Annotated in this window: 55 protein-coding genes, 1 tRNA gene and 2 pseudogenes (2 of these 58 running past the window's edge); 26 read left to right on the top strand and 32 right to left on the bottom strand. The window is 70.9% G+C overall.

What is annotated here, in order from left to right:
• Together OG254_RS22505 and OG254_RS22510 are read left to right on the top strand one after the other, a co-directional pair.
• Positions 1 to 219: the 3' end of a flavin reductase family protein gene (locus OG254_RS22505; protein ID WP_405584584.1), read on the top strand. The gene continues 381 nt to the left of window position 1, outside the view; the window shows 219 of its 600 coding nt (coding positions 382–600); the start codon falls outside the window, past its left edge; its stop codon occupies positions 217 to 219.
• 67 nt (positions 220 to 286) lie between these two features.
• A complete protein-coding gene (locus OG254_RS22510; protein ID WP_405584587.1) occupies positions 287 to 781 on the top strand; it encodes a GNAT family N-acetyltransferase in 495 nt (164 codons plus the stop codon).
• Between the two features lie 48 nt (positions 782 to 829).
• Here OG254_RS22510 and OG254_RS22515 read toward each other — a convergent pair.
• Positions 830 to 1781: pseudogene (locus OG254_RS22515) on the bottom strand (sigma factor).
• A 149-nt stretch (positions 1782 to 1930) separates the two neighbouring features.
• Positions 1931 to 2368 carry an alternative ribosome rescue aminoacyl-tRNA hydrolase ArfB gene (gene arfB, locus OG254_RS22520; RefSeq protein ID WP_351200628.1) on the bottom strand — a complete coding sequence of 146 codons (438 nt, stop codon included), beginning with the start codon at positions 2366 to 2368 and terminating at the stop codon, positions 1931 to 1933.
• A gap of 181 nt (positions 2369 to 2549) precedes the next feature.
• Here arfB and OG254_RS22525 point away from each other — a divergent pair, with 181 nt between their 5' ends.
• The 3 genes from OG254_RS22525 to OG254_RS22535 all read left to right on the top strand — a co-directional run bounded on the left by OG254_RS22525 (position 2550) and on the right by OG254_RS22535 (position 4262).
• The gene (locus tag OG254_RS22525; protein ID WP_351200626.1) at positions 2550 to 3125 is read left to right on the top strand and encodes a TerD family protein; all 576 of its coding nucleotides are present in this window, start codon (positions 2550 to 2552) and stop codon (positions 3123 to 3125) included.
• Positions 3126 to 3237: 112 nt separating this feature from the next.
• Positions 3238 to 3783, top strand: coding sequence for a GNAT family N-acetyltransferase (locus OG254_RS22530; protein WP_405584591.1), 546 nt, complete (start codon positions 3238 to 3240; stop codon positions 3781 to 3783).
• 5 nt (positions 3784 to 3788) lie between these two features.
• Positions 3789 to 4262 (top strand): hypothetical protein, encoded by a 474-nt coding sequence (locus OG254_RS22535; protein ID WP_405584594.1) that lies wholly within the window; start codon positions 3789 to 3791, stop codon positions 4260 to 4262.
• 14 nt (positions 4263 to 4276) lie between these two features.
• Here the strand turns inward: OG254_RS22535 and OG254_RS22540 are convergent, their stop codons facing one another.
• Positions 4277 to 5743 (bottom strand): M1 family metallopeptidase, encoded by a 1467-nt coding sequence (locus OG254_RS22540; RefSeq protein ID WP_405584597.1) that lies wholly within the window; start codon positions 5741 to 5743, stop codon positions 4277 to 4279.
• A 41-nt stretch (positions 5744 to 5784) separates the two neighbouring features.
• Between OG254_RS22540 and OG254_RS22545 the strand changes: the two genes are divergently transcribed.
• Complete coding sequence (locus tag OG254_RS22545) at positions 5785 to 6285, top strand: hypothetical protein (protein ID WP_405584600.1); 501 nt, start codon at positions 5785 to 5787, stop codon at positions 6283 to 6285.
• 50 nt (positions 6286 to 6335) lie between these two features.
• Here the strand turns inward: OG254_RS22545 and OG254_RS22550 are convergent, their stop codons facing one another.
• Positions 6336 to 7040, bottom strand: a complete 705-nt coding sequence (locus tag OG254_RS22550) for a pentapeptide repeat-containing protein (protein ID WP_405584603.1) — start codon at positions 7038 to 7040, stop codon at positions 6336 to 6338.
• A 163-nt stretch (positions 7041 to 7203) separates the two neighbouring features.
• Here OG254_RS22550 and OG254_RS22555 point away from each other — a divergent pair, with 163 nt between their 5' ends.
• The 3 genes and pseudogenes from OG254_RS22555 to OG254_RS22565 all read left to right on the top strand — a co-directional run bounded on the left by OG254_RS22555 (position 7204) and on the right by OG254_RS22565 (position 11023).
• Entirely contained in the window at positions 7204 to 8373 is a 1170-nt protein-coding gene (locus OG254_RS22555; RefSeq protein WP_405584606.1) for an FAD-dependent oxidoreductase, read from the top strand.
• A 60-nt stretch (positions 8374 to 8433) separates the two neighbouring features.
• Positions 8434 to 9414 carry a zinc-binding dehydrogenase gene (locus tag OG254_RS22560; protein ID WP_405584608.1) on the top strand — a complete coding sequence of 327 codons (981 nt, stop codon included), beginning with the start codon at positions 8434 to 8436 and terminating at the stop codon, positions 9412 to 9414.
• A 143-nt stretch (positions 9415 to 9557) separates the two neighbouring features.
• Positions 9558 to 11023 (top strand): annotated as a pseudogene (locus OG254_RS22565) (MFS transporter).
• A gap of 82 nt (positions 11024 to 11105) precedes the next feature.
• Here OG254_RS22565 and OG254_RS22570 read toward each other — a convergent pair.
• The gene (locus tag OG254_RS22570; RefSeq protein WP_351200612.1) at positions 11106 to 12512 is read right to left on the bottom strand and encodes an FAD-dependent oxidoreductase; all 1407 of its coding nucleotides are present in this window, start codon (positions 12510 to 12512) and stop codon (positions 11106 to 11108) included.
• 54 nt (positions 12513 to 12566) lie between these two features.
• Between OG254_RS22570 and OG254_RS22575 the strand changes: the two genes are divergently transcribed.
• Genes OG254_RS22575 through OG254_RS22585 form a run of 3 tightly spaced genes read left to right on the top strand, consistent with a single transcriptional unit; the run spans position 12567 to position 15146 of the window.
• Positions 12567 to 13460 (top strand): aminoglycoside phosphotransferase family protein, encoded by an 894-nt coding sequence (locus tag OG254_RS22575; RefSeq protein WP_405584611.1) that lies wholly within the window; start codon positions 12567 to 12569, stop codon positions 13458 to 13460.
• A 9-nt stretch (positions 13461 to 13469) separates the two neighbouring features.
• Entirely contained in the window at positions 13470 to 13964 is a 495-nt protein-coding gene (locus tag OG254_RS22580) for a GNAT family N-acetyltransferase (RefSeq protein WP_405584614.1), read from the top strand.
• Positions 13965 to 14009: 45 nt separating this feature from the next.
• The gene (locus OG254_RS22585) at positions 14010 to 15146 is read left to right on the top strand and encodes a DUF4037 domain-containing protein (protein ID WP_405584617.1); all 1137 of its coding nucleotides are present in this window, start codon (positions 14010 to 14012) and stop codon (positions 15144 to 15146) included.
• 14 nt (positions 15147 to 15160) lie between these two features.
• Here OG254_RS22585 and OG254_RS22590 read toward each other — a convergent pair whose 3' ends face one another.
• The 6 genes from OG254_RS22590 to OG254_RS22615 form a co-directional block, all read right to left on the bottom strand.
• On the bottom strand, positions 15161 to 16444 hold the full coding sequence (locus OG254_RS22590; RefSeq protein WP_405584620.1) for a wax ester/triacylglycerol synthase domain-containing protein: 1284 nt from the start codon (positions 16442 to 16444) through the stop codon (positions 15161 to 15163).
• Between the two features lie 51 nt (positions 16445 to 16495).
• Positions 16496 to 17704 (bottom strand): beta-ketoacyl-[acyl-carrier-protein] synthase family protein, encoded by a 1209-nt coding sequence (locus OG254_RS22595; protein ID WP_405584623.1) that lies wholly within the window; start codon positions 17702 to 17704, stop codon positions 16496 to 16498.
• Positions 17701 to 17991, bottom strand: a complete 291-nt coding sequence (locus tag OG254_RS22600) for a phosphopantetheine-binding protein (RefSeq protein WP_405584626.1) — start codon at positions 17989 to 17991, stop codon at positions 17701 to 17703. Before OG254_RS22600 ends, OG254_RS22595 begins: the two co-directional genes overlap by 4 nt.
• A gap of 26 nt (positions 17992 to 18017) precedes the next feature.
• Positions 18018 to 19265: a wax ester/triacylglycerol synthase domain-containing protein gene (locus OG254_RS22605; RefSeq protein ID WP_405584629.1), complete on the bottom strand. Its 1248-nt coding sequence runs from the start codon at positions 19263 to 19265 to the stop codon at positions 18018 to 18020.
• 132 nt (positions 19266 to 19397) lie between these two features.
• A complete protein-coding gene (locus OG254_RS22610; RefSeq protein WP_351200596.1) occupies positions 19398 to 19679 on the bottom strand; it encodes a hypothetical protein in 282 nt (93 codons plus the stop codon).
• Between the two features lie 75 nt (positions 19680 to 19754).
• Positions 19755 to 20480 carry a hypothetical protein gene (locus OG254_RS22615; protein WP_405584632.1) on the bottom strand — a complete coding sequence of 242 codons (726 nt, stop codon included), beginning with the start codon at positions 20478 to 20480 and terminating at the stop codon, positions 19755 to 19757.
• Positions 20481 to 20891: 411 nt separating this feature from the next.
• On the opposite strand from OG254_RS22615, the gene OG254_RS22620 reads away from it, so the two are divergent.
• From OG254_RS22620 to OG254_RS22630, 3 genes are all read left to right on the top strand, one after another.
• Entirely contained in the window at positions 20892 to 21380 is a 489-nt protein-coding gene (locus OG254_RS22620) for a hypothetical protein (protein ID WP_405584635.1), read from the top strand.
• A 215-nt stretch (positions 21381 to 21595) separates the two neighbouring features.
• The gene (locus tag OG254_RS22625; protein WP_405584638.1) at positions 21596 to 21889 is read left to right on the top strand and encodes a hypothetical protein; all 294 of its coding nucleotides are present in this window, start codon (positions 21596 to 21598) and stop codon (positions 21887 to 21889) included.
• A 277-nt stretch (positions 21890 to 22166) separates the two neighbouring features.
• Positions 22167 to 22478, top strand: coding sequence for a hypothetical protein (locus tag OG254_RS22630; RefSeq protein ID WP_148000040.1), 312 nt, complete (start codon positions 22167 to 22169; stop codon positions 22476 to 22478).
• Positions 22479 to 22639: 161 nt separating this feature from the next.
• On the opposite strand, the gene OG254_RS22635 is transcribed toward OG254_RS22630, so the two are convergent.
• The 5 genes from OG254_RS22635 to OG254_RS22655 form a co-directional block, all read right to left on the bottom strand.
• Positions 22640 to 22984, bottom strand: coding sequence for a hypothetical protein (locus tag OG254_RS22635; RefSeq protein ID WP_405584640.1), 345 nt, complete (start codon positions 22982 to 22984; stop codon positions 22640 to 22642).
• Between the two features lie 254 nt (positions 22985 to 23238).
• Positions 23239 to 23574, bottom strand: coding sequence for a hypothetical protein (locus OG254_RS22640; protein WP_405584642.1), 336 nt, complete (start codon positions 23572 to 23574; stop codon positions 23239 to 23241).
• A 294-nt stretch (positions 23575 to 23868) separates the two neighbouring features.
• Positions 23869 to 24261: a hypothetical protein gene (locus OG254_RS22645; RefSeq protein ID WP_351200582.1), complete on the bottom strand. Its 393-nt coding sequence runs from the start codon at positions 24259 to 24261 to the stop codon at positions 23869 to 23871.
• A gap of 335 nt (positions 24262 to 24596) precedes the next feature.
• Complete coding sequence (locus OG254_RS22650; protein WP_194044498.1) at positions 24597 to 24833, bottom strand: hypothetical protein; 237 nt, start codon at positions 24831 to 24833, stop codon at positions 24597 to 24599.
• Between the two features lie 206 nt (positions 24834 to 25039).
• A tRNA-Thr gene (locus OG254_RS22655) sits at positions 25040 to 25114 on the bottom strand.
• Positions 25115 to 25331: 217 nt separating this feature from the next.
• Here OG254_RS22655 and OG254_RS22660 point away from each other — a divergent pair.
• The 3 genes from OG254_RS22660 (at position 25332) to OG254_RS22670 (ending at position 27911) form a co-directional block, all read left to right on the top strand.
• Positions 25332 to 26420 carry an ABC transporter ATP-binding protein gene (locus tag OG254_RS22660; protein WP_148000044.1) on the top strand — a complete coding sequence of 363 codons (1089 nt, stop codon included), beginning with the start codon at positions 25332 to 25334 and terminating at the stop codon, positions 26418 to 26420.
• 219 nt (positions 26421 to 26639) lie between these two features.
• On the top strand, positions 26640 to 27098 hold the full coding sequence (locus tag OG254_RS22665; RefSeq protein ID WP_148000045.1) for a hypothetical protein: 459 nt from the start codon (positions 26640 to 26642) through the stop codon (positions 27096 to 27098).
• Between the two features lie 81 nt (positions 27099 to 27179).
• Entirely contained in the window at positions 27180 to 27911 is a 732-nt protein-coding gene (locus OG254_RS22670) for a nucleotidyltransferase family protein (RefSeq protein ID WP_351200578.1), read from the top strand.
• 446 nt (positions 27912 to 28357) lie between these two features.
• Here OG254_RS22670 and OG254_RS22675 read toward each other — a convergent pair whose 3' ends face one another.
• From OG254_RS22675 to OG254_RS22700, 6 genes are all read right to left on the bottom strand, one after another.
• Positions 28358 to 29986, bottom strand: a complete 1629-nt coding sequence (locus tag OG254_RS22675; RefSeq protein ID WP_405595127.1) for a DoxX family membrane protein — start codon at positions 29984 to 29986, stop codon at positions 28358 to 28360.
• A gap of 134 nt (positions 29987 to 30120) precedes the next feature.
• Positions 30121 to 31062, bottom strand: a complete 942-nt coding sequence (gene rlmB, locus OG254_RS22680) for a 23S rRNA (guanosine(2251)-2'-O)-methyltransferase RlmB (protein WP_351197616.1) — start codon at positions 31060 to 31062, stop codon at positions 30121 to 30123.
• 98 nt (positions 31063 to 31160) lie between these two features.
• Positions 31161 to 32558 (bottom strand): cysteine--tRNA ligase, encoded by a 1398-nt coding sequence (gene cysS / locus OG254_RS22685; protein ID WP_405584647.1) that lies wholly within the window; start codon positions 32556 to 32558, stop codon positions 31161 to 31163.
• A 74-nt stretch (positions 32559 to 32632) separates the two neighbouring features.
• Positions 32633 to 33124 carry a 2-C-methyl-D-erythritol 2,4-cyclodiphosphate synthase gene (gene ispF / locus OG254_RS22690; RefSeq protein ID WP_405584649.1) on the bottom strand — a complete coding sequence of 164 codons (492 nt, stop codon included), beginning with the start codon at positions 33122 to 33124 and terminating at the stop codon, positions 32633 to 32635.
• Positions 33114 to 33878 carry a 2-C-methyl-D-erythritol 4-phosphate cytidylyltransferase gene (gene ispD, locus OG254_RS22695; protein WP_351197611.1) on the bottom strand — a complete coding sequence of 255 codons (765 nt, stop codon included), beginning with the start codon at positions 33876 to 33878 and terminating at the stop codon, positions 33114 to 33116. The genes ispF and ispD overlap by 11 nt, the downstream gene beginning before the upstream one ends.
• A gap of 333 nt (positions 33879 to 34211) precedes the next feature.
• A complete protein-coding gene (locus tag OG254_RS22700; RefSeq protein ID WP_003953493.1) occupies positions 34212 to 34694 on the bottom strand; it encodes a CarD family transcriptional regulator in 483 nt (160 codons plus the stop codon).
• Between the two features lie 616 nt (positions 34695 to 35310).
• On the opposite strand from OG254_RS22700, the gene OG254_RS22705 reads away from it, so the two are divergent.
• Positions 35311 to 35994: a DUF461 domain-containing protein gene (locus OG254_RS22705; protein ID WP_405584652.1), complete on the top strand. Its 684-nt coding sequence runs from the start codon at positions 35311 to 35313 to the stop codon at positions 35992 to 35994.
• A gap of 86 nt (positions 35995 to 36080) precedes the next feature.
• Here OG254_RS22705 and OG254_RS22710 read toward each other — a convergent pair whose 3' ends face one another.
• The gene (locus OG254_RS22710; RefSeq protein ID WP_015659563.1) at positions 36081 to 36761 is read right to left on the bottom strand and encodes a response regulator transcription factor; all 681 of its coding nucleotides are present in this window, start codon (positions 36759 to 36761) and stop codon (positions 36081 to 36083) included.
• Positions 36758 to 38035, bottom strand: a complete 1278-nt coding sequence (locus OG254_RS22715) for a cell wall metabolism sensor histidine kinase WalK (RefSeq protein WP_148000052.1) — start codon at positions 38033 to 38035, stop codon at positions 36758 to 36760. Before OG254_RS22715 ends, OG254_RS22710 begins: the two co-directional genes overlap by 4 nt.
• Positions 38036 to 38381: 346 nt before the next feature.
• On the opposite strand from OG254_RS22715, the gene phoU reads away from it, so the two are divergent.
• On the top strand, positions 38382 to 39083 hold the full coding sequence (gene phoU, locus OG254_RS22720; protein ID WP_405584656.1) for a phosphate signaling complex protein PhoU: 702 nt from the start codon (positions 38382 to 38384) through the stop codon (positions 39081 to 39083).
• Between the two features lie 434 nt (positions 39084 to 39517).
• On the opposite strand, the gene OG254_RS22725 is transcribed toward phoU, so the two are convergent.
• Positions 39518 to 39802 carry a hypothetical protein gene (locus tag OG254_RS22725; protein ID WP_405584659.1) on the bottom strand — a complete coding sequence of 95 codons (285 nt, stop codon included), beginning with the start codon at positions 39800 to 39802 and terminating at the stop codon, positions 39518 to 39520.
• A gap of 121 nt (positions 39803 to 39923) precedes the next feature.
• Complete coding sequence (locus OG254_RS22730; protein WP_405584662.1) at positions 39924 to 40685, bottom strand: phosphoglyceromutase; 762 nt, start codon at positions 40683 to 40685, stop codon at positions 39924 to 39926.
• A 173-nt stretch (positions 40686 to 40858) separates the two neighbouring features.
• Here OG254_RS22730 and OG254_RS22735 point away from each other — a divergent pair, with 173 nt between their 5' ends.
• Together OG254_RS22735 and fxsT are read left to right on the top strand one after the other, a co-directional pair.
• Positions 40859 to 42175 carry an MDR family MFS transporter gene (locus OG254_RS22735; protein ID WP_405584665.1) on the top strand — a complete coding sequence of 439 codons (1317 nt, stop codon included), beginning with the start codon at positions 40859 to 40861 and terminating at the stop codon, positions 42173 to 42175.
• A 101-nt stretch (positions 42176 to 42276) separates the two neighbouring features.
• Positions 42277 to 44808 (top strand): FxSxx-COOH system tetratricopeptide repeat protein, encoded by a 2532-nt coding sequence (gene fxsT / locus OG254_RS22740; protein ID WP_405584668.1) that lies wholly within the window; start codon positions 42277 to 42279, stop codon positions 44806 to 44808.
• Between the two features lie 2 nt (positions 44809 to 44810).
• Here the strand turns inward: fxsT and OG254_RS22745 are convergent, their stop codons facing one another.
• The gene (locus OG254_RS22745; RefSeq protein WP_405584670.1) at positions 44811 to 45236 is read right to left on the bottom strand and encodes a DUF2000 family protein; all 426 of its coding nucleotides are present in this window, start codon (positions 45234 to 45236) and stop codon (positions 44811 to 44813) included.
• 49 nt (positions 45237 to 45285) lie between these two features.
• Between OG254_RS22745 and OG254_RS22750 the strand changes: the two genes are divergently transcribed.
• Complete coding sequence (locus OG254_RS22750; RefSeq protein ID WP_405584673.1) at positions 45286 to 46080, top strand: helix-turn-helix domain-containing protein; 795 nt, start codon at positions 45286 to 45288, stop codon at positions 46078 to 46080.
• Here the strand turns inward: OG254_RS22750 and OG254_RS22755 are convergent.
• The 3 genes from OG254_RS22755 to mshA all read right to left on the bottom strand — a co-directional run bounded on the left by OG254_RS22755 (position 46059) and on the right by mshA (position 49824).
• Positions 46059 to 47837 carry a glycosyl hydrolase family 28-related protein gene (locus OG254_RS22755; protein ID WP_405584676.1) on the bottom strand — a complete coding sequence of 593 codons (1779 nt, stop codon included), beginning with the start codon at positions 47835 to 47837 and terminating at the stop codon, positions 46059 to 46061. The two genes, OG254_RS22750 and OG254_RS22755, sit on opposite strands and share 22 nt — an antisense overlap.
• Positions 47838 to 47981: 144 nt before the next feature.
• Positions 47982 to 48491 carry a YbjN domain-containing protein gene (locus OG254_RS22760; protein ID WP_405584679.1) on the bottom strand — a complete coding sequence of 170 codons (510 nt, stop codon included), beginning with the start codon at positions 48489 to 48491 and terminating at the stop codon, positions 47982 to 47984.
• Positions 48484 to 49824: a D-inositol-3-phosphate glycosyltransferase gene (mshA, locus tag OG254_RS22765; RefSeq protein WP_351197587.1), complete on the bottom strand. Its 1341-nt coding sequence runs from the start codon at positions 49822 to 49824 to the stop codon at positions 48484 to 48486. The genes OG254_RS22760 and mshA overlap by 8 nt, the downstream gene beginning before the upstream one ends.
• 415 nt (positions 49825 to 50239) lie before the next feature.
• Between mshA and OG254_RS22770 the strand changes: the two genes are divergently transcribed.
• The 3 genes from OG254_RS22770 to OG254_RS22780 all read left to right on the top strand — a co-directional run bounded on the left by OG254_RS22770 (position 50240) and on the right by OG254_RS22780 (position 53919).
• A complete protein-coding gene (locus tag OG254_RS22770) occupies positions 50240 to 51031 on the top strand; it encodes a class I SAM-dependent methyltransferase (RefSeq protein WP_405584681.1) in 792 nt (263 codons plus the stop codon).
• A 219-nt stretch (positions 51032 to 51250) separates the two neighbouring features.
• Complete coding sequence (locus OG254_RS22775) at positions 51251 to 52336, top strand: NlpC/P60 family protein (RefSeq protein WP_405584684.1); 1086 nt, start codon at positions 51251 to 51253, stop codon at positions 52334 to 52336.
• Positions 52337 to 52620: 284 nt separating this feature from the next.
• On the top strand, positions 52621 to 53919 hold the full coding sequence (locus OG254_RS22780) for a PP2C family protein-serine/threonine phosphatase (protein ID WP_405584687.1): 1299 nt from the start codon (positions 52621 to 52623) through the stop codon (positions 53917 to 53919).
• A 143-nt stretch (positions 53920 to 54062) separates the two neighbouring features.
• On the opposite strand, the gene OG254_RS22785 is transcribed toward OG254_RS22780, so the two are convergent.
• Together OG254_RS22785 and OG254_RS22790 are read right to left on the bottom strand one after the other, a co-directional pair.
• The gene (locus OG254_RS22785; protein WP_351197625.1) at positions 54063 to 54398 is read right to left on the bottom strand and encodes a DUF2516 family protein; all 336 of its coding nucleotides are present in this window, start codon (positions 54396 to 54398) and stop codon (positions 54063 to 54065) included.
• 141 nt (positions 54399 to 54539) lie between these two features.
• Positions 54540 to 54926, bottom strand: the 3' portion of a protein-coding gene (locus OG254_RS22790; RefSeq protein ID WP_405584689.1) for a hypothetical protein. The gene runs 309 nt beyond the window's last position; 387 of the gene's 696 nt are visible here — the last part of the coding sequence; its start codon lies beyond the right edge, outside the window; it ends in the stop codon at positions 54540 to 54542.

Below are 54926 nucleotides of genomic sequence, written 5' to 3' on the forward strand. Positions count from 1 at the left end.
GACCGCCTGCTGTTCGCCGACATCCCCTACGTCCGCGGCAAGGAGAGCGGCGCGCCTCTGGTGGGCGGCGCCCTGGCCACGCTGGAGTGCCGCACCGAGCAGCGGGTGCCGGCCGGCGACCACACCCTGGTGATCGGCCGCGTCCTGTCGGCCTCTCTGCCGAGTGCGGACGGTCGTCCGCTGACCTATTTCCGGGGCCGTTACCGGCAGTTGGGATGATCTCCGCCGCGGATACGGACCGCAATTCCCTTGGCTAACAAATGATCACCCGGCATACCGTGTCGGGATGACGTCGACGACTTCCGCACCGCGCCTCGAAAACATCACACCTGGAAATTTCGAGGCGGCGACCGGCATACGCGTACGCCCCGATCAGGAACACGCGGTCTCCCCCGTGATGCAGTCCCTCGCCGAGGCATACGTCCATCCCGCGGGCGTCGCCTGGCCCCGCCTGATCGTCGACGGCGAGCGCCCGGTCGGCTTCCTGATGGCCTTCCTCGACATCGACTGGCGCGGCGACGGCAGCGTCCGCCGCTCCGGCCTGTGGCGGCTGAACATCGCCGCCGAGGAGCAGGGCCGGGGATACGGCCGCTTCGCGGTCGAGTCCGTGGCCAGGGAGCTGCGCCGCCGGGGCGTGAGCGAGCTCCACGTCACCTGGCACCCCGGCCCCGACGGCCCGGAGGGCTTCTACACCGGCCTGGGCTTTCGCGTGACCGGGGAGACCTCCGGGGACCAGACGGTGGGGGTGCTGGACCTGGACGGCGTCGGGGACCGGCTCTGAACGGGCGGGCTCCGCCCGGCGGCCGAGGGCCCTCGATGCCGACGGTCCCTAGCCGAGGTCGATGTCCAGCCGGGCGACCCGGTCCGGGTCGGCCACGATGTCGATCACGGCGATCCGATCCCGTACGAACGCAAACCTCAACGCCCGTTCCACCCGCCCGCCGACCAGGACCACGGACCCGGCCGCGCCGTCGACCAGCGCGTGCCTGGACACCACGGCGGGCCGGGCGGCCAGGGCCGCGGACCCGAACGTCGACGCGCCCCGCGCCACCGCCGCGGCGCCGGTCGTCGCCCCGGCCTCGGTGCGCACGATGACGTCCGGGTCGAGGACGTCGAGCAGCCCCTCGAAGTCACCGTCGCGCGCGGCGGCGAGGAAGGCGCCGACGACCTCACGCTGCCGGCGCTGAAGGGCCCGGTCGTTCTCGGGCACCTCGGCGCCCTGCACCCGGCGCCGGGCCCGGCTGGCGAGCTGCCGCGCGGCGGCCGGCGTACGGTCCACGACGGCGCCGACCTCCTCGAACGGCACCCCGAACAGGTCGTGCAGCACGAACGCGAGGCGCTGGGGGTCCCCCCTGCTCGAAGAGCTTGGGGGACGGCGTCAGGGTGTCCAGTACGACGAGCAGGGCGACGCCCACCGAGTCCGCGAGGAGCGCGTCCTGCTCGGGGTCGACGGGGAGCGGGGCGGAGGCGGCGGAGCCGGTGGCCGAGGCGGCGGCAGGGGGTGCCGTGGAGTCCAGGGGCTCCTCCGCGCGGGACTTGCGGGAGCGCAGCATGTCCAGGCAGACCCGGCCGACGACGGTGGTCAGCCGGCCGCCGAGGTTGTCGACCCAGCTGGTGTCGGAACGGCTCACCCAGAACCACGCCTCCTGCACCGCGTCCTCGGCCTCGGCGGTCGACCCGAGCATGCGGTGGGCGACGGCACGCAGATGGCCGCGGTGCGCCTCGAAGCGCCGGGCGAGGAAGTCGGTGTCGTCGGTGCCGTGGTTGCCATCGGCGCTCATCTGTCGCAGCCTCTCGTCGCGATCCGTCCGTCGTCACTGGCCTGACGGATCGCGCGGCGAGAATGTGACGGCCGGCCCCGCTGGGGGTACCCCCTCTGGGGGAGGGCGTGCCAGGCCCCGCGACGCCGGCCTGATCCGCCGGACAGGCCCTACCCCCAGTCCCGCCCGGAGCGCCCCCGCTTGGTGTCGGAGCGCTGCTTCTTCTCCCGCAGCCGCCGCTCGTTGATGCCGCGGGGAATGCGGGTCGGCCTGCGCGGCTTGGGCGGTGGGGCCGTCGCCTCGGCGAGGAGCGCGGCGAGGCGTACGGCGGCGGTCTCGCGGTTGCGCCACTGGGAGCGGTGCTCGGAGGCGCGCACGGTGACGACGCCGTCGACGAGCTTTCCGGCCAGCCGCTCCAGCGCCCGCCGCTTCCACACCTCGGGCAGCGCCTCGGTGCTCGCGAGGTCGAAGCTCAGCTCCACCTTTGAGTCACTGGTGTTGACATGCTGGCCGCCCGGACCGCTCGACCTGGAGAAACGCCACATGAGCTCGGCCTCGGGGAGCGAGACGGAGCCACGGATGACGTGAGGACCAGACATGCCGTACATCGTCCCGCGTCTGTCCGGTCCACGTCACCCCAATATCGCCGCCGGAGTCCTCATGTCTCCCCTACGGGTGCTCTTTGGCAAAGAAAGTAAAGACACTTGGAACTTGAGGTACCCCTCTCTGCGTTCATAGGGGTAGCTGTAGCTTCTAGCCGTACCGCAACGAGGGAAGGGACTCCCAACAATGGCTGTAAGCCTGTCCAAGGGTGGCAACGTCTCGCTCACCAAGGAGGCTCCGGGCCTGACCGCCGTCACCGTGGGCCTCGGCTGGGACGTCCGCACCACCACCGGCACGGACTTCGACCTCGACGCCTCGGCGATCGCGGTCAACCCCACGGGCAAGGTCTACTCGGACGGACACTTCGTCTTCTTCAACAACAAGCAGACCCCGGACCAGACCATCGTCCACACCGGTGACAACCGCACCGGCGAGGGCGCGGGCGACGACGAGGCGATCAACGTCAACCTCGCCGGCCTCCCGGCCGACGTCGAAAAGATCGTCTTCCCGGTCTCGATCTACGACGCGGAGAACCGCTCGCAGAACTTCGGCCAGGTCCGCAACGCCTACATCCGCATCGTGAACCAGGCCGGCGGCGCCGAGATCGCCCGCTACGACCTCTCCGAGGACGCGGCCACCGAGACCGCCATGGTCTTCGGCGAGCTCTACCGCAACGGCGCCGAGTGGAAGTTCCGCGCCGTCGGCCAGGGCTACGCCTCGGGCCTGGTGGGCATCGCGCAGGACTTCGGTGTGAACGTCTGACGGACGCCGCGCTGCACTGCACTGGAACCCCTGGCTTCGGCCGGGGGTTCCGGCGTTCGGGGGTGCGTCAGGTGGCCACCGGCCTCCCTCACCCCTTCGATAGGTTGCCCGAATGATCCTCGACCCCCTCCCCCTCACCCCGGACCGCGACATCCCGTCCCCGGTCCTCACCGAGCTCACCGCCCTGTACGCCTCCCACCGCGACTTCCACGCACTCACCGGCGAGTTCCCGGACCCCGAGGACATCCGCCCGGAGCAGGTGGCCGCGGCCCTGGCCGACGAGTTGCTGATGCCCGGGGCGCAGGTGCTGCTCGCCCGCAGCGAGGGCCGCCTGGTCGGGATCGCGATCACGCTGGCCGACCATCCCGACCCGGTCGACCCGGATCCGTGGATCGGGCTGCTGATGGTGGACGCGGCGGCCCAGGGCCAGGGATACGGCAAGCGACTGGCCACTCTCATCGAGGACCGCTTCCGCGCGGAGGGCCGCACGGCCGTGCGCCTGGCCGTCCTGGACAACAACCCCAAGGCCCTCGCCTTCTGGACGACCCTCGGCTACGAAACCATCGGCTACGGCCGGGACCGCGAACGCGACCGCCCCTGCACGGTCCTCCAGAAGCAGCTGACAGCCCCCTCCCCCGGCGCCGACGGGGCGGCCTGAACGACGTGGACTGGACGACCCTGGCGGGCACGGCCCTGGGCGCGCTCGTCGGCGTCGGCTCGACCCTGCTCGCCGACCGGGCCCGCTGGCGCCGCGACCTGGCCGACCGGACCCGGCAGGAACGCCGGCAGATCTATGTGACCGTCCTGACCAAATACCGGCTGGCCTACGAGGCCATGCACACGGCCGCCGTCGCCGCCGGCCGCGGGGCGGACGGGACAAGGGAGACGGCCGTACAGGAGGCGTTCCGGGCGTCGGGCTGCGACGAGGCCCGGGAGACCGCGCTGATCTGCGCTCCGCAGGAGATGTCCGACGTCCTGGAGGACGTCTACTCGACCCTGCGGGACCTGCTGGAGGTGTTCGCCGCCGGTGATCCACCGCTCGGCTCACCGGAGCTGCAGGAGCGGCGGCTCAGGCATGCCGAGGCTGTCTGGGCGGCGCGGGCGGCGATGCGGGGGGACCTGGAGCGGGCGGGCTGACGGCAGGGCCGCCGCTACGGGTGCTCGGGGCGTCCGTCGCCGTACAGCCAGTCCTTCCAGAGGGTGGTGAAGTCCTCGTCCGGCGCCGTCTTCTCCACGTACGCCGTGAAGTCGGCGGTGTCCGCGTTGCCGTGGCGGTGCTCGTCGGCCCAGCCCTGGACGATGTCGTAGAAGGTGTCGTCGCCCACCGTCCGGCGGATCTTGTGGACGACCATCGCGCCGCGTTCGTAGACGGGCGAGTCGGAGATGTGCGCGGCGCTCGTGGGCTTGGCGGGCGGGAAGTCCCAGAGTTCCTCGAGGTCGTCCTCGCCGTGGTCGTACAGGGCGTCGAAGGTCTCCTGGGCGCTGTCGCCGCCGTTGTCCTCCTCCCACAGCCACTCGGCGTATGTCGCGAAGCCCTCGTTCAGCCACATGTCCCGCCAGCTCTTCGGCGTCACGGAGTTGCCGAACCACTGGTGGGCGAGCTCGTGGACGAGGAGTTCGGTGCTGGGGGCGCCCGGGAAGACGGGACGGTTCTGGGTCTCCAGGGCGTAGCCGGCGTCCTCCTTGTCCGAGACGATCGCGCCGGTGGAGGAGAAGGGGTACGGACCGAAGTTGTACTCCGCCCACTCCATGATCTCGGGGATCCGGGCGAGAACCTTGCGGCTGGGGCCGGCCTGGGCGGGGGACACGGCGGTGTAGACGGGCAGTTCGCCCTCTCCCTCGTCCTCGTCCTCGGTCGTGGTGACCGTGGAGCGGGCGATGTCGTAGTCGCCGATGGCGAGGGCCGTGACATGGCCGGCCATGGGCTCCGCCGTACGCCAGTGGAACGTCGTACGGCCCTCTCGCGTGCTCCGCTCGGCCAACTCCCCGTTGGAGACGACCTCCAGCCCCTCCGGCACGGTCACCGAGATGTCGTACGACGCCTTGTCCGACGGGTGGTGGTTGCCGGGGAACCACGCCATGGACCCCGTGGGCTCCCCCAGGGCGAGCGCGCCCGCGTCGGTGGGCAGCCAGCCCTCCTCGGAGCCGTCGGGGTCGGTGATCGTCTGCGGGGTCCCGGAGTAGCGGACGGTGATCCGGAAGGTCTCGCCCTCGTCGAGGTCGTCGTGCGGCCGGACGACCAGTTCCTGGCCGTTACGGCTCCAGCGGGCCCGCTTGCCCTCCACCGACACCTTCTCGACGTCCATCCCCAACAGGTCGAGGTCGAAGGCGGAGAGGTCCTTGCCGGCGCGTGCGGTGATCTCGGCGGTGCCGGTGAGGTGGCGGTCGTCGGGGTCGTAGTCGAGGTCGAGGGCGTAGTGGGTGACGTCGTAGCCGCCGTTGCCGGCCTTGGGGAAGTACGGGTCGCGCACGCCGGAACTGCCGGGGGTGCCGTGCACTCCGCCGCACGCCGTGAGGGCGAGGGCGAGCACGCCACAGGCGCCGGCCCGCAGGATCCGTGCGGCCGAGGGGACCCGTGCGGTCGGACGGGCCTGGACAACGAGTACGGAACGGGACACGTCAGTGATCCTATGAGCGCGGCCGTGACACCATCACCTCCGTGCTCGACATCGGCTACGCCCTCTCCAACCGCTTCCCGGACCCCCCGCAGACGGACTACCGCCGCGCGGACGTCCACGCCCTGCGCCACGACCTGTTCTGCGGGGACGTCTACCTGGCCGACACCAAGGAGGACCGGGAGGTGTCCACAGCCTGGGGATGGGTGCCGGTGCTCGACTTCGCCTGGGCCCTGTGCGACATCGCCGAGCGGCTGGACCGGGACCCGGCCGGGTCCCGCGCCTCCCGGCCCCAGCACGCGGAACTCGACTTCACCGAGTCGACCGACCGCATGCTCTTCGAGCGCCGCTTCGGCTGGGTGGACATCGAGGCGGACTGGATGCCGGCCGAGGAACCCCCGCTGACCTTCTCCCACAGCGAACTGCGCCGCGAGGCCCGCGACTTCCTCCACGACCTGCTCGCCGACCTGATCGACCTGCACGACGACCTGGGCGAGAACCCGGCGATCTGGACACTCCAGGCCCGCTATCCCCGGGTGACGTGAACCCACCACAGCGCCCTCCCCCCCCCGGCCGGCACCCCACCGAACGGTCGTCAGCCCTCCACTCGAATCCCCAGCTGGGCCGCCAACACCGGTGCCAGATCCAGTAGTTGACCCGGACTGATCACCGCTCCCGCCAGCCGGTCCACGCCCCGTGCGATCTCCAGCTCCGCCGCCCCGCGCAGATCCACGTCCGTCAGGGTCGCCCCGGTGAGGTCCACCCCCTTCACCGCGCAGTCCACGAACTCCACCCGCTCCAGCCGGGCGCCCCCGAAGTCCGGCTCGACCAGGACGCAGCCCTCGAAGACGACGTCTCTGAGCCTGGCCTTGCGCAGGTTCAGATAGTCGATCTTGCCGCCGCGGATCACGACCCGCTCCAGCACGGAGCCGTGCAGCTGCACCCCGCCCAGCCGGGCGTCGACCAGCTCGACATCGCGCAGGGTCGCCTCGGCGAGGTCGGTGCCGACACCCCGTGGCTCGGTGAGGACCGAGTCGAGGATCCGGGCGTGACGAAGCCGCGTCTCGTCCAGGACGCAGCCCTTCAGCGCGCAGTCCATGAAGCGGGCGCCCGCGCCGTCGTGCCGGGTGAGGTCCTCCTCCCGGAACTCCAGGCCGTCGTAGTCCCCGTCCGGCTCCAACTCCCCGTCCCGGAACGGCTCCAGCGCCGGCAACCGCAGCTCCGGCCGCCGCGCCCCCTTCGCCGCACCCCTGCCGGGCCCGCCCGCGCCGCCGCCCGCACCCACCGCTCTCCTCGCCATGCCCCCATGCTGCACCCCGCCACTGACAATCACCCGGGCCCGCCCCAGACGCGCCCGTGACCAGCGCGAACACCGGTGATGTCACATTCCGGGGGCCCCGGGCCGTCGTACTCACAGAACAAGGCAAGACAGGCGACCCCGAGCAAGAGGGAGACCCCCAGCCATGCACCGCATCACCGTCATCGGCGGCGGCTTCGCCGGACTCACCGCGGCCATCACCGCCGCCGAGGCGGGCGCCAAGGTCACCGTGTACGAAGCCCACCACACCCTCGGCGGACGGGCCCGGACCGCCGAGGGGCCGTACCGGACCAACGAGGGCCCGCACGCCCTGTACAGCGGCGGCCCGCACTGGGCCTGGCTCAAGCAGCGGGACCTCATCGGCCCGCTCGCGCCGATCCCGCCGCTGGAGGCCGCCCGGCTGCGGCTGCGGCACCGTGGCGTCCTGCGCCGCACCCCGCCGTTCGCCATGCTCAAGCTGCTGCGGCCCGCCCTGCCGCAGGCGCCCGTCGAGGTGGACTTCCTGACGTGGGCCACCGGCATCGCCGGCGAGGAGGGCGCCCGTGCGGCCGCGCACTACTCCGCCGTCGCCCTGTTCCACCACGACCCCGGCGCCCTGTCCGCCGCGTTCGTGCAGGAGCGGCTGCGCCGGGCCACCAAGCTGCCGCCCGAGGCCCACTATCCGAAGGGCGGATGGGCGAACCTCATCGACCGGATGGCGGCCCGGGCGTGGAACCTCGGGGTGCGGATGGAGACGCTCTCCCGCGTCGACAGCCTCGACGGCCTGACGACCGACTCGCCCGTCGTCGTCGCCACCACCCTCGACGCCGCCCGCCGCCTCCTCGGGGACGACTCCCTGACCTGGACCAGCGGTCGTACGGCGCTCATCGACCTCGCCGTGCGCACCCGGCGCGGGGACGCCTTCGTCGTCTCCGACCTCGACGAGACCGGGTGGCTGGAACGGTTCACCGCGCAGGACCGCTCCCTGGCCCCGGCGGGCGAACAGCTGATCCAGGGGCAGATCCCGCTCGCCCCGCACGAGTCGAGGGCCGCCGGCATCGCCCGCGCCGAGCGGCTCCTCGACCTCGGCTTCCCCGGCTGGCGCGAGCGCGTCACCTGGCGCAGGGAGGCCGTGGCGGGCGGCCGTACCGGGGCCGTCGACCTGCCCGGCACCAGCTGGCGCGACCGTCCGGCCGTCGACCGCGGCGACGGCGTCTATCTGGCGGGCGATCAGGTCGCCGCCCCCGGTGTCCTGTCCGAGGTCTCCTTCAACAGCGCGCTCACGGCCGTGTCCCTGGCCCTCGGCCGGCACGCCCTTGACCTCAAGCAAGCTTGAGGTTGAAGGCTGACTTCCTGACAGCTTCCGAGCACATGGCCCGTCTCATGGGGGACCCCGATGCACGCCATCCGTCTGCACACCTTCGGCCCGGCCGAGAACCTCACCTACGAGGAGGTCGACGCCCCCCTTCCAGGACCCGGCCAGGTCCGCATCACCGTGGCGGCGGCCGGCGTCCACCTCCTCGACACGGCCTTGCGCGAAGGCGTCCAGGGCCCGGCGCCCGAGCCGCCCACGCTGCCCACGATCCCCGGCCGTGAGGTCGCCGGCGTCGTCGAGTCCCTCGGCGAGGGCGTCGCGCGGCTCTGGCTCGGCAAGCGCGTCGTCGCCCACCTCGGCTTCGCGCCGGGAGGCTACGCCGAGCTCGCCGTCACCGACGTCGACCGCGTCCACGAGATCCCGGCCCATCTCGACTTCGCCGAGGCCGTCGCCATGATCGGCACGGGCCGTACGGCGATGGGGATCCTCCAGTTCGCCGAGCTCGGCCCGGACGCGGTGGCTGTGATCCCGGCGGCGGCCGGCGGCATCGGCACCCTCCTCGTGCAGTACGCCAGGAACGCCGGCGCGGTCGTCGTGGGTCTCGCGGGCGGGCCGGAGAAGGTCGCCCGCGTGCAGGCGAACGGCGCCGGCCTCGCCGTCGACTACACCGACCCGGGGTGGCCCGGGAAGGTGCGCGCGTTCCTGGGCGGCCGGGGCGCGACCGTCGTCCTCGACGGCGTCGGCGGCGACGTGGCCCGCGAGTCCGTCGCCCTGCTCGGGCCCGGCGGCAGGCACCTCGTCTTCGGCTGGTCCGGCGCAGGGCTGCGCGACGGCGAGCCCTACCTCGTCGAGGGCGTCTCCGAGAACGTCCTCGGCCCCGCGATGATGCGGAGGGCCGGCGGCCCCAACCCCGTACAGACCCTCGAACTGCGCGCCCTCGCCGAGGCCGCCGCGGGCCGTCTCACCCCGGCCGTGCAGCGCTTCCCGCTGGCCGAGGCGGCCGCCGCCCATCGCGCCCTCGAAACCCGCGCGACCACCGGAAAGGTGGTACTGGAGCCATGACCGGCCACAAGCGCCCGCACCGTCCGAGCGGCCATCGCTCCCCAGATGCGACGCGTACCGAGCCATGATCTTCTGGCCAGGTGACCGTCACCCGAACGGGTGAATCCGCCCGGGATGCCGACCCCCGCCGCTGGTGGGGACTGGTGATCATCGCGCTCGCGCAGCTCATGGTCGTCCTCGACGCGACCATCGTGAACATCGCACTCCCCTCCGCGCAGGAGGACCTCGGCATCTCCGACGGCAACCGCCTGGGGGTCCCCCCACGCCTTTAAGGCAGTGGGGGAGGGTGATCACCGCCTACACGCTCGCCTTCGGCGGTCTGCTCCTCCTCGGCGGCCGCATAGCCGACCTGGTGGGCCGCAAACGCACCTTCGTCATCGGCCTCGTCGGCTTCGCCGCCGCCTCCGCGCTGGGCGGCGCCGCCACCACGGCCGGCATGCTCTTCGGCGCCCGCGCGCTGCAGGGCGCCTTCGCCGCCGTACTGGCCCCGTCGGCCCTGTCGCTGCTGACGACGACGTTCACCGACCCCAAGGAGCGCGGCAAGTCCTTCGGCATCTACGGCGCCCTGGCCGGCAGCGGCAGCGCGATCGGGTTCATCGTCGGGGGACTGCTCACCGAGTACCTGAACTGGCGCTGGTGCCTGTACGTCAACGGGCCCATCGCCGTGATCGCCGTCTTCGGAGCGCTCGCCCTGATCCACGACAGCCCCGGCCACCCGGGCGCCCGCCTCGACGTGCCCGGCGTGCTGCTCGGCTGCGGCGGACTGGTCGCCATCGTCTACGGGTTCGCCGAGGCGGAGCCACGCGGCTGGACCGACCCGATGGTGCTCACCCTGTTCGTGCTCGGGGTCGTGCTCCTCGCGACGTTCGTCTGGTGGCAGACCAGGGCCCCGGTGCCGCTGCTGCCCCTGCACATCATCAAGGAACGCAACCGCGCCGGCTGCTTCCTCACGATGGCGCTCGCCGTGATCGGCATGTTCGGCCTGTTCCTGTTCATGACCTACTACCTCCAGGTCATCCTCGACTACTCGCCGGTGATGACCGGGCCGGCCTTCCTGCCCCTCACCGCGGCGATCATCATCGGCTCGACCCAGATCGCCGCCCGTCTCCTGGACCATGTGGCACCCCGCGTGCTCATGGGCCCCGGCGCCCTGCTCGCGGCCATCGGCATGGTGCTGCTGACCCGGCTGACGGTGCACTCCTCGTACGCGACCGACATCCTGCCCGCCCTGATCCTCTTGGGCCTCGGCATGGGCCTGATCTTCATGCCGGTGTTCGCCACGGCGACGGCGGGCGTGGCCCCGCAGGACTCCGGCGTGACCTCGGCGACCGTCAACACCTCGCAGCAGGTGGGCGGCTCGATCGGTACGGCCCTGCTCAACACGATCGCCACCACCAGCAGCGCCGCCTACATCACCGCCCATCTCACCGACCCGGCCCGGCGGGCCCTGGTCACCAGGGAGGGCATCGTGCACGGCTACACGGTCGCCATCTGGTGGGCCGCCGCCATCATGCTCCTGGCCGGCCTGGTCGCGACCCTGATGGTGACGGCGAAGGCCCCGCGGCACGGGGCATCCCAGGAGGCGCCGACACCGGAGCCGGTGGCCTGAGCACGGCCCACCGACGACCCGACGGACGGGGGAGGGAGGGGCCCCATCGGACGCGGAGCTCCTCCCCCATCGCCGTCCCGTTTCAGTGCCGCCCGGAGATCCGGTCGGCCAGCCGCGCCGCCCGCGACGACTCGGCGCTGGGCGTGGCGAGCTCCCGCCGGTCCGCCGCCCGGTACGCGGCGTACAGCCCGTGCACGCCGATCCAGCGCAGCGGCTCCGGCTCCCACTTGCGCACCTTGTGCCCGACCCACGGCAGTTCGGTCAGCTCGGTGCGCACGCCCTGCCCCGAGTCGATCTGCACCAGGTCCCGCAGGGTCCGCGCCGCGAGATTCGCGGTGGCGACGCCGGAGCCGACGTAACCGCCCGCCCAGCCGAGCCCGCTCGTCCGGTCCAGGGTGACGGTCGCGCACCAGTCGCGCGGCACCCCCAGCACCCCCGACCACGCGTGCTCGACGCGCACCCCGGCCAGCGAGGGGAAGAAGCCGACCAGGATCTCCCGCAGGGCCTCGATGGTCTCCGGCTGCGTGCGCCCGTCGTTGTCCGTCCGCGACCCGAAGCGGTACGGCACCCCGCGACCGCCCAGCGCGATCCGCCCGTCGGCCGTGCGCTGCGCGTACATGTAGGCGTGCGCCATGTCGCCCAGCGTCTCGCGCCCGTCCCAGCCGACCGACTCCCACTGCTCGTCGGTCAGCGGCTCGGTGGCGATCATCGAGGAGTTCATCGGCAGCCAGGTCCGGTGCTGGCCCTTGAGGTTCGCCGTGAAGCCCTCGGTGCAGCGCAGGACGTAGGGGGCGCGGACGGTGCCGTAGGGGGTGACGGCGTGCTTGGGCCGGATCTCCGTGACCGGCGTCAGCTCGTGGATCGTCACGCCGAGCGCCTCGACGGCCGCCGCGAGCCCCTTGACCAGCTTCACCGGGTGCACGCGCGCGCCGTGCGGCGTCCATGTCGAGCCGACCGCGTCGGCCACCCGGATCCGCTCGGCGGTCCGGCGGGCGTCGTACAGCTCCCGGTCCTTCTCGCCGAACGCCAGCTCCTGCGCGTGGAACTCCTTCAGCCGCGCCAACTGGGCCGGTGTACGGGCGACTTCGAGCACACCGCCCTTGTGGATCCCGGCGTCGAAACCCTCCGCCTCCGCGACCCGGATCACCTCGTCCACGGTGTCGTTCATGGCCCGCTGCAGCCGTACGGCCGCCTCGTGGCCGTGCAGCTTCGCGTACCGGTCGCGGCCCGCGATGCCGTTGTACAGCCAGCCGCCGTTGCGTCCGGAGGCGCCGTATCCGCAGAACTTCTGCTCCAGGACGGTGATCCGCAGGAAGGGAACCGCCTTCTTCAAGTAATAGGCCGTCCACAGTCCCGTGTATCCACCGCCCACGATCACCACGTCCGCGGCGGCGTCCCCGTCGAGCGGCTCCCGCGCCGCAGGGAGGCCGTCGTCCGCGTACCAGAAGGAGATCCCGCCGTTCACGGCGTCACTGACCGAGCTGCTCATGGCGAGGACGTTAATTCGCGCGAGCCGATTCCGGCACCCCAGTAGGGTCGCAAAGTGATCGACATTCCGGACGAGCTCATCGCCCAGCATGTGCGCTACGACGGAGAGGCGGGCCGCGCCTACGTCGCCTCGCTCGCGGAACGCGCCACGCGCTTCCTGGAGCACTGGCGGCTGAGCCTGGACGGCCCGACGATGTACGGCCGCTGCGCGCTGGTCCTGCCCGTGCTGCGGGCCGACGGGACACGGGCGGTGCTCAAGCTCCAGGACGTCGACGAGGAGACCGTGGGCGAACCGGTCGCGCTGCGGGCGTGGGGCGGCGACGGCGCGGTCCGGCTCCTTCAGACCGACGACGAGACCGGCACGCTCCTTCTGGAGCGGCTCGACCCGGACCGTCTCCTGGCCGACCTGCCGGACTCCCGCGAGGCCACGCTGATCGTCGCCCGGCTGCTGGCCCACCTCACCACCACCGCGGCCCCGCCGGACCTGCGCCGCCTCGGCGACATCGCCGCGGCCATGCTGGAGCGGACACCCGCGGCCCTGGAGCTCCTCCCGGATCCGGACCCGGACACCCGTCGCCTGATCACCGACTGCGCGGCGGCGGTGCGCGAGGTCGCCGACGCGCCCGGCGACCGGCTGCTGCACTGGGACCTGCACTTCGAGAACGTCCTCGCCGCCGACCGGGCACCCTGGCTCGCCATCGACCCCAAGCCGCTCGCGGGCGACCCCGGGTTCGACCTCTTCCCGGCGCTGTGGAACCGCTTCGACGCGGACGAGGTGGTGTGGCGCTTCGACGCCATGACGGAGGTCCTCGGCCTCGACCGGGCCCGGGCGCGCGCCTGGACGCTGGGCCGGGTCCTGCAGAACTCCCTGTGGCAGATCGAGGAGGGCCACGCCCCGCTCGCCGCCCACCTGGAAATCGCGCGGCGTCTGAGGAGCCACTCCGGCTAGCCTCGCACCATGATCCGACCCGCCACGCCCGCCGACATCCCCGCTCTGCACGCCCTGATCCGGGAGCTCGCCGAGTACGAGAAGGCGCTGGAGGAGGCGAAGGCCACGCCGGAACAGCTCCATGAGGCCCTGTTCGGCGACCGCCCCGCCGCCTACGCCCACATCGCGGCCGACGACGCGACCGGCGAGACCGTCGGCTGCGCGCTCTGGTTCCTGAACTTCTCCACCTGGCGCGGAGTCCACGGCATCTACCTGGAGGACCTGTACGTCCGCCCCACCGCCCGCGGCGCCGGCCACGGCAAGGCCCTGCTCGCCGAGCTGGCCCGGCTGTGCGTGGAGCGCGGCTACCAGCGCCTGGAGTGGTCCGTACTGAACTGGAACACCCCCTCCATCGCCTTCTACGAGTCCCTCGGCGCGCTCCCCCAGGACGAGTGGACGGTGTACCGCCTGACCGACGAGGCGCTGGCGAAGCTGGGCGCCGACCCCGGGCCCACGCCGGTGTGAACGTTCTGCGCATGACCCGCCATCGAATGGGCACGGCTTCCTGGCATGAGCCCCACGAATATGCGCCCTCCCTCCAACACCGCCATATCCGAGGCCGAGTTCGTCCCCGGCCTCGAACTCTCCCGCCGCTTCTACACCGACGCCGTACGCCCGTTGCTGGAGGAGGCCGCCCCGGGCGTCCCCCACTCGGCGGCCCGCATCGGCAGCGGCTCCGAGGTCCTCGGCCACGACACCCCGCGCTCCGCCGACCATGAATGGGGCCCGCGCCTGCAGGTCTTCCTCCACCGCCACGACGTCCCCCGGCACGCGGCCCGCATCAGACACATGCTGTCCGAGCACCTCCCGAAGACCTTCCTGGGCCACCCCACGAACTTCGCCCGGACCGACGAGAGCGGCGACATCCGCGTGATGCGCACGACCGACGGCCCCGTCCACCACCGCGTCGAGGTGACCGGCACGTCCACCTGGTTCACCGACGCCCTCGGCTTCGACCCGGCCCAGGGCCTCACCCCGGCCGACTGGCTGGCCACGCCCACCCAGCTGTTGGCCGAGGTCACCGCGGGCGCCGTCTTCCACGACGGACTGCACACCCTCACCCCGTTACGCCGCGCGCTGCGCTGGTACCCCCACGACGTCTGGCTGTACGTCCTGGCCTGCCAGTGGCAGCGCATCGCGCAGGAGGAGGCCTTCGTGGGCCGCGCGGGCGAGGTCGGCGACGAACTGGGCTCCGCCGTCACCGCCGCCCGCCTGGTCCGCGACCTGATGCGGCTGTGCCTGCTGATGGACCGCCGCTACCCGCCGTACGGCAAGTGGCTCGGCAGCGCCTTCGCCCGCACCGCCGCCGGCCCCCGCCTCACCCCCGTCCTGACGGCCACGCTCGCCGCGACGGACTGGCACACCCGCGAACGCCATCTCGAGCACGCCTACGAGATCGTCGCGCACCAGCACAACGACCTGCGGCTGACCGACCGCGTCGCCCCCACCACCCGCCCGTACCACTCCCGCCCCTTCAAGGTCCTGCGCGCCGACCGCTTCACCACAGCCCTGCTCGCCCGCGTCAGCGACCCGACGCTGAAGGATCTGCCACCGGTCGGGTCGGTGGACCAGTTCGTCGACAACACGGACGCACTGACCCGCCCGGCACTGACCCGCGCCCTGAGCCACGACGCACGCAAGCCCTAGACCGTACGAGAGCTCTAGACCGTACGAATGCCCTGAACGGCCCGCGCAACAGGCACCCCAGCCCCCGCGACCGCCTCCAGCTCCCGGACCACGGCGGCACCGATCAGCTCGGCGTCCCCCGCCCGCAGATGGCTGACGACGGTGAGGGTGTACGCGTCGGCGGTGTGCACGAGACACAGGTTCGCCGTGCCCGGCGGGGAGAGCTGCGGAAGCGGGACGACGCGTGCCAGGGGGCGTCCGTGCAAGTGGCTGGGGATGTCACGCCACTTGAAGGCGGTGCACAGGCTGGTGGTCAGCTCGGGACGTGCCAGGCGCCTGGCCATCACCCCGGCCAGCCACGGCAGGGTGCGCGCGGCGGCCTGCAGCGCGGGCAGGATCGCACGGTGCGCCTCGCAGCGGTGCTCGAACGCCGCGACCTGGTCCTGGCAGGCCCGCAGCCGGGCCACCGGGGTGTCGAGGTCGACGGGCAGGGCGACGCGCAGCGCGGTGACGCCGTTGCCGAGCTGCTGTGCGTTGTGCCGGGTCCGCAGGTCGACCGGCACCGTGGCGTAGAGCGGGGTCGGCCCCTTCGGCCAGGAACGCAGGGGCCCGTGGCAGGCGCGCAGAGCACCGGCGTACGTACTCAGCAGGAGCTCGTTGAGCGTCGCCCCGCGCCCGCCCGCCGGCTGGCGCCGGGCCGCCCGCATCACCTCCGGGTCGATCCGGACCACGGCCACCGACGGCCCCGGTCCGCCGCCGGACGACGCCGGGACGGGCTGACCGGGAACCCCGATGCGCCTGAGCTCCGCGCCCACGCTGGCGAGCCGGACCGACGGCCGCTGTCGCGTCCCCTCGGCCGGCACGGGCAGTCGCTGCGGGGCGGCGTCGTCCATCAGCATCCGGAAGAGGGTCTCCAGGGACCTGCCGTCCAGCAGCGCGTGATGGGCGAGCAGCACCACCGCGTGCTCGCCGGCAGGGGTGGGCCGCCGCGTCACCAGCAGCTTCCACGGGGGCCGTTCGCCCGGCAGCGGGTGCGTGACACCGTCGGCCAGCAGCCGGTCCACGTCCTGGTCGGTGACGGCGATGTGCGCGGCGGGATCGAACGGCCGGGTGGCCTTCCACCGGTGACCGGAGACGGCCGACGGCCCGGCGGGGGGCACCGGGACCAGACTCATCCGCTCCAGCGCGCCCCATCGGTCACGCACCCGGGTCCGTACCCACGCCGGATCGAACGGTTCTCCGGGAAACACCGCGGCGATACCGATGGTCCCCGGCATCCCGTTGCGCAGATGCCCTTCCTCGATGGCCGTCAGCCTCATCTTCCACAGCCTCCCGTTCCCAAGTCCCCCCAAGGTCCCCGCCCTCGCCGCTCAGACGTGGGGTGAGTCGAAGACGACACAGGCGTTGTGGCCGCCGAAGGCGAAGCTGTTGCTGAGCACAGGCCCGTCCGGGATCTTGCGCGGTTCGCCGGTGACCAGGTCCAGCTCGCACCGGGGGTCCAGCTGTGTGAGATGGGCGGTCGGCGGCGCGAGCCCCTCCCGCACCGACATCACCGTGATCACCGCCTCCAGCGCCCCCGCCAGCCCTAGCCCGTGCCCGGTCACCGCCTTCGGGGCGGTCACGGGCACCGCACGGGACCCGAACACGGCCGTGATGGCCCGTGCCTCGGCGAGGTCGTTCAGCTCGGTGCCGGTGCCGTGCGCGTTGATGTGGCTGACGGCGTCGGCGGTCGCCTGGGCATCGGCGAGCGCCTGCCGCATGCACGCGGCGGCCCCCGCCCCGTCAGGATGCGGTGCGGTGAGGTGGTGGGCGTCGGAGGTGCGCCCGTACCCGGTGAGCGTGGCGTGCACACGGGCGCCCCGCGCACGGGCGAGGTCCAGCCGCTCCAGCACCAGGAAGGCCGCCCCTTCGGCGAGGACGAAGCCCTGCCGCCCGGCGTCGAACGGCCGTGACGCGGCAACGGGATCCGCGCACTCGGTGACCATCGCCCCGGCCCGCCCGAAGGCCAGTGCGGTGGTGGGAGTCAGGGGGCTGTCGTGCCCGCCCGCCACCACGACGTCCGCGCACCCGGCCCGGATCATCTGCATGGCCTCCCCCACGGCGTGCGTCCCGGAGGCACAGGCGGTGGAGATCGTCAGACTGGGCCCGGTCACACCGAGCCGGGCGCTGATCCAGTACGCCCCCGCGTTGTTCATCAGCCGGGGCGCGTAGAGCACGTCGGGATGCCCGATGCCGGCCTCCTGGCTGATCACCCCGCCGTAGCCGGTACCGGTGACCACGGCCCGCCGCGCGGGAGGGACATGCAGCCCTCCGGCGTCCTCGACGGCGTCCGCGGCCGCGCACACGGCCAGCTGCACCGACCGGTCCGCCCGCCGCGTCTCCTTGACCGTCAGATACCCGGCCGGGTCGAAGCCGGTCATCGGAGCGGCGGGATGTACGACGGTGCCCTCGTCGTCGAAGGCGTGCAGCGAGATCGCCGAACGGCAGCGGACGAGGCTCTCCCACAGCGCCTCCGGCGTCGCCCCGGCGCCACAGCGGACGCCCAGACCCGTGACGGCGACGGCGTGCCGGCCGGTCATCGGGCCAGGGTGGTGTGGGCGTCAGGGGTGCCGGTGCGCAGCCGCACGATGAGCTCGGCGACGTCACCCACGGTGGCCACGGCGGACTTGTCGGTCCCCCGCAGGGACACCCCGAACAACTCCTCGGACGCCGCCTCCAGTTCGGTGATGTCCAGGCTGTCGGCTCCCAGGTCGGCGACCAGCCGGGCCTGCGGCACGACTGCCTCCTGCGGCACCGACATCACCCGCGCGCACAGCGGGCGCAGCGCTTCCCATACGTCACCTGTGTCCCGGCATTCGGCTTCCATGCAACTGCCTCCATCTCCTGGTGCCGTCAGAGCACTGACGGCGTCGCCGTCCGAGCCCATGTCTCGAACTCCGTGACGACCGCGTCGGCGAGCCGACTCGCGTCGTCCGGGCCCGCGTTGCCCACCGCGGTGAGTGTGAACGCGTCCCCTGCCTGTGCCAGGGCGAAGCTGACGGTGCCCGGGTGCTGCAAGGGCGGCAGCCCGACCGTGCGCACGAGCCGGCGGCCCTGGAAGGTGCTCGGCCCGCCGGGCCACTTCATGGCCGTGGTCGCGGTCGCCGCGAAACAGGAGTGGCGGCCCCGGCGGTTGAGCAGCCTGGTCACCCAGGGGCCGGTGCGCCGCGCCGCCTCCGCCGCAGGGAACAGCACGGTGGCGTGTACGGCGGCCCGGTCGGGGACGCCGGCCAGCGCGGCCTGACACGCCCGCAGCCGCGCCACGGGCCCGTCCACGTCGACGGGCAACGCGACCCGGACCACGGTGAGGCTGTTGCCGAGTTCGCCCGTGTTCCCCCGGCCGCGCAGATCGCACGGCACGGCCGTGTACACGGGCTCGTCCCGCTCCCGCCACCGCAGCACCGGTCCGTACCGGGCCCGCACCGCCCCGGCCACCGCGGCCACCAGCAGCTCGTTCAGCGTCGCGCCGCGCCCGTCGGCGGGCTGCCGGCGCGCGGATCGCACGATGTGCGCGGGCAGTTCGCTCACCGCGACGGAGGTGTACGTCTCTCCCGGCGCCCGCGTCGGAAGGGCCTGCCCCGCGGCCGACATCACCCTGAGCTCCCGGCCGGCCGCGCGCAGCCCGCTGCGCGGCAACGGCACCGCCCGTTCCGGCCCGCCCGCCGGCCCCGGGTCGTCCATCAGGGCCCGCATCAGCGTCGCCAGCGACCGCCCGTCCAGCAGCGCGTGCTGGGCCACCAGCGCCAGGGCGAAGTCACCGCCGTGCGTCGCGTCCGGGATCACGAACAGCCGCCAGGGCGGCGCCCCGTCGGCGAGCGGCCGGTCCACACTCCGCGCCCACAGCTCGTCCAGCGTGGTCCGAGCCTCGGCGACCTGCGCGACGGGATCGAACGGCCCCGGCACGACCCACCGCGCACACCCGCCCCGCCCGCACGACCTGTCGAGCACACAGCTCATCCGCTCCAGGCCCGCCCACCGCTCGACGACCCGGGCCCGCACCCGCTCCACATCGGGCCGCTCGCCGGAGAGGACCGCCGCCAGGCCGATGACTCCCGGACAACCGTTGAGCAGCAGCATCTCGTCGGCACAGGACAGTCTCATGCGACAGGTCGCCCTTTCACTCGGCGTGCGCGGCGCGGCCCGACCCTCGCCAGATCTCTGCCGTGTCTACGGCTCGCAAGTCCAACGCCCGCCCCGTGACGGAGCGGGCGTTGAACCGGACGCTTCGTACGGTTACTTGAGCGCCGAGCTGTTGCAGCCCATGTCCGAACCGAGGTGGCTGGGCTGCGCGGCCGGGGAGCCCTCACCGTTGAGCGCGTTGGCCAGCACGCCGTTGAGGGCGCCGACGCTGCCGAGGATGTCGATGTTCATGTCGTGCGAGCGGCACTCGATGCCCTGCGTGATGTCCACGTCATGGGCCCTCCCCTCACCGTGGGCGAAGGCCGTGCCCACGCCGAGGGAGCCGACACTGCCGAGGACGGCACCCACCAGGGCGGCCTTGTGGAGCTTGCGCATTTCTTCTCCGTTGGATCGAGCGGAAGGGGTGTGCAGCGAATGAGGTTGGAACGGCGGCCGGTTGTGGAACGGCCGTCAGCCGAGCCGGGGCAGACCCAGCTGGCCCACGGGCGGCGCCGCGACCTGTCCGAGGCCGAGCCCGGGCACCTGCGGAGTGCTGGTGGTCAGCGGGTTGATCAGCGGGTTCACCTCGGGGTTCACCTGCGGGTTCACCTGCGGCGCGACCCGCGGCGGGGGCTCCGGGTTGAAGACCTGCGGAGCGGAGACCTGCGGAGCGACCTGCGGCATGACCTGCGGGGCCGCCTGCGGCATGACCTGCGGAGCCGCCTGCTGGGGGGCGGAGTGCTGCGGGACGCCGGCCTCCGCGAAGCCGCCCGACGAGGCCGAGGCGGTGGCGTAACCGGTCTGCTCACGCGGGGCGGGCGCCGGAGCCGCGTACTGGGGAGCCGGCTGCGGCTGCGGCTGCGGCTGGTACTGGGGCCGGGAGGCCTGAGCGTAACCGCCCGACCGGGACGCCGCCGTGACCTGGGGCGGCGCGTACTGGGGAGCGGGCGGAGCGTACTGCGGAGCCGGAGCGTACTGGGGCGCCGGAGCATATTGCGGCGCCGGGGCGTACTGCGGCGCCGGGGCGTACTGGGGAGCGGGAGCGTACTGAGGTGCCGGGTAATACTCGGGAGCGGGCGCCGGAGCGGCACCGGCGTACCCGACGGGATAATCGGCCGCCTCGCTGACGCCGGCGCCGATGGCGGTCAGACCGCCGGCCGCTGCGACGACGAGCGCGGCCTTGTGAAGCTTGCGCATGGAACCCTCGGCCCTTCATTACCTGTGCAGGGAAATCCGTTGTATTTCAGTGCAGTCTTGCGTGTGCTCAGTCTGATATTCGTACTGCGCCCTTACAGGGGTAATGCCTGAGCTGTCATGTGGACTTCACGCCGGAGCCGGCAGCGGATCCCGTTGCCTCTCTCTGTTTTCCTGCCACTGCCCTCTCTCAGCTGGCAACGACATTTCTTCGGCCAAGTCACGGGATCCGTAATTCCGTCACTCCATTGCCATCCATCGGATTTTCACACCCTCTGGCAATTGGGTGACCCCGCCCCGACTCACGTGACTGGATTCGCAGTTGTCTCGTTCCGCACAAGGAGAGAGAGCGATGGGTCATCGCAGTCGCATTTCCGTACGTTCATGCACAGGTCAATGAAGGGCCGAGGTTCCATGCGCAAGCTTCACCAGGTCGCGCTCGTCGTAGCAGCAGCCAGTGGTCTGTCGGCCATCGGCGTCGGCCCCAGCGTCGCCGACGTGCCCGTCGGGTACGGCTCCGTTCCGCCACCCGCCGGCCAGCAGGACCTCCAGGCCACCTCGTGGACCAACTCGCAGGCCAGCGCGCAGCGCTCCAACCTGCCGAACGCGCACCGGCCGGCGCCGGCGACGCTGCCCCATCACGGCGCCGACGTCACCCCGCAGGTCAACCCGCAGCTGAGCCCCAAGATCAGCCCGCAGGTCAACCCGCAGCCGACCGCCGCGCCGTCCGGCCCGATCGAGCAGGCCAACCTCTTCCGCCCGTACCAGGAGTGCAGCCCCCAGTCCCTGCTCAACGCGGCCGTCCCGGTTGCCGTACTCGCCGCGGCCGAGACCGAGGGCGTCGACTGCGACCAGGCCAACAGCCAGGCCAACTCCCTGGCCCACGCCCGCTACACGCGCTGAGGCGCACTTCTTCGACCACGAGCCCCCGGCGTCGGTGCGACGGCCGGCGCCCGGGGCCCGTTCGCATCTGATGCGACTTCTGGGTGCTTCCGGACGGGAGATCACAAACCTCGGCGCGTCGCACATATATGTCCGGATACTTCGTATTAATCTCCGGTAACTGTACGAAGTCGATCTCGCACAGATCGCACCCACCTCACTCCACCGGAGAAGACATGCACAAGCTTCGCAAGGCTGCCGTCCTGGTCGTCGCCATCGGCACCGTCGGCTTCCTGGGCGCCGGTTCGGCCACGGCCGACGGCCACGGCGGCCAGGGCGGCAAGGGCGGCGACAAGTTCAGCGTGCTGCAGAGCTCCAACTGCAAGTCGCACGACCTGAACGTCGACGTCCTCGGCCAGGTCGGCGTCCTCAACGGCCTGCTGGGCAGCGCGCTCAACGGCGAGGGCGACCCCGGCGCGCAGGACACCCACCTCGGCTCGTCGATGGGCTGCAACAACAGCGCCTTCTAAGGCACTTACGGCCGGACAGCCGGCCGAAGCGGGAAACAAAGTCCCGGTACCGAGCCTCACGCCCGGTACCGGGACTCCTTTTTGCGCCGGACTCGCGCCGGACTCACTCCGGATTCGCTCACACGACAGGACATTTCATAGCCATCGGCCAAGATGGTGAGACTTTCCTGAATTCGGCGTGCCGCCGATTGCGTTGGAATACTTCCTATTAGCCTCCGTAATTGTACGAAGTCGGTCTGCAACAGATCGACCCAACTCCACTCCACCGGAGATGAACATGCACAAGCTCCGCAAGGCCGCCGTCCTGGTCGCCGCCCTCGGCTGCGTCGGACTTCTGGGGTCCGGCGCCGCCCACGCCGACGGAGGCGACTGGGGCAGCAAGGACAGCAAGGGCAGCAAGGGCACCAGCCTGAACATCATGCAGAGCAGCACCTGCCGCTCGCACGACGCCAACGTCGACGTCCTCGGCCAGGTCGGCATCGCCAACGGCCTGGGCGGCAACCTGCTCAACGGCGAGGGCAACCCCGGCGCACAGGAGACCTCGCTGGGCTCGAGCATGGGCTGCAACAACAGCGCCTTCGGCAAGTGACGTAGGCCAGACCCTCTTCCGGTGCCCCGGCCTTGCGGCCGGGGCACCGGTCTTTTCACCACCGATCACCACCGCTCACCACCGCGAATTAATCAGAGTACTAATCAGAAAAAAATGCCGGATCGGAATTTCTCCCGATCCGGCATTTCGCTGTCGGTGCGTCAGAACTTGAATTTGGGGAGCTTGAAGCCCTTGGGCAGCTTCGCCGTGTTGTTGCACTCCACGACCGGACCGCTCTGCACGGACCCGCCGCCGTTCACCATGCGTCCCTCGGCCCCGAAGCGCGGCCGCTCGACCGTGGTGCAGTCCTGCTTCTGCTGGACGGTGTACCCCCGCTTGTCCTTGTGGACGACCTCGCTCTTCTTCACGCAGACGATGTCTCCCTGGGCGGTGATCGTGCAGTCACCCTTGGGGTCGTCGGCATGCGCCGGCGCCGCACCCGCGTACATCACGGCGAGAGCTCCGAGGAGCCCCGAGACGGTTGCGATCTTCTGTCGACCGATCATGCTGCGTTCCTTTTGCCTTGGAGAAGCTCGGATTGCCTTGGAGAAGCCCGGACATGACACAGCCCGGCCGCGCTCCCTGATGGGTCTGGCGCGCGTCCGGGCTGCGTTGCTAAGGGTGTTGTCCAGCACACCGATGAACAGCCCGACCTGATCCAGGAGCAGGGACGTTCAGATCGTGCGCCGCGCATACGGTGTTCCGATGGATGTCGATGCGTCTGAGCCCTGAAAATCGCGCATCGACCCTCGGTGTCTTGTTACTGGGCGGCGTACGGAGCGGAGTACTCGCCGTAGCCGTACTCCGGAGCGGCAGCCTTGGGAGCGGCCTCCGGCGCGATCTGCGGAGCGGCCTCGGGAGCCGCCTGGGGCGCGGCCTGCGGGGCGACCGCCGGGGCGGCCTCCGGCGCAGCGGCAGCCTTGTCGTGCGGAGCACCCCACGTGGCCACCGCGTTGGCGGTCGAGGTGGCGACCGCGGTGACAGCCTGACCGTCCCAGTCGTCCTCGTGGGCGAAGGCGCTACCGGCACCGACACCGAAGGCGGACAGTCCCGCGACCGCAGCTGCTACGACTGCAACGCGCTGAAACCTGCGCATAGTTTGACCCTTTCCTCCCGGGCGCGAAGCCCTGGCTTGACTACTTAATCTGAGCATATACATTGATTCCGTAGCAATTTGGGACCTTTCGCCCTTCCCGTGTCGTGTCGGCCCATGGCAAGGCATCGGTGCGCACACCGATTTCCCTGACTGGAAAACGACCCATCCCCGCTGTCGGGTCACGGGCGTTGGGAGCCGGTCACCCATTTGCCGAGAAGCGGGAGTTGGGCGCGCGAAAACGGCGGATGGCCGGACCCGGTCGACCCGGTCCGGCCATCCGCCGTTCGAAGACGCTCAGCCCAACAGGCGCGCCAGCAACGGACTGGCGTCGTCCCGGTCGCTGGTGTCGTTGGTGGTGGGAGCAGGTGCGGCGGGGGCCTGTGCAGCGGGGGCCGCGTTCTCGTCGCAGGTGATGTGCGGGCCGATCCTCGTCTGCCCGTTGGACAGCACGCCGGGGGTGGGCAGGGTCAAGGGCTGCGTCGGCTGGCAGTTCACGGTCCGGCGCAGGACGAAGCCGTCGCCCTCGGGCGTCTCACCCTGGATCTGCTGCGTGCAGATGATGTTGCCCCCGGGGTCCATGGTGCAGGCACCCGGGCCCGCCGCGTGGGCCTGGGTGGCGCCGAAACAGGTCATGGCGAGGCCGCCGAGAAGCCCCGACACAGCCACGAACTTCTTGCCGTTGAACATGTGTTGCGTCTCCTTTGTGGGGGTGTGCCCGGACGTCGTACACCGCGAACGGCCGCGCCGGGCCCTGGGGGTGTCGCAGAGACGGACCCCGGCGCCCGACACATCCGGGACACTCGGGGCCGTTTCGCTTAGGAAACGAAGGACTGACCTGAGGGCGACCGATCCGCGTCCGACCAACCGCACATCGCCGCACCGGAGTTCATCAGGGCCGCCGCGACCGCGTACGGGCCGCTGGAGCGTGCTCTCGCTCCGGGCATCCGCACATGAGCGGGCCCCTTCGGGTACGACCCCGAAGGGGCCCGCGGGAGGCGTCGCGCACGACTACGCCGCCGACCTCAGCCGGTGAAAGCGTTGTTGAACTGGCCGCAGGTGGTGTCGAAGGTCTCGGAAAGACCGAGCACGGCGACCGGGACGTCGGTCGCGGCAACCGTCTGCGGGCTGCACTCCTGGTACGGGCGGTAGAGGTCCGACACGGACGGCGTGGCGTCGTAGGCGACACTCGTGCCGGCGCCGATGGCGGACAGGCCGCCGGCAGCAGCTGCGGCGATCATGACCTGGTGAAGCTTGCGCATGGAACCCTCGGATTTCATTACATGTACATTGAGGCTGATTGCCTACTGTGACGACACGAACACTAGCAGTAGCGATCCGGGATCCTATTCCACGCCGACGCATGTCCCGTGTCCCAATGGGCACATGGGGCGGTGGAATTCACCCGACAAGGGCGTGGGAAATGAAGAAGCGGGGCGGTGTCATCGACAACCGCCCCGCTGGATTGAGCCCCCTGTCGGATTCGAACCGACGACCTGCTGTTTACAAGACAGCCGCTCTGGACCAGCTGAGCTAAGGAGGCCTGCGCGCGCTGTCACGCACGCACCCGTGCAGTGTACCCAGGTTCAGAGTGGGCCCTGTCGAAAATTTCCGCGAAGTTCACATGCCCCCAGGTACTGACAGACCAGGCGAACGCCAGGTACCGTCCAGATCCAGTCCGCTCATGTGGACTAAACCAACCACCTTCCTACAACGGATCGTCCGGCACGTTCCTGCCGGTAGAAGGGGGCCCATTCACCATGGCCACTGTTTCGTTCGACAAGGCGACCCGGATCTACCCGGGCACCGAGAAGCCCGCCGTCGATGGTCTGGAGATCGAAGTCGGGGACGGCGAGTTCCTCGTCCTCGTCGGTCCGTCCGGCTGCGGCAAGTCGACCTCGCTCCGCATGCTGGCGGGGCTCGAGGACGTCAACGCCGGCGCCATCCGCATCGGTGACCGCGACGTCACGCACCTGCCGCCCAAGGACCGGGACATCGCCATGGTGTTCCAGAACTACGCGCTGTACCCGCACATGTCGGTCGCCGACAACATGGGCTTCGCGCTCAAGATCGCCGGCGTCAACAAGGCGGAGATCCGCAAGAAGGTCGAAGAGGCCGCGAAGATCCTCGACCTCACCGAGTACCTGGACCGCAAGCCGAAGGCCCTGTCCGGTGGTCAGCGCCAGCGTGTCGCCATGGGCCGCGCCATCGTGCGTGAGCCGCAGGTCTTCCTCATGGACGAGCCGCTGTCCAACCTGGACGCCAAGCTCCGTGTGTCGACCCGTACGCAGATCGCGTCGCTCCAGCGCCGCCTCGGCATCACCACCGTCTACGTCACCCACGACCAGGTCGAGGCCATGACGATGGGTGACCGTGTGGCGGTCCTCAAGGACGGTCTGCTGCAGCAGGTCGACACCCCGCGCAACATGTACGACCGCCCGGCCAACCTCTTCGTCGCCGGCTTCATCGGCTCCCCGGCCATGAACCTGGTCGAGGTCCCGATCACCGACGGCGGCGTGAAGTTCGGCAACTCGGTGGTGCCGGTGGACCGTGAGGCACTCTCCGCCGCCACGGACAAGACCGTCACCGTGGGCGTCCGCCCCGAGCACTTCGACGTGGACGGCTCCGAGTCGGCCCAGGGTCTCGCGGTCACCGTCAACGTGGTCGAGGAGCTCGGCGCCGACGCGTACGTCTACGGCACCGCCAAGGTCGGCGACGACTCCAAGGACCTCGTCGTCCGTGTCAGCGGCCGTGACGTGCCGGAGAAGGGCAGCACGCTGCACATCGTCCCGCGTTCCGGTGAGACCCACGTGTTCTCCACCTCCACGGGTGAGCGGCTCTCCGACTGAGCGCGCACAGGCAGTACAACCCCGGGTAATTCACCCAGGTTGACGAAGAGGGCCCCGCAGAGCGCTGCGGGGCCCTTCTCGTTGTCGACAAATACCCCGGCAGACCGGGTCATTTCGAGCGCTGTGCGTCAACGCGCCGTTCAGGGATGGGCACCACTTCGTCCCCCGAACCGGTGACCAAATGTCGCCATATCAGTACTGAACGCTACCCTCACTCGCGTGAAGCACTCCACCAACCCACAGACACGACGCGGCCACCGGGGCCCCGCCCGCCAGCTCGGCCGCACCATCGCCTTCGTCCTGCCCGTCGTCCTGGTGCTCTCCGGGACCCTCGCGGTCACCCGGGTCAACTGGTCGGGGGACCCCTCGGACTCGGTGCTCACCGCGACCGACGTCTCGAGCGCGGGTGCCGCGAAGAACACCGCGCCGCGCGCCCCGCAGGACGTGCTGCGCGACCAGCTGCTGACCGAGCTGCAGGAGAAGGACCCGGGCGTCGCCCTCACCCACCTCCAGCAGGCCGTCGACGAGCGGCCGACGCTCGCCCGGCACTGTGCGTCGATCGCCCGTGCGCTCGGCCGCGCGGCGGTTCGTATGTACGGGCCCACCCGGGCGCAGTCCTATTCACGGCCCGTGTGCGACACGGCGTTCGCCTCGGGGGTCGCCGGGGCGCACGGTTAGCGCGGGGCGCCGGCGCTGGGCCTCGATCGAGGAACGGTTGCCGGCGGATGCCGTCGGCGGGGCGCCGCGTACAGTTCGGGCATGACTGATCCGAACGCCGCGTCCCGCCCCGTTCAAGCCGTCATCCTGGCCGGGGGCCAGGGGTCCCGGCTGCGCCCGTACACCGACGACCGGCCCAAGCCGATGGTCGAGATCCCCGGTACGGGGACGCCGATCATCGGCCATCAGCTTTCCTGGCTGGCCGAAGAGGGTGTGACGGATGTGGTGATCAGCTGTGGGCATCTCGCCGAGGTGCTCCAGGACTGGCTGAAGTCGGCCGAGCTTCCGGTGCGGGTCACGACGGTCGTCGAGACAGAGCCGCTGGGGCGAGGTGGCGGACTGAAGTACGCGGCGGGCCATCTGCCGCATCCGGACCGGCCCTGGTACGCGACCAACGGGGACATCTGGACGCGGTTCTCGCTGCGGGACATGGCGGACTTCCATGCCGAGCGGGACGCCGTGGCCACGTTGGCGCTCGCTCGGCCTCGCATTCCCTGGGGTGCGGTGAAGACGGACGGCTTCGGGCACATCACGGACTTCATCGAGGCTCCGCCGTCGACGTTCGAGATCAACGCGGGTGTGTACGTCTTCTCGCCCGCCTTCTCCTCTCTGCTGCCCGAGCGCGGCGACCACGAGCGTACGACCTTCCCCCACCTGGCCCGGGAACGCCGGCTGGCCGGGTTTCCGCTTCCGCAGGGGGCGTACTGGCGCGCCATCGACACGGCGAAGGACCTGACGGAGGCGGCGAAGGAACTGGCGGCTCTGGGGCGCTGACGCGGCGTGGTGGCCGCCGGATGCCTGCGGCGGCCCGTTGCCGTTCGTGGGGGTTCGCGTAGCGCCTACGGGTCGGTGGGTGGGTCGGGGCCGCGTCGGGGGGTATCCGTCCTCGGTCCGGCGGTTGCTGTGCCTCAGAGGGGTGCTGTTCCTTGACGCCGGCCACTGCGGGCGGACACCCCCCGACGCGGCCCCTTGCAGCCGTGGGCGACTGCGGGCGCGTAGGGCTGCCTCTATGGCGCTCACTGTGCCGGTCTCTCATCAGCCCCGGCCGGCATCTCTCAGCCCGTCTGGGGGTCCCCCCTGCTCGAAGAGCTTGGGGGAGTTTGAGGACGAGGCCCCTTCAGGGCCGATGCGGGGGTCCGGGGGCCGCAGGTCCCCAGGAGAACGGGCGATGGGCCCCGGACGCTGGTGCGTCCGGGGCCCATCGGTGTCGTAGGGCTGGCCTAGCCCAAGAGGCCGCCGACCAAGCCCGGTTCGTCCTCGGCGGAGCCGCCCGTGGAGCCGCCTCCGGACGTGGGGCCGCCCGACGTCGGGCCGGTCGTGGTGCTCGGGGCCTCGTCGGCGGGGGTGGACTGCTCGGGCGGTGCCTGGCCATCCGTGCCCTGCGTCTGGCTGGGCGTGCCCGCGCCCGTCGAGCCCGTGTCGCTGGTGGCGCCCGGCGTGGTCGCGGCGCCGGACGGGGTGGCCGCGCCCGAGGTCGCGCCCTGCGTGGGCGAGTTGGAGGCCGACGGCGACTTGTCGTGCAGGTTGTCGGACTCCTGGGGCAGGGGCGAGCCGGGGAGTTCGTTGCGCGGGGCCTCGCCGGGGCCCGGGACCACGACACGGTCGGCGTCGCGGACCGCGCCGCCCAGCAGGGAGCCGATCAGCAGGGTCAGGCCGGTGACGATCGCCGTGATCAGGGCGCCGCGGCGCAGGACGTACTGGCGCAGTTCCCAGATGTCGGAGCGGGGACCGAGACGGCGCCAGGCCACGCCCGCGAGGCGCCCGTCGATGGAGTAGACGGGAGCGCCGGCGATGATCAGCGGGGACCAGGCGGCGAGATAGATGATGTCGGGGGCGTCGTAGACCGGGACGCTCTTCCAGCTGACCGTGACCAGGAGCGCCGCGGAGAGCATTGCGCCCACGACCGCTGCGACGCGCTGCCAGCAGCCCAGGACCGTCAGGACGCCGACGATCACCTGGAAGAAGGCGATGACGAGGCCGGATCCGACCGGGTGTTCGAGGGCGAACTGGCGCAGCGGTTCGGCGACTTCCCAGGGGTGCAGCGTGTTGAGCCACTTGACCATGGAGCCGCGCTTGCCGCCGTCGAAGTAGACGGGGTCGCAGAGCTTGCCCATGCCGGCGTAGATGGAGATGAAGCCGAGGAAGACCCGGAGGGGGAGCAGGACGACACCGAGGTTCATGCGGCGGCCGGGATAGTAGGCGTGCCGCGCGGGGTCGTCGCCGAGTCGCTTGGGCGGTGCGTCGGCGCCGTCCGGGCCGTGGGGATCCTCGTCGATGAAGTCCTCGGCCGCGTACGTGAACTCCTCGTCGTAGGCGCTCTCGACCGTGCGCATGTTCGGCAGCAGCCGGGTTTCGAGGGATTCGTGCGTGCGCTGGGCGCCCACGAGCGGCGTTTCGACCGTCCGCGCCATCTCGTCCTCGTAGCCGCCGTCATAGCCGACGTCGACGCGCGGGATGACCTGGGTGCCACCGGCGGCGGGGGCCGGTTCGTCGCCGTGGCGGACGCTGCCGTCCCGCACGGCCTGGAGGAGCCGGTGGGCGCCGGTGTCGTCGGGCGCGGACGTGCCGTTCCAGACGGCGACCCGGCGGCGGGCGCCCGCTGCCGCGCCCGCTCTGCCGCCCGAGTTGACGAGGGGCATGAGGGCGGTGTCCTCGGTGGCGCTCAAGTGCCGTGCGATCCGCGGGGATTTGGTGCGCCCGGTCGACGCACCCAGCAGCACGCGGAAACTCGCGTGACTGACGATGATCTGCGCCGGATCGCTCGGCACCTTCACCATGCTCAGCGCGGGAGCGTCGTCGTATCCCGACGAGCGGTCCCCCGTGGGTGTGCGGGGTGTTCTGGTGTCCACACTCAACTAACCGAGTGACGTGTGGTTAGGACACTGCTTTGACCGGTCCGATCTGTCCGGACCCCGTCAAGGATGCGCAGGTCGCACCACTGTCACCAGAATTAACCCGCACGGGTGACGCCACGGATGTCTGTTCAGACGCGTCGGCGGGCCGCCTCGTACAGGACGATTCCTGCGGCCACACCGGCGTTGAGGGACTCCGCGCCGCCCGGCATCGGGATGCGTACGCGGAAGTCGCACGTCTCGCCGACCAGCCGCGACAGGCCCTTGCCCTCGCTGCCGACCACGATGACCACCGGGCCCTCCAGGGCCTGGAGGTCGCCGATCTCGGCCTCGCCGTCGGCGGCGAGGCCGACGACCGCGATGCCCGCCTTCTTGTACGCCTCCAGGGCACGCGTCAGGTTCGTGGCCCGGGCGACCGGCGTACGGGCCGCCGTGCCGGCGGACGTCTTCCAGGCGCCGGCCGTCATGCCCGCCGCGCGACGCTCGGGTACGACGACTCCGTGGCCGCCGAAGGCCGAGACCGAGCGGACCACCGCACCGAGGTTGCGTGGGTCCGTCACACCGTCGAGGGCGACGATGAGCGGGTCCTCGCCCGCGTCGGCCGCCGCGTTGGCGAGGTCCTCGGGGTGGGCGTACTCGTAGGGCGGGACCTGGAGGACGAGGCCCTGGTGGTTGAGGCCGTTCGTCATGCGGTCCAGCTCGGGGCGCGGGGCCTCCATGAGGTTGATGCCACCGCGCTCGGCGGCGAGCTGGAGGGCCTCGCGGACGCGCTCGTCGTTGTCGATGAACTGCTGGACGTAGAGGGTGGAGGCCGGGACGCCCTCGCGCAGTGCCTCGACGACCGGGTTGCGTCCTACGACCATCTCGGACGTGCCCTTGCCGCCCCGGCCCCGCGGCGCGGGGCGGCGCGCGGCCTGCTTCGCCATGGCGTTCGCGATGCGGTTCTTCTTGTGCTTCTTGCGCATCTCGGCGGGCGGGGTCGGGCCCTTGCCCTCCAAGCCCTTGCGCCGCTGGCCGCCACTGCCGACCTGCGCGCCCTTCTTGCCGGACATGCGGCGGTTGTTCGCGGCCATGACCTACCCGTCTGTCGTGAAGCGTTCGTACGTACGTCTATGAAGTGTGCCGCCCGATGGGCCGGGCGGCACAATCGATCTTCCTGCGCCCGAGCCCGTCAGCGCGGGCCGAGGCTCCAGCGCGGGCCCTGCGGGCTGTCCTCGATGACGAGGCCCGACTGGCCGAGCTGGTCGCGGATGGCGTCCGCGGTGGCCCAGTCCTTGCGGGAGCGGGCTGCCTCGCGCTGGTCGAGGACCATGCGGACCAGGCTGTCGACCACGCCGTGCAGGTCCTCGCCGCGGTCGGTCTCGCCGACCCAGTGCTCGTCGAGCGGGTCCAGGCCGAGGACGCCGAGCATGGCGCGCACCTCGGCGAGGCGGGCCACCGCGGCTTCCTTGTCGTCGGCGGCCAGTGCGCTGTTGCCCTGGCGGACGGTGGTGTGCACGACGGCGAGCGCCTGCGGGACGCCCAGGTCGTCGTCCATCGCCTCGGCGAAGGCGAGCGGCACCTCGGGCGACGGCTCGACGACACCCGCCTTCTCCACCACGCGCTGCACGAAGCCCTCGATGCGCGCGAACGCCGACTCGGCCTCGCGCAGGGCCTCCTCGCTGTACTCGATCATCGAGCGGTAGTGCGGGGTGCCGAGGTAGTAGCGCAGGACGATCGGGCGCCAGGCCTTGACCATCTCGCTGACCAGGACGCTGTTGCCGAGCGACTTGGACATCTTGTCGCCGGCCATGGTGACCCAGGCGTTGTGCACCCAGTACTGGGCGAAGTCGTCGCCGTAGGCCTTGGCCTGGGCGATCTCGTTCTCGTGGTGCGGGAAGATCAGGTCGAGGCCGCCGCCGTGGATGTCGAAGGCGGTGCCGAGGTACTTGTGCGCCATGGCCGAGCACTCCAGGTGCCAGCCGGGACGCCCGGGGCCCCAAGGCGTCGCCCAGGTCGGCTCGCCGGGCTTGGCGGACTTCCACATGGCGAAGTCGCGCGGGTCGCGCTTGCCGGTCTCGCCGTCGCCGGACGGCTGCAGGAGGTTGTCCAGCTCCTGCCGCGACAGTTCCAGGTATCCCGGGAAGGAGCGCACGTCGAAGTAGACGTTGCCGTCGGACTCGTAGGCGTGACCGCGCTCGATGAGGCCCTGCATCATCTCGACCATCTCGGTCATATGGCCGGTGGCACGGGGCTCGTACGTCGGCGGCAGGCAGCCGAGGGCGGTGTAGCCGTCGTTGAACGCCCGCTCGTTCTCGTACCCGATGGACCACCACGGGCGGCCCTGCTCGGCGGCCTTGGTGATGATCTTGTCGTCGATGTCCGTGACGTTCCTGATGAACGTCACGTCATAGCCGCGGTACTCGAACCAGCGGCGCATGATGTCGAAGTTGAGGCCGGAACGGATGTGACCGATGTGGGGCGCGGCCTGCACGGTGGCACCACAGAGGTAGATCGAGACACAGCCCGGCTTGAGCGGGGTGAAGTCACGGATCTGCCGGGCGTTGGTGTCGTACAGGCGAATAGTCACGACACCAGGGTAGTGGGCGGATGAGGGTGCCTGGTGCGTAAGTGAGGTTTGGCCGTTGTCGTCTGCGGGGCCCGCTAGCCGACCCGCACCACCAGTGCCGTCGCCACCGCCATCAGGCCCTCGTCGCGGCCCGGGAAACCCAACCCGTCCGTGGTCGCGCCCGACACCGACACCGGTGCGCCCGCCGCCTCCGACAGGATCTTCTGCGCCTCGTCGCGCCGCTTGCCGATCTTCGGGCGGGGGCCGACCACCTGGACCGCGATGTTGCCGATACGGAAGCCCGCCTCGCGCACGATGCGGGCCGCCTCGGTGAGGAGTACGACGCCGGAGGCACCCGACCACTCGGGGCGCCCCGTGCCGAAATGCTGACCCAGGTCGCCGAGGCCGGCCGCGGAGAAGAGCGCGTTGCAGGCGGCGTGGGCGACGACGTCCGCGTCGGAGTGGCCGGCCAGACCCGAGCCCTCGCCCTCCCACTTCAGGCCCGCGCACCACAGCTCGCGGCCCTCCTCGAAGGCGTGGATGTCGGTGCCGATGCCGACCTGCGGGAGCAATGCCTCAGAAGCCATCGTTCAGCCTCCGGCGGGCGAGGACCGCCTCCGCCAGGACCAGGTCCAGCGGGCGCGTGACCTTGAAGGCCTCCTCGTGGCCGGGGACCACCACGACCGTCAGGCCGAGCTGCTCGACCATGCTGGCGTCGTCGGTGACATCGTCCGTCACCGTCTCGTGCGCACGGATCAGCGTGGCGCGGTCGAAGCCCTGCGGGGTCTGCACGGCGCGCAGGCGGGCGCGCTGCGGGGTGGCGACCACCGGCTCGGGGGCCCCGGGCGTCTGCGCGGGCTCGACCTCCTTGACCGTGTCCGCGAGCGGCAGCGCGGGCACCACGGCCGGCGCTCCGTCCCGTACGGCCTCGATCACGGCGTCCACCGTGTCCACCGGCACCAGCGGGCGCGCCGCGTCGTGCACCAGGACGATGTCGTGATCCGGCGGCAGCGCGTCCAGGCCGAGCTTGACGGACTCCTGGCGGGTCTCGCCGCCGGGGACCACCAGGAAGTCGGTGCGCTCGGGCAGCGCGTGGGCGTCGAGCATGCTCTTGACCTCGGGGGCGCCGTCGGGCGGGGCCACGACGACGACGAGGGAGACGGCGCGGGACGCGGCCATCGCGCGGACCGCGTGGATGAGCATGGGCGTGCCGTTCAGCGCGCGAAGTGCTTTGGGGGCGCCAGGACCGAGGCGCACACCCCGACCTGCGGCCGGAATCACCACCGCGGTACGGGTTCCACTGCGGGCTTCCGAGGGCGAAGGGCGCGAATCGTCAGACATCGGTTCCTGTCAGGTTTGTGTGCTCGACCTAGTTGGGTATGGCCTGGGGGTGCCCCCTGCTCGAGCGCAGTCGAGAGCTTGGGGGAGTGCCGGGCGCGAGCCTTGACCGGACCCTTCCGTGACAGTCGGTCGAGCCTGCTGCCCGGGCCCGGCACGTCAAGTATCGGGGACGTCCCCGAAGTAAGGCGCGCATGGCAGGACACGCACGGCGCCCGCGAGCGAACATGCCGCAGCGCCCGGCGACAGCAATTACGTCATCGGGCACCGCGGCACTTCTTTGAATTCAGCACAGTGCTGAACTGAGGGTGCTGAACTGAGGCGGGTGGGACCGCGTCAGGACGCGAGAACCTCGTCGAGCAGGGCTTCGGCCTTGTCCTCGTTGGTGTTCTCCGCGAGAGCGAGCTCGCTCACCAGGATCTGGCGGGCCTTGGCGAGCATGCGCTTCTCACCGGCGGAGAGTCCGCGCTCGCGCTCACGACGCCACAGGTCACGCACGACTTCCGCGACCTTGATGACATCGCCGGAGGCGAGCTTCTCCAGATTTGCCTTGTAACGACGCGACCAGTTCGTGGGCTCCTCGGCGTACGGCGCGCGCAGCACCTCGAAGACCCGGTCCAGCCCGTCCTGACCGACCACATCACGCACGCCGACGAACTCCGCATTGTCCGCTGGCACACGTACCGTCAGGTCACCCTGGGCGACCTTCAGCACCAAGTAGGTCTTGTCCACGCCTTTGATCTGGCGAGTTTCGATGGCCTCGATCAGCGCGGCCCCGTGATGGGGATAGACCACGGTGTCGCCAACCTTGAACGTCATGTGACAGGTACCCCTTCCGTGGCTATCCAGAGTAACACGGAAACTGCGGGTTCTGAATGGCGTTTTCGCAGGTCAGGGCATATCTCGGGGCTTGACAACTCCAACAGGAACGTGCTGCGCGGGCCGAACGGAAGAAGGTATTCGCAGGTGGGAGCGGCTCTGCGGGCGGGGTGAAACGCGCACGTTACGCGCATCCGGCGGCACCTCCGAGTGGCCGAACGTACACATATGTCCTGTTCCAAGTGTGCGACTTCCGCTACTCCGTTCGGCGTCCCGAGTCGGGTACCGGACGATTCCCGGAATTGATCACGGCCAGGCCGGACGGCACGGTCGGTGATCAATTCCGGGAGGGTCGTGCATTCCTTCACGGAAATTTTGCGCGTCGGCTTGCAAGGGGCTTATGTGAATGACGGACGAGCGGCCGGGCAATGTGACTCCCGGGTCACTTGCGGGTGAAGAGACGGGGCGTGGAAGAGGTACTTCGAAGCCACTTCGGTCGCTGAGGGGAGGGTCGGGTGCGGTCACGCGGGAACGGCTCGGTAACCTAAGGCCGCTGACAGACACTTAGGGCGGCTTTCCGCGCCCGCTCCGTTCGAGTCAAGGAGTTGCCGCCGCCGTGAGCAGCAGCCTTCGACGCGGCGCACTCGCTGCCGCTTCCCTCGCGTTCTCGATCACCTCGCTCGCCGCGTGCGCCGCCGGCAACAACAGCCAGACGCTGGAGATCAAGCCGGACAACGCGGCCACCTCCGTCGGCGACATCAAGGTCCAGAACGCCATCGTCATCACCCAGCCGGACCAGGAGTCGACCGGCCCGGCCGCGATCTCCGCGACCCTGTTCAACTCCGGCACGACCGCCCAGACGCTGGACGCGATCAAGGTGGACGACATCGACAAGACCGCCGAGCTCAAGGCCGCCAAGGGCGGCAGCCTGAGCATCCCGGCCGGCGGCTCGCTGATCCTCGGCGGCAAGGACAACGCCTCCGCGGTGCTGGCGAGCAGCAGTGAGGCCCTCCGGGACGGCAACGCGCAGAAGATCACCTTCACCTTCAGCAAGACCGGTGACGTGAGCCTGCGCGCGTTCGTCGTGCCCGCCGAGCGCTACTTCGAGGGCTGGGGCCCGAGCGCGGTGCCGGAGGTGCCGGGCACGTCGTCCTCGCCGACGGGCTCCCCGGCCGGGGACGCCGAGTCCACGCCGACCGGCACTGCCCCGGCCGGCTCGACGGAGAGCGCCGGTGCCGGGACCGAGGGCGGTACGCCGACCGCGACGGACAGCGCCTCGCAGTCGGCCGCCGGTCACTGAGCGGTCGTACGGCGCCTGGTGCAGCCGTAGAAAAGGGCGGGGCCCCGGAAATCCGGGGCCCCGCCCTTTGTCGTCGCGGCTGCGGTTTACGGCTCGAACTTGTAGCCGAGGCCTCGCACCGTCACCAGGTACCGCGGCGCGCCCGGGTCCGGCTCGATCTTGGCGCGCAGGCGCTTGACGTGGACGTCCAGGGTCTTGGTGTCGCCGACGTAGTCGGCGCCCCAGACCCGGTCGATGAGCTGCATGCGGGTCAGGACACGGCCGGCGTTGCGCAGCAGCATCTCCAGGAGGTCGAACTCCTTGAGGGGGAGGTCGACCTTGGAGCCGGAGACCGTGACCACGTGGCGGTCGACGTCCATCCGGACCGGGCCCGCCTCCAGCGCGGCCGGGGTCACCTCCTCCGGCTCGCCGCGGCGGCGCAGGACGGCCCGGATACGGGCCACCAGCTCGCGCGAGGAGAACGGCTTGGTGACGTAGTCATCTGCTCCTATTTCCAGGCCGACGACCTTGTCGATCTCGCTGTCCTTGGCGGTGACCATGATCACCGGGACGTTGGAGCGGCCGCGCAGCTGGCGGCAGACCTCGGTGCCCGGCAGGCCGGGCAGCATCAGGTCGAGGAGGACGAGGTCGGCGCCGTTGCGCTCGAACTCGTCGAGTCCGTCGGGCCCGGTGGTCGCGACGGCGACCTCGAAGCCCTCTTTACGGAGCATGTACGACAGGGCGTCGGAGAAGGACTCCTCGTCCTCGACGACGAGCACACGGGTCACGGAAGGACCTCCGGGGCGGAAAGCGTTTCGTACGCGGGTGAGTCGGGGGCAGTGGGGGATTTCGATAGTGCGGGCTGCCCGGCCTCGTCGTCGAGATCGGGGTGCTGCTGAGCCCGGTCGCGGGCCGCACCCGCCTCCGGCAGCCGCAGGGTGAACGTGGAGCCCTGTCCCTCGGAACTCCACACCGTGACCTCCCCGCCGTGCGAGGCGGCCACGTGCTTGACGATCGCGAGACCGAGGCCGGTGCCACCAGTGGCACGGGAACGGGCCGGGTCGACGCGGTAGAAGCGCTCGAAGATGCGCTCCTTGTCCTTGTCCGAGATGCCGATGCCCTGGTCGGTCACGGCGATCTCGATATTGTCCCCGCCCGCGATGCTGAGCCTGCGCGCGGCGATGCCGACGCGGGTGCGGGCGGGTGAGTAGTTGACGGCGTTCTCGACGAGGTTGCCGAGCGCCGCGGCCAGCTGGCCCCGGTTGCCCCAGATGCTGAGGTCCTCGGTGCCGCCGGCGGCCATGGTGATCTGCTTCGTGCCGGCGGCGTGCCGGCAGCGGTCGATCGCCTCGGCGACGAGTTCGTCGACGCGGACGGGCTCGGCGTCCTCCAGCGGGTCGTCGTTCTGCACCCGGGAGAGGTCGATGAGCTCCTGCACCAGGTTGGTGAGCCGGGTCGCCTCGATCTGCATGCGCCCGGCGAAGCGCTCCACGGCCTCCGGGTCGTCGGAGGCGTCCATGACCGCCTCGGACAGCAGGGAGAGCGCGCCGACCGGGGTCTTGAGCTCGTGGCTGACGTTCGCCACGAAGTCGCGTCGTACCGCCTCTATCCGCCGGGCCTCGGTGAGGTCCTCGACGAGAAGGAGGACGAGACGGGAGCCGAGCGGCGCGACACGGGCGGACACGGCGAGAGCCTCGCCACGTCCGGTGCCACGCCTCGGGAGGTCCAGCTCGACCTGCCGTATCTCCCCGTCACGTCGGGTGTCCCGGGCCATCTGGAGCATGGGCTCGACGGAGAGCTTGCCGCCGCGCACCAGACCGAGGGCGTACGCCGCCGAGCTGGCCTTGACGACCGCGTCGCCTTCGTCGAGGACGACCGCGGACGAGCGCAGCACCGACAGGACCGTGTCCACGCCGGGCGGCAGGACCGGGTCGGTGTGCAGCGAGGTTCGAGTGGGTCGCTTCAGGTCGCGTTCGCTCCAGCGGAACGCCAGCATGGCGATGACACCGGTAAGAACCCCGGCGATCGCTGCCGCTGCGGCGACCGCCGCGTTCACGTCCATGCACCCAGGTTAGGCATGTCGCGGGCCGTGCCCACAGCCGTCGGAGTGCGAGCTCGAACACTCGTCGCCCAGAGTTCACCTTGGAGCCAGTGTTGGTTCATTTGGGGTGGCTGAAACGGACGCGTAGGCACCGGATCGTGAGGTCGTGGGGTTCGCACGGCCGGTTTGCGCGGAGATCACACAGTCGGTTTAGCGTAGAGATCGCACTGGCGGTTTCACGACAGTCCGACTGTCGTTTTCGCGACGGTCTTACTGTCTGGGGCATGACGGTAGGGCTGCCTGTCCCACGACAGGACAGTCTCCTGGCGCCCGGAACCCCCGAGGCATACGTAAGAGAGGGACCCTGATGCGGGACGCGTACCACGAGGAACTGGACTCGATCGGCGACAGTCTGGTGGAGATGGCCCGGCTGGTCGGGTCGGCGATCGGGCGCGCCACTGCGGCGATCCTCGACTCCGACCTGAAGCTGGCCGAGAGCGTGATCGAGGGCGACGAGAAGGTCGACGACCTTCAGCACGACCTGGAGGCCCGGGCCATAGCCCTGCTGGCGCGACAGCAGCCGGTGGCCACGGACCTGCGCATAGTCGTCACCTCGCTGCGGATGTCGGCGGACCTGGAGCGCTCGGGCGACCTGGCCCAGCACGTGGCGAAGCTCACGCGGCTGCGCTACCCCGCGCGCGCCATCCCGCAGGACCTGCACGCGACCATCCTGGAGATGGGCCAGCTGGCGCAGCGCCTGATGGCGAAGGCGGCCGAGGTGATCGTCTCGAAGGACGTCGACCTCGCGATGCAGCTGGAGCAGGACGACGACGCGATGGACCTCCTCCACCGCACGCTCTTCCAGCACCTGATGGACGAGCGCTGGAAGCACGGCATCGAGACGGCGGTCGACGTGACGCTGCTCGGCCGCTACTACGAGCGGTACGCCGACCACGCGGTGGCCGTGGCGAAGCGGGTGGTCTACCTGGTGACGGGTGAGCACGCAGACGAGCTTCAGCCCGACATCCAGCCGGACATTCAGCCGGTTTCGGGAGTGGAGGGGGCGTAGCTCCCCTTCGGGGTGCGGTCGGCGCGGGCCCGTGAGCGGGCTCGCGGAGAGCCGTTCGGGGCGCGTGCAAGCCTCTGTGCGCCGTTGATGCGCCCAGCTGGGCGGGCATGGAATGGGCACAGGCACCAGCCTCGAGGAGGGACCATGGCCGAATCCCCCAGCACTCCCGGCACCACGCCCGACCCCACCCAGGAACGCCCGACCGAGCAGCCCGCCGACATCAGGAGCCTCCCGCTCTTCGGCGCCTGCGGCTGCGGCTCGGGCTGCGGGTGCGGGTGCCAGTCGGGGAACCCTTGCCAGTGCGGGTGAGGGTGCAGGACGCGGCGGGTCCGCGGCGTACGACGCCGTGGATGCCGTAGATCTCGTACGACGGTGAGGGCCTCGGCGCGGATGACGCGCCGGGGCCCTTTGCCGTGCGGGGCCTTCAGGCGGGGCTAGTCCGCGACGATGCAGGCGACGGCGGTGATGACGGCACGGGGTTCCGATCCGGCTTCGGCGTAGTCGTCGAAGAGTCCGTACCCGGAGCTTGTGGCCGCCGGACTGGGTGTCGGCGCGGGTGGCACGGGGCACGCCCGGGGACTCGATGCCGACGGCTCCACGCGCGGGCGTGGGCCGGACGTCGGCTCGATCCCGTCGTTGATCGCCTCGGTGAACGACCACCCGGCGACAGCCAGCACGAGCCAGCCCCCGGCCAGCCAGGCCTTCATACGCCTGCTCATCCCGCCCCCACTCATAGACCTCACGGCAACCGGGCAGTTGACGGCCCGGAGTCGGCCCCGGCGCAGCGACAAGCCCCCTGCCCGTGGAGAGTGCACGGGCAGGGGGCTTGATCAGCTCGGGTTACTTCTTCTTGCCCTGGTTCTTGACCGCCTCGATGGCCGCCGCGGCCGCCTCCGGGTCCAGGTACTTGCCGCCGGGGGTCAGCGGCTTGAAGTTGGCGTCCAGTTCGTAGGACAGGGGGATGCCCGTCGGGATGTTCAGGCCGGAGATCGCCTCGTCGGAGATGCCGTCGAGGTGCTTGACCAGGCCGCGGAGGCTGTTGCCGTGGGCCGCGACCAGGACCGTACGGCCTGCCAGGAGATCCGGGACGATGCCGTCGTACCAGTACGGGAGCATGCGGACGACGACGTCCTTCAGGCACTCCGTGCGGGGGCGCAGCTCCGGGGGGATCGTCGCGTAGCGGGGGTCGTCCGACTGGGAGAACTCCGTGCCGTCCTCGAGCGGGGGCGGCGGGGTGTCGTACGAGCGGCGCCACAGCATGAACTGGTCCTCGCCGAACTCGGCGAGGGTCTGGGCCTTGTCCTTGCCCTGGAGGGCGCCGTAGTGGCGCTCGTTCAAGCGCCAGCTGCGGTGGACCGGGATCCAGTGACGGTCGGCCGCCTCCAGCGCCAGCTGCGCCGTGCGGATCGCGCGCTTCTGGAGTGACGTGTGGACCACGTCGGGGAGAAGGTCGGCGTCCTTCAGGAGCTCGCCACCGCGGACTGCCTCCTTCTCGCCCTTCTCGTTGAGGTTCACGTCCACCCAACCGGTGAACAGGTTCTTCGCGTTCCACTCGCTCTCGCCGTGACGGAGGAGGATCAGCTTGTACGGTGCGTCGGCCATGCGTCCGAGCGTAATCCAAGGCTTTGGCCCGGTGCGCGCCCCTCCCGAAGGGCGGACGGTTGACGGGATCTGTTAATTGAGTGGCTGCCGCGAAGGGCGCGCTTGTAAGTTGCCGATACCGCCTGAGCTTCTTACATCCGGTGCTGGTGCCGGCTACATCCGTGGGGACCCGTATGTCACTCGCCGCCCTGAGGCGCGCCACCCGAGAGACCGTATCCGGGCTCCCCCGCGAGTTCTGGTGGCTGTGGACGAGCACGTTGGTCAACCGGCTCGGCGCCTTCGTCGCCACCTTCATGGCCCTGTACCTCACCCTCGACCGCGGCTACTCCGCCTCCTACGCCGGCCTGGTCGCCGCGCTGTACGGACTCGGCGGGGTCGTCTCCTCGATCGGGGCCGGGGTCATGACCGACCGGCTCGGGCGGCGGCCGACCCTGCTCGTGGCGCAGGCCTCCACCGCCGTGTCCGTGGCCGTGCTCGGGTTCATGCACCACCCCGTCGCCATCGCCGGCGTCGCCTTCGTCGTCGGCGCGGCCTCCAACGCCTCCCGGCCCGCCGTGCAGGCGATGATGGCCGACATCGTGCGCCCCGAGGACCGGGTACGCGCCTTCTCGCTCAACTACTGGGCCATCAACCTCGGCTTCGCCATCTCCTCCATGGCCGCCGGCTTCATCGCCGAGGTCAGCTACCTCGCCGGGTTCCTGATCGAGGCGGGCATGACGGCCGTCTGCGCGGTCGTGGTGTTCGTGAAGCTGCCGGAGTCCCGGCCCGTGCGGACGGAGACGGAGAAGGCCGACGAAGAGGTCGGGCTCAGGACCGTGCTGCGCGACAGGCGTTTCATGGCCGTCGTCGGACTGTCCTTCCTCGTCGCCCTCGTCTTCCAGCAAGGCTCGGTGGGGCTGCCGATCGCGATGGGCGACGCCGGGTTCTCGCCCGCCGACTACGGCCTCGCCATCGCCGTCAACGGCGTCCTGATCGTCGCGCTGCAGATCCCGGTCACGCGGTTCATCGACCGCCGGGACACGAGGAAGATCCTCATCGTGTCGTCCCTGTTCGCCGGCTACGGCTTCGGCCTCACCGCCTTCGCCGGTTCGGTCGGCGTCATCGCGCTGACGGTGTGCGTCTGGACGCTCGGCGAAATGCTGAACGCCCCCACCCAGACCGGCCTCGTCGTCCGCCTCTCCCCCGCCCAGGGGCGTGGCCGCTACCAGGGCATGTACACCCTGTCCTGGTCGGTCGCGGCTCTGGTCGCACCCCTGATGTCCGGCTTCGTCATCGACCGCTTCGGCGCCGAGTGGCTCTGGGCCCTGTGCGCGGTCACCGGGACGGCGGCCGCCATCGGATACGGCGCCCTGACGCGCCGCCTTCCGACAGAGGACCGGGCCGAGACCCCGGCCGAGACCCCGGCGACCACCAAGGCCGACGTCAGCCCCGAAGTCAGCCCCGTCGTCGGCCCCGTCGTCGGCACGGAGCCCGACGTCCGTACGGCCTGATCCCCGGTCTCGCACCGACTGCCTGCTGAGCCCGCATTCCACGGGGTATACAAGGAGGCGCGGTACGGGGGCCGTTGGGGCCGCTGGGGTGGGAGACGGGCATGACCGACAGTTCCGGGTTGATCTTCGTCAGCCATGCCGGGCACGACGGCCAGTGGGCGGAGTGGGTGGCCTGGCACCTCCAGGAGGCCGGGTACGCGATCGAACTCGACCTCTGGCACTGGCGCACCGGCGAGGACTTCGTGCGGAAGATGAACGACGCGCTGGAGCGGGCGTCCGCCGTCGTCGCCCTGTTCTCCCCCCAGTACTTCGCCCCGGGCCGGTACACCGAGGAGGAGTGGACCTCCGCCGTGGCCGGCCGGGACCGCTTCGTACCGCTGGTCGTCGAGCCCCTGGAAGCGGGGCAGTTACCCGCGATCCTGCGGCCCCGCATCCGCCGGGAGCTGCATGACCTGGAAGAGGCGGCGGCCCTCGAAGCCCTGCTGGAAGCGGTGCGCGGGCGGGAGATCCCGACGACCTCGCCGACCTTCCCCGGCAAGGCGGGAAAGGGGTCGCGAGGCAGCAGGCGCACCGGTTCGTCCGTACCCCAGGGCCTCCAGCCGCGCTTCCCGTCCGCCCTCCACGACCCCGCCGTATGGGACGTACGACAGCGGGGGCGCAACCCGCACTTCACCGGCCGCGACGAGATCATCGAGAAGGTGCGCCGCGGTCTGCTCGGCGAACGCCGGGCCGCGGTACGGGTGCTGCACGGGCCGGGCGGGGTCGGCAAGACCCAGATGGCCCTGGAGTACGCGCACCGCTTCGCCGGGCAGTACGACCTGGTGTGGTGGGTCGACGCCGAGCAGCCCGAGCAGGTGCCGGCCCGGTACGCGGAACTCGCGGCCCGCGTCGACGTGGCCAAGCCGGACGCCGGTGCCGAGATCAACGCCCGGTACGCCCTGGAACACCTGCGCACCAGCGACCGGTGGCTCATCGTCCTGGACAACGCCGAGGACCCGCGGCAGCTGCGCACCTGGTTGCCGGAGGGCTCCGGCCATGTGCTCATCACGGCGCGCGACCCGGCCTGGAGCAAGGTCGTGCCGGGTCTCGCCCTGGGGGTGTTCAGCCGCGAGGAGTCACTCGGCTACCTCAACCGTCAACTGCCCACGCTCAGCACCGGGACGGCGGACGCGCTGGCCGACGCCCTCGGCGATCTGCCGCTCGCGCTGGCGCATGCCGCGGGCGCGCTCGGCGAGGGGACACCGCCCGACCACTACCTCCAGCTGCTCAGGACCAACACCGCCGAACTCCTCAACGACGGGGAGGTCTACGACTATCCGGTCTCGGTGGCGGCCACCGTCACCATCGCCGCCGAACGCCTGGACGCGGGCCGTCCGGAGGCGGCGGCTCTGCTGCGCCTGGCGGCGTTCCTCGGGCCCGAGCCCATCCCGACGAAGTGGCTCGTCGAGGCCCGCGGGGCGCTGACCAGCGTGCCGGGGGACCCGAACGACTTCCGCTGGCCGCGGAACGCGCTCCAGCCGCTCGCCCAGTACGGGTTGGCGGTCGTCGGGCCCGACGCGTTTCAGGTGCACCGGCTTACGCAGGCGGTGGTGCGGCATGCCGGCGGCGCCGGGACCGGGGACACAGTGCAGGACGTGGCAGCGCTGTTGGCTGCCATCGATCCCGGGGACCCGGAGCTGCCGGAGGCCTGGCCGGAATGGGCATCGCTCACCCAGCACTTGACGGCGACGCTGGACGCGATGATCGACAGGGCGGAGCTGCGACCGACCTTGCTGAAGGCCGCCCGGTACCTCGCCCGCAACGCGCAGCCCGAGGCGGCTCTCGGCCTTTCCGAGATCTTGCACGCGAAGTGGAAGGCGTCCCTGGGCGAGGACGATCCCGACACGCTGCGCGCGGCGCACATGGTGGCCCTGGCCCTGCACGACATGGACTCGTACGAGGAGTTCTTGTCTCTCGTCGAGGACCTCCTGGAGAGGCGTCTCAGACTGCTCGGGAAAGACCATCCCGACACACTGAGTACGACCCACGACGTGGGTGTCGCCCTGCTCAACCTGGGCAGATACGTCGAGGCATACGCCATCCTCCAGGACGCCGCGGCACGACGTCAGTCGAGACTCGGCGAAGACCACGTCGAGGCCCTCTTCTCCGTCGCCAGTACCGGGGCCGCCCTGATCGAGCTCGATCGGCTCGATGAAGCCCACCGCGTGCTGACGGACGCACTGGCCCGATACCAACGCACACTGAACGAGCACCATCCCGCTGCCCTGGAAGCGAAGGGCTACTTGGGCCAGACCATGGCTCGTCTCGGCAGAGATGTCGAGGCCCTCGACATCAAGGCAGAGGTTCTGGCGCTGCGCCGGCAGTTGCTGGGCGACAGACACCGGAGCACGCTCTTCAGCGCCGACAGCCTCGGCGTGACTCTCATCGACATCGGCCGGTACGCCGAGGCGGAGCGTCTCCTGCAATCCGCAAGAACCCGCGTCCGCGAAACTCTCGGCACCGACCACGCCCTGTACAGGAGCATCACCCTCGGTCTGGCCCAGGCCCTGACCCGCCAGGGCAAAACCCACGACGCCCAGCGCCTGCGCACCTCCCTCAACCGGAAGCAGCTCCCGAAGAAGCGCCCCCGCTGACCTCACGGATGCATCCGCGCCCCCTTGATCACCTTGTCCACCCCATTCCGCGGCCCGTACACCGCCAGCCCCACCAGATCCAGCTCCCCCGTGCCCACGGCCCGCACCGCCGCCCGGTTGTCGCGGTCGTTGCCGGTGGTGAAGAGGTCGGAGGTGAAGAGAGCGCGCGGGAGGGAACGGGAGATCACACGCGCGTGGGCCGCCGTCAGCGTCTCCTTCGTGGCCTCGAAGACCAGGACCGGCTGGCGGAACATCGGCAGGTAGGGAACGTCGTCCGCGTCCTCGTAGGGGTCGCCGATCACCTCCGGGACCTGCGTTCCCAGGCCGCTGACCAGGAACGCGGTGACGTTCAGCCGTTGCCAGGGCTCCAGGTCCTCGCGCAGCAGGACGGCGATCTTGGTGTCGAATCGGATCGGTTCGTTGCTCATGGACCGAGACTGCCGGGCGCCGTACGACAGCGTCTTGTACGTTCTTTGCATGGCACCGCAGCGTGATGTCTCCGCCTGGCGCCCGCACGTCCCGGGCGTCGTGGAGGTCTTCCACGCGCACTTCACCGAGTACGCGTATCCGATGCATGTGCACGAGGCCTGGACGCTGCTCATCGTCGACGACGGCGCCGTACGGTACGACCTGGAGCGCCATGAGCACGGCACGCCGCTCGACACGGTGTCCCTGCTGCCTCCGCACGTCCCGCACAACGGCTCCCCCGCCACCCCGGACGGCTTCCGCAAGCGGGTGCTCTATCTCGACAGCACGCGGCTCGGCGAGGACCTGATCGGCCCGGCGGTGGACTCCCCCGACCTCCGGGATCCGGTGCTCCGGCGGCGGGTCGGCCAGTTGCACGCCGCGCTCGGCCACCCCGGCGACGAGTTGGAGGCGGAGAGCAGGCTGACCCTCGTCGGAGAGCGGCTGCGCGAGCACCTGCGGGCGCGGTCGGTCGCCGGGGAGCGACGTGACCCCGCCCTCGCCCGCGAGCTCCGTGAGCTCCTGGACGCACGCGTCGCCCAGGGCCTCACCCTCGACGAGGCCGCCCGGCTGCTGCACGCCCATCCCGCCCACCTGGTACGGGCGTTCAGCACCGCCTTCGGCATCGCCCCGCACCAGTACCTCAACTCCCGCCGCGTCGAGAGCGCCCGCGCCCTGCTGCTGGGCGGGGCGAGCCCGGCCGAAACGGCGACCGCGACCGGGTTCTACGACCAGGCCCATCTGACGCGGCACTTCAAGAGGTTGGTCGGGGTGCCGCCGGGGCGCTATCGCAGCAGCGCGCGCTGAGCGTCGTACAGATTGCGCGGTTGTACGACGTCCGTCGTGCCGTACAGCTCCAGGCGGGAGTGGAGGTCGCCCGCGAAGTCGGGGACGTCGATCTGGTCGAACTCCCTGACCTCGTTCAGGCCGACGGTGGCGGAGTACGGGGCCAGGCCGTCGAGGCGGATCATGCCCGCGCGGCCGTTCGTGACCCGGATGTTCCAGTGGGTGAAACGTGCGCCGAACAGGGGGCCCGCGCTGGCGTCGCCGCCGTGGCGGCCGTTGTTGTCGACGGTGATGTCGGTGCGGACGTTGGCGAAGGGCAGGCCGCGGTGGCTGTCGAAGGTGCCCATCCGCATGTCGCCGCGTGACCAGACGTTGTGGGAGGACAGGCCCTCGACGTTGATGCCGTGCAGCTGGGTGCCCGCGGGGGCCGGGGTCGTGCGGGCCTCGATGGTGAAGTCCTCGATCAGGTTGTCGTGCGAGCCCTCGCGGCAGAAGTAGGGGTGGTGGCTGCCGCGGCCCGCCACGCGCGTGTGCCGGAGCGTGCAGGCGGAGGCCGCCACCAGGCCGAAGCCGTTGTCGACGTGGCGGACCGTCACGTCGTCGGCCCAGCAGTCGTAGGCGCACTGGAAGACGACTCCGTTGTGGCCCTTGTCGAGGAGGTGGGGCTGTTGTGGGGTCTCCACCGCCTCCAGGGTCAGGCCCTCGACGCCCGATCCGGTCAGTTCGCCGACGTGGGTGGTCAGTCGGGGGTCCCACTCGGGGCGCAGGTCCAGCGGGAGCGGTCGTTCGAGGGTGACCTTGCGGCCCTGGACGCGGGTGATGCGGACCGGCCATTCGTAGGGAACGTACGACGTCAGTTTCGTCTTGTCGTCCCAGGTGTACGCCTCGGCGCCCGGGCCGCCGCCGCACATGTGCTCCAGCAGGGTGTGGTCGGCGTCGTCGGCGAGGCGGAGCAGGACCAGCGCGCCGGGGCGCAGTGCCGAGGGGTCGGCGACCGTCACCGTCCACGAGCCCTGGCGCGCCGGGGCGAGTGTCGTGAGGGTGCGCCACTCGTCGCGGCGGTTTCCGGTCCAGCCCTCGAACGGCCAGGCCTTCGCCCTGATCGCGGCCACGAGGGAGTCCCAACGGGCCGTCGGGGCCAGCCAGATGAGGCCGCCCGCCCAGGACCAGGACGACTTGTCGCCGCCGTAGCGGGAGCCGTAGGGGCCGATCAGTTCGGTGAGGTTGCGCGTCGCGTGGAGCTTGGTGCGGGTGCTGCCGGCGCCGCGGAGGACCACGTTCGAGTGGCCGATGCGGATGACGTCGTCGATGCGGAACGTGCCGGGCGGGATGGTGACCGTGCCACCGCCGGCCTTTCCGGCGGCGGCGATGGCACGGTTGATCGCGGGGGCGGAGTCGGTCGTGCCGTCCGCCACGGCGCCGAAGTCGCGTACGTCGGCCACGACGCGGGGGCGGGGAAAGCGGGAGGCTCCGCCGCGGTGGCCGGCCCGGCCGATGCAGGGGATCTGGGGGTGGGTGAAGGGGGTGCGGGTGAACTCATGCCAGAGGGAAGGGACTTCGGAGGCTTCGGGGACTCCGGAGGCGATGGGCGCTTCGGGGGCTATGGAGGCTTCGGGGGCTATGGAGGCTTCGGGGGCTATGGAGGCTTCGGGGGCTATAGGGGCGATAGGGACTTCGGGGGCGCCGGGGGCCGCCTGTGCCGTGCCGGTCGCTGCCGCGAGTGCCACGGCCGTGGCTCCGCCCAGCAGGGTTCGTCTGGTGAGGTGCGCATTGCCCATGGTCCGTGCGTCCTTCCCATGCGGCTCTTCATGGATGTGAACGACGTTCAGAAGTGCGATGGGCGCGAGCATGCCACGGCCCCTCACGAGTACGGAAGGGGTCGTGCGGGATGAGTTGGTGCGGACCTTTTCCAGGTCCTTACGTCACTCCGAGGGCCGCTGGATCAGATGGGTGAACGCGTCCAGGTTCCGCGTCGACTCGCCGCGCGCCACGCGCCACTCGTACTCCTTGCGGATCGCGGACGCGAAACCGAGCTCCAGGAGGGTGTTGAAGGCGCCGTCCGCCGCCTCCAGGACCTGGCCGAGGAGGCGGTCGATCTCGTCGGCCGTGACGCCGGCGAGCGGGAGCTTCGCGGTGACGTAGATGTCGCCGAGCCGGTCCACGGCGTAGCTCACGCCGTAGAGCTTGAGGTTGCGCTCCAGGAGCCAGCGGTGGACGCCGGGTTCGTTCTCGTCGGGGTGGCGGATGACGAAGGCGTTCAGCGACAGGGAGTGGCGGCCGACGAGCAGGGACACGGTCGTCGAGAGCTTGCGCGTGCCGGGGAGCTTGACGACGTAGTTGCCGGGGGCGGGGCTCTCCCACTCCAGGTCGGCGTCCTTCAGGGCCCCCTCGACGACCTGCGCCGCCCGCTGTACGTCCTGTGCGTCACCCATGGTGGGAGCGTACGCGACGGCGGTGGGCCTGGGCCGCGGCCGTGTAGACGTCCGCCGTGGCGGCCGCCGAGGTGTCCCAGCCGAAGGACTGGGCGTGCCGGGAGGCCGCCTCGCCCATGCGGGTGGCCAGGTGCGGGTCGTCGGCGAAGGCGTGCAGCACGCGCGCGTACTCGGCGGGGTTGTGGCCCTGGACCAGGAATCCGGTACGGCCGTCCCGGACCGCGACCGGCAGGCCGCCGACCGCTGCGGCCAGTACGGGTGTGCCGGCCGCCTGCGCCTCGATGGCCACCAGCCCGAAGGACTCACTGTACGACGGCATGACCAGCACCGATGCCGCCCGGAACCAGTCGGCGAGCTGCTCCTGGCCGACGGGCGGGCGGAACCGTACGACATCCGCGACGCCCAGGCGGGCGGCGAGCTTTTGCAGGCCCTCCGGCTTGGCGAGGCCGCTGCCGCTGGGGCCGCCGACGATCGGGACGACGATCCGGGAGCGCAGCTCGGGGTGCTCGTCGAGGAGGACCGCCACCGCGCGCAGCAGGACGTCCGGGGCCTTCAGGGGCTGGATGCGGCCGGCGAAGAGCGGGATCAGGGCGTCCTGCGGGAGGCCGAGGCGGGCGCGGGCTGCGGCTCGGCCGTCGGCGGGCGAGAAGCGGGTGAGGTTCACGCCGGGGTGAACCACGGCGACCTTGTCGCGGGCGGCCGCGTAGTGCCGTACGAGTTCTTCGGCCTCCTCGGCGGTGTTGGCGATGAGGCGGTCCGCGGCGGCGACGATCTGGGTCTCGCCGATGACCCGGGCGGCGGGTTCGGGGGTGTCGCCGTCGGCGAGGTTGGCGTTCTTGACCTTGGCCATGGTGTGCATGGCGTGCACCAGGGGGGCGCCCCAGCGCTGAGCTGCCAGCCAGCCGACGTGGCCGGAGAGCCAGTAGTGGGAGTGGACCAGGTCGTAGTAGCCGGGGCGGTGGCCGGCCCAGGCCTGCATCACACCGTGGGTGAAGGCGCAGAGCTGGGCGGGGAGGTCCTCCTTGTTGAGGCCCTCGTAGGGGCCGGCGTCGATGTGGCGGACGAGGACGCCGGGGGCCAGTTCCACGGTGGGAGGGAGGTCGGTGGCGGTGGTGCGGGTGAAGATCTCGACCTCGATGTTGATCGCGGCGAGGCGCTGCGCCAGCTCCACGATGTAGACGTTCATGCCGCCGGCGTCGCCGGTGCCGGGCTGGTGGAGCGGGGAGGTGTGCACGCTGAGCATGGCTACGCGGCGGGGGCGGCGGTGGAGCCTGAGCCGTGAGGGGGCCGCCGCCTGGGAGCGGTGCCTGAGCCTGCTGACGTACTGGCTCACGTGGCGGTCCTCCTTGGCTGCGGGCATGCCGGACGGAGGGTTGAGCGCCCTCCAAGGCGGTGCAACGCCGGAGGGCTGGGTTCCCATTCCTGGTGGGGTGGTTTTTGCCTAGGAATTACCGGGGGTCGCTCAACTGTTCGGGGTCTGGGTGCGTGGGCGTGAGCGCGGGCATGCCTGCGGCGGCCTGTGCCGGTTCGGTGGGGGTTCGCGTTGCGCACCACCCGTGCGTCGGGGGTCGGGGCCGTGCCGGGGGGTGTCCGTCCTCGGTCGGGCGGTTGCTGTTGGGCAGGGAGGCTGTCGTTTCTTGACGCCCGCCGCTGCGGGCGGACACCCCCCGGCACGTCCCCTGCTCGCCGTTGCGCCAGTGCGGGTGGCACGACCTTCCCGTCAGAGCGGGGCGCATACCCTCGTATGCATGAATGCCCGCGCCTCCCGCCCCGTGGGAACGGTGACACGCGGGACCACCAACCCCAATCGGCTGCGCCGTATGGATCGCTGGATCGCTCATACGCAGGGGCGCGAGCTTCGTCGGGTTGCGGATGCCGTTGCTGTTGATCTCGGGTACGGCGCTGCCCCCTGGACCGCCGTCGAGTTGTTGGGGCGGCTGCGGGTCGTTGCGCCTCGGGTGACGGTGGTCGGGCTGGAGATCGAGCCGGCTCGGGTTGCCGCCGCCAAGCCGTATGAGCGGGAGGGGCTCGTTTTTCGGCACGGCGGGTTCGAGGTTCCGATTCCGCAGCGGCCGGTGCTCGTGCGGGCCGCGAATGTGTTGCGGCAGTACGAGGAGGGGGAGGTCGCCGGGGCCTGGGAGCGGCTGTGTGCTCGGCTGGCGCCGGGCGGGCTGCTCGTGGAGGGGACCTGTGACGAGATCGGGCGCCGACATGTGTGGGTCGCGCTCGGGCCGGAGGGGCCGCGGACGGTGACGTTCGCCGCGCGGCTGGGGTCGCTGGAGCGGCCGTCGGATCTCGCCGAGCGGCTGCCCAAGGCGCTCATCCATCGCAATGTGCCCGGTGAACCGGTCCATGCGTTTCTGCGGGACTTCGACCGCGCCTGGGCGGCCGCGGCGCCCTACGCCTCGTACGGTGCCCGGCAGCGCTGGATCCGGGCGGTGCGGGATCTCGCGGGCGACTGGCCGGTGTCCGACGGGCCGGGGCGGTGGCGGCAGGGGGAAGTGACCGTGCGGTGGGAGGCGTTGGCGCCCCGGACATAGGTCACCCTTGTCTCGTTTCCGGCGCTTTCCCTCTCGTTTCCCCCGTCGACCGCGGATCACGGAACGATCTCCGCGAGTCGTTCGTCACAAAGGTGGGGAGATCGTCATGACGGGGAGTGAATGGGGGGAAGCAGACCTCTGTCGCTTTGCGCGCCGTCGTGGCACGATCCCCCGGACGCTCGTAAGTTACTGACGAGACATCAGTTTGGGGGCACGAGTATGGGTACGGGCAAGCGCGGCCTGCTCATGATGGCCGTGACCGTCGTCTGCGCGGTCACCGTACTGGCGGCACCGGGCACCGCCTTCGCGGCACCCTCCCCCTCACCGACCCCGAGCGCCTCACCCTCTTCTTCACCGACCCCCGTGTCGAACAAGGAGCTTGAGGAAGTCCGCAAGAAGCTGGAGAAGCTCTACCACTCCGCGGCCGTCGCCACCGACCAGTACAACGCCGCCGAGGAGGCGGCCGAGAAGCAGTCCGCCGAGATCGTCTCGCTGGCCAAGAAGATCGTCAGGGGGCAGGAGAAGCTCGCCGAGCTGAAGGAGCGGGCCGGCTCCGCTGCCGCCGCTCAGTATCGGCTGGGCGGGTTGCCCGACGAGGCGAAGTTGATGCTGAGTGACGATCCGCGGACCTTCCTCGACGGGGCCGGGCGAGTGATTCAGGGGCAGCGCGCCACCAAGGGGCTGCTGGCGGAAATGACGCGCACCCAGCAGGACTTGGAGCAGTACTCCAGGGACGCCTCCGCCCAGTGGCAGAAGCTGGAGGCCGGGCGCAAGGCCAAGGCCGCCGCCCAGAAGAAGATCGAGAAGCAGATCAAGGCGGCCGAACAGCTGGAGTCCCAGCTGGAGAAGGAGCAGCTGGAGCGGCTCAAGAAGCTGGAGGAGGAGGCCGCCTACAAGGCGCAGACCGCCTGGCTGGACTCCGGCGCACTGAAGGACGTCAAGGGCAAGGCGTCCGAGCAGGGGCGAAAGGCCGTCAAGTATGCCGGTGCACAGTTGGGCAAACTGTATGAATGGGGTGCGGAGGGGCCCAAGACGTATGACTGTTCAGGGTTGACGTCTCAGGCCTGGGCCAGTGCCGGGAGCGGGATTCCGCGGACCTCGCAGGAGCAGTGGAAGCAGCTCAAGCGCATCGACATCAAGGACATGCGACCCGGCGACCTCATCATCTACAACGACGACGCGAGCCATGTCGCCATGTACATCGGCGACGGCGCCATCATCCACGCCCCGCGTCCGGGGCGGACGGTGACGATCGCGGGGGCCGGGTCGATGCCGATCCTCGGGGTGGTTCGGCCCGATGCGTGAGGATTCAGGGCGTCTTGTGACCTGCGGGCCGTGACTCGGCCCACGTGACCCACCCCACGTCACATCGCCACCAAACGCCGCGTTGACGTGACGTTCGTCATCCTTGCCGGTGCGCCGCCCTGTCCAACTGCGGTATGGAACGCGGCATATGACAGCGGCCAGCCTCCACCCGGCGTGCTCCACACCATTCCGCTGCGGCGCCGACACCCGCTATGGTCCCCGTCGGTGGATCGAGACCCCTCGTTCCCACCATGCCCTCGGGGGGAGGGAAGGAACTCAACACGATGCCCGTACCCGTACCGCGGCAGAGAGCGATCCCGGCCGTGGAGACTGGTCAGGCGCCGGCCGCGTCCCCAGGCGGCACCTCTCGGGAGGTGGCCCTGCGTCAGCGTGAAGCGGTCGAGAACACCGCCCCTAACAACCTGACGCTGCTGCTGATCGAGGACGATCCCGGCGGCTCCGCGATGGTGCCCGAGCTGCACGACTCGGCCGGCAGGCCGATCCGTGTGCGCACCGCCCGCAACCTCACCGAGGCCGAGCGGCTGCTCACCGACGACGTCCACTGCATCCTGCTGGACCTCGCGCTGGCGGCGCCCGGCCGGGTCGCGGACGACGAGCTGGCCGTACTCCGGCACGTCCTGGAGATCGCGCCCCGGCACGCCGTCCTCGCGCTCACCGCCTCCGGTGACGCCGAGCGCGGCGCCGAAGCCGTGCGCGTCGGCGCGCAGGACTACCTCTTCCGGGACGAACTGGACGGGCGGCTGCTGAGCCGTGCGATCCGCTACGCCGTGGAGAGGAAACGTTCCGACACGGCCGAGCGGCGGCTCGCCGAGGGCCGGCTGCGGGCGCAGGAGAACCGGCGTCTGGAGCGCGGTCTGCTGCCGACGCCGCTGCTGGAGGGCTCGTCGCTGCGGTTCGCCGCGCGCTACCGGCCCGGGCGTTCGCGTGCCCTGCTGGGCGGTGACTTCTACGACGTCGTCCGCACCGCCGACGGCACCGTGCACGCCATGATCGGCGACGTCTGCGGGCATGGGCCGGACGAGGCCGCCCTCGGTGTGGAGCTGCGGATCGCCTGGCGGGCGCTGACGCTGGCCGGGCTGTGCGGGGACGCGCTGCTGGGAACGCTGCAGAAGGTTCTTGAGCACGAGCGGGCCGACGACGAGATCTTCGCGACCCTCTGCACGGTGGACATCGCGCCGGACGGCAGGCGAGCGGGGCTGTGCCTGGCGGGGCATCCGTCGCCTCTGCTGGCCCGGCCCGGGCGGCCTGCGCAGCTGCTGCCGTACGACAACAACGGGCCCGCGCTCGGTCTGCTGCCCGGGGCACGGTGGCCTCGGATGGAGGTCAAGCTGGGCGCCGAGTGGAGTCTGATGCTCTACACCGACGGCTTGATCGAGGGCTACGTCGGCCAGGGCCGGGAGCGGCTCGGGCAGGACGGCATGGTGGAGATGGTCCGGCGGCAGCTGTCCGAGGGGCTGCGCGGGGAGGCGTTGCTTCGGGCGGCCGTCAATGAGGTTCGGGACCTCAATGGCGGGGAGCTGACGGATGACGTGGCTGTGCTTTTGCTGGATCGGGGGGTCTGAGCGGGGCGGTTGCGCTGCGCTCCGCTGCGGCCCCGCGCCCCTGGGGCGTTGCCCCCTAGGGGCGTTGTCGATCAGCTAGGCACGTTGTTGATCAGCTAGGGCGTTGTTGATCAGCCGTGGGGCGTTGTTGATCAGCCGCGTGATCAGCGGCCGCCGTTCCAGGGACCGTAGGGGCCGTCGCTGCTGGAGCCGCCGCGCCTGCTGCGGCCGCCGCCCGGGAGGTTCTTGATGTTGGGGCGGACATCGACCATGTACACGATGGTCGCGATGAGGCCGATGATCGGCAGGAACGACAGGATGTTGAAGATCAGGTTCACCACGAAGGCGAGGCCGAGGACGATCAGCCAGAAGGCCTTGGTCTGCTTGTCCGCGGCGCGGTAGGCGTCCTCACGGCGGATGGCCGCGTCGATCAGCGCGAAGCCGCTGAAAAGGATCAGGGCCATGCTCAGCAGCCACATGAACCCCGCGAAGCCCTGCATCAGCACAACGTCCACCACCCGAATCGGCTCGTACCTACGCGGTCACCGTACCCGCAACCGCAGGACCGCTACCCGAACAACGGGCCGAGCACTCGCTAAGTGCCCGGCCCGTGTCGGCCCGTCCCTTTTCACCCGTCCGTGTTACTTGGCGGGCGGGGTCGTCTTCTTGGCGGTGGCCTTGCGCGCCGGAGCCTTCTTGGCCGGCGCCGGCTTCTTCGCCGGGGCGGCCTCGGCGGCGGGCTTGGTCTCGGCCGGCTTGGCCTCGGCCTTGTCGTCCTTGACCTCGACCGGATCGGCCTTGGGCTCGACGACGACGGCGAGCTCCTCGATCTCCTCGGCCGCCTCGCCACGCCAGGTCTTCACGGTCTGCTCGCCGTGCTCGGCGACCTTCTCGTAGGTCTCACGGGCCTTGACGGCGTACTCGGCGGCGACGCCGAGGGTGCGCAGCGCGAGGTCCTGGGCGCTCTCGCCGAACTTCTTCAGGTCGGCGTCGATGCTGCTGCCGAACTTCTTGAAGTCGGTGTCGAG

Source organism: Streptomyces sp. NBC_01092, assembly GCF_045039535.1.
GTDB lineage: Bacteria > Actinomycetota > Actinomycetes > Streptomycetales > Streptomycetaceae > Streptomyces.

Bases quoted from the DNA above. Each gene is read 5' to 3' on its own strand.
- OG254_RS22585 (WP_405584617.1), top strand. From the start codon at position 14,010: ATGAGCCCCACGAATATGCGCCCTCCCTCCAACACCGCCATATCCGAG.
- OG254_RS22760 (WP_405584679.1), bottom strand. From the start codon at position 48,491: ATGGGTGACGCACAGGACGTACAGCGGGCGGCGCAGGTCGTCGAGGGG.
- fxsT (WP_405584668.1), top strand. From the start codon at position 42,277: ATGACCGACAGTTCCGGGTTGATCTTCGTCAGCCATGCCGGGCACGAC.
- OG254_RS22775 (WP_405584684.1), top strand. From the start codon at position 51,251: ATGGGTACGGGCAAGCGCGGCCTGCTCATGATGGCCGTGACCGTCGTC.
- OG254_RS22750 (WP_405584673.1), top strand. From the start codon at position 45,286: ATGGCACCGCAGCGTGATGTCTCCGCCTGGCGCCCGCACGTCCCGGGC.
- OG254_RS22600 (WP_405584626.1), bottom strand. From the start codon at position 17,991: ATGGAAGCCGAATGCCGGGACACAGGTGACGTATGGGAAGCGCTGCGC.
- OG254_RS22660 (WP_148000044.1), top strand. From the start codon at position 25,332: ATGGCCACTGTTTCGTTCGACAAGGCGACCCGGATCTACCCGGGCACC.
- OG254_RS22625 (WP_405584638.1), top strand. From the start codon at position 21,596: ATGCACAAGCTTCGCAAGGCTGCCGTCCTGGTCGTCGCCATCGGCACC.
- OG254_RS22650 (WP_194044498.1), bottom strand. From the start codon at position 24,833: ATGCGCAAGCTTCACCAGGTCATGATCGCCGCAGCTGCTGCCGGCGGC.
- OG254_RS22510 (WP_405584587.1), top strand. From the start codon at position 287: ATGACGTCGACGACTTCCGCACCGCGCCTCGAAAACATCACACCTGGA.
- OG254_RS22550 (WP_405584603.1), bottom strand. From the start codon at position 7,040: ATGGCGAGGAGAGCGGTGGGTGCGGGCGGCGGCGCGGGCGGGCCCGGC.
- ispD (WP_351197611.1), bottom strand. From the start codon at position 33,878: ATGTCTGACGATTCGCGCCCTTCGCCCTCGGAAGCCCGCAGTGGAACC.
- OG254_RS22645 (WP_351200582.1), bottom strand. From the start codon at position 24,261: ATGTTCAACGGCAAGAAGTTCGTGGCTGTGTCGGGGCTTCTCGGCGGC.
- OG254_RS22555 (WP_405584606.1), top strand. From the start codon at position 7,204: ATGCACCGCATCACCGTCATCGGCGGCGGCTTCGCCGGACTCACCGCG.
- OG254_RS22770 (WP_405584681.1), top strand. From the start codon at position 50,240: ATGAATGCCCGCGCCTCCCGCCCCGTGGGAACGGTGACACGCGGGACC.
- OG254_RS22785 (WP_351197625.1), bottom strand. From the start codon at position 54,398: ATGCAGGGCTTCGCGGGGTTCATGTGGCTGCTGAGCATGGCCCTGATC.
- OG254_RS22700 (WP_003953493.1), bottom strand. From the start codon at position 34,694: ATGACGTTCAAGGTTGGCGACACCGTGGTCTATCCCCATCACGGGGCC.
- OG254_RS22570 (WP_351200612.1), bottom strand. From the start codon at position 12,512: ATGAGCAGCTCGGTCAGTGACGCCGTGAACGGCGGGATCTCCTTCTGG.
- OG254_RS22670 (WP_351200578.1), top strand. From the start codon at position 27,180: ATGACTGATCCGAACGCCGCGTCCCGCCCCGTTCAAGCCGTCATCCTG.
- OG254_RS22630 (WP_148000040.1), top strand. From the start codon at position 22,167: ATGCACAAGCTCCGCAAGGCCGCCGTCCTGGTCGCCGCCCTCGGCTGC.
- OG254_RS22580 (WP_405584614.1), top strand. From the start codon at position 13,470: ATGATCCGACCCGCCACGCCCGCCGACATCCCCGCTCTGCACGCCCTG.
- rlmB (WP_351197616.1), bottom strand. From the start codon at position 31,062: ATGGCCGCGAACAACCGCCGCATGTCCGGCAAGAAGGGCGCGCAGGTC.
- OG254_RS22735 (WP_405584665.1), top strand. From the start codon at position 40,859: ATGTCACTCGCCGCCCTGAGGCGCGCCACCCGAGAGACCGTATCCGGG.
- arfB (WP_351200628.1), bottom strand. From the start codon at position 2,368: ATGTACGGCATGTCTGGTCCTCACGTCATCCGTGGCTCCGTCTCGCTC.
- OG254_RS22560 (WP_405584608.1), top strand. From the start codon at position 8,434: ATGCACGCCATCCGTCTGCACACCTTCGGCCCGGCCGAGAACCTCACC.
- OG254_RS22595 (WP_405584623.1), bottom strand. From the start codon at position 17,704: ATGACCGGCCGGCACGCCGTCGCCGTCACGGGTCTGGGCGTCCGCTGT.
- OG254_RS22590 (WP_405584620.1), bottom strand. From the start codon at position 16,444: ATGAGGCTGACGGCCATCGAGGAAGGGCATCTGCGCAACGGGATGCCG.
- OG254_RS22635 (WP_405584640.1), bottom strand. From the start codon at position 22,984: ATGATCGGTCGACAGAAGATCGCAACCGTCTCGGGGCTCCTCGGAGCT.
- phoU (WP_405584656.1), top strand. From the start codon at position 38,382: ATGCGGGACGCGTACCACGAGGAACTGGACTCGATCGGCGACAGTCTG.
- OG254_RS22725 (WP_405584659.1), bottom strand. From the start codon at position 39,802: ATGAGCAGGCGTATGAAGGCCTGGCTGGCCGGGGGCTGGCTCGTGCTG.
- OG254_RS22605 (WP_405584629.1), bottom strand. From the start codon at position 19,265: ATGAGACTGTCCTGTGCCGACGAGATGCTGCTGCTCAACGGTTGTCCG.
- OG254_RS22530 (WP_405584591.1), top strand. From the start codon at position 3,238: ATGATCCTCGACCCCCTCCCCCTCACCCCGGACCGCGACATCCCGTCC.
- OG254_RS22525 (WP_351200626.1), top strand. From the start codon at position 2,550: ATGGCTGTAAGCCTGTCCAAGGGTGGCAACGTCTCGCTCACCAAGGAG.
- OG254_RS22620 (WP_405584635.1), top strand. From the start codon at position 20,892: ATGCGCAAGCTTCACCAGGTCGCGCTCGTCGTAGCAGCAGCCAGTGGT.
- OG254_RS22755 (WP_405584676.1), bottom strand. From the start codon at position 47,837: ATGGGCAATGCGCACCTCACCAGACGAACCCTGCTGGGCGGAGCCACG.
- OG254_RS22640 (WP_405584642.1), bottom strand. From the start codon at position 23,574: ATGCGCAGGTTTCAGCGCGTTGCAGTCGTAGCAGCTGCGGTCGCGGGA.
- OG254_RS22780 (WP_405584687.1), top strand. From the start codon at position 52,621: ATGCCCGTACCCGTACCGCGGCAGAGAGCGATCCCGGCCGTGGAGACT.
- OG254_RS22610 (WP_351200596.1), bottom strand. From the start codon at position 19,679: ATGCGCAAGCTCCACAAGGCCGCCCTGGTGGGTGCCGTCCTCGGCAGT.
- ispF (WP_405584649.1), bottom strand. From the start codon at position 33,124: ATGGCTTCTGAGGCATTGCTCCCGCAGGTCGGCATCGGCACCGACATC.
- OG254_RS22745 (WP_405584670.1), bottom strand. From the start codon at position 45,236: ATGAGCAACGAACCGATCCGATTCGACACCAAGATCGCCGTCCTGCTG.
- OG254_RS22715 (WP_148000052.1), bottom strand. From the start codon at position 38,035: ATGGACGTGAACGCGGCGGTCGCCGCAGCGGCAGCGATCGCCGGGGTT.
- OG254_RS22730 (WP_405584662.1), bottom strand. From the start codon at position 40,685: ATGGCCGACGCACCGTACAAGCTGATCCTCCTCCGTCACGGCGAGAGC.
- OG254_RS22615 (WP_405584632.1), bottom strand. From the start codon at position 20,480: ATGCGCAAGCTTCACAAGGCCGCGCTCGTCGTCGCAGCGGCCGGCGGT.